The organism is Tardiphaga sp. OK246 (assembly GCF_900188215.1).
In the GTDB taxonomy this organism is placed as follows: domain Bacteria; phylum Pseudomonadota; class Alphaproteobacteria; order Rhizobiales; family Xanthobacteraceae; genus Tardiphaga; species Tardiphaga robiniae.
The window spans coordinates 226,243-283,913 of sequence record NZ_FZOX01000006.1 but is presented as its reverse complement, the minus strand read 5'-3'; the positions used below and the strand labels follow the sequence as shown (position 1 = coordinate 283,913).

Below are 57,671 nucleotides of genomic sequence, written 5' to 3'. Positions count from 1 at the left end.
CAAGGTCGGCTGGACCGCCTCCGGCGGCCAATATCTGAGCTGCAGGGACACCGGCTCGGGCATCGCCGAAGACGAGATCCCGATCGTGCTGGCCTCCTTCGGCCAGGGATCGAACTCGATCAAATCGGCCGAACAGGGTGCCGGTCTCGGTCTGCCGATCGCCAAGAGCTTGATCGACATGCATGGCGGCACCTTCACGCTGAAATCGAAGCTGCGGGTCGGCACCGAGGTGATCATCACTTTCCCGCCGGAGCGTGTGATGTCCGCGCTTGCTCCGATGGCGCCCGATGGGCCACCGCTGCAACCCGATTACGAGATGAACGTCGCCGACGAAAAGCGTCGGGCCCGCAACAAACCCATCATGAATGCAGGAACCGGGCTGTGATTTCGACGCTTGCGCAAGCGAGCCGATCCGCTTCAATATTACTGGATGAGCAAAGAAACGCCGTGCATCGCAGTCTGCTTCATCGACCCCAAGACCAAGCTCTGCCTCGGCTGCGGACGCACGCTGCCGGAGATCGCGCGCTGGGGAAAAATGGACAGTGCGGAGCGTCTGGATACGATGGCACTGCTACCGGCCCGCATGGCCGAGGCGGGGCTGGAGCCTTCGTCAACATACGCAGCGAAGAGGACATCCGCGGCCACCTGAGAGGCTCGCCATGAGCCGGGTTTTTCTTCTCGTCGTCGTCATCGTCGCGACTGCGGGCGCCGCCCTCGCCTATGGCGATCCCAAACAAATTTCCAAGGCCGGCAATCTCGTCACAGAAATCTTGCGCAAGCAAAGCCCACCGCCACTGCGGCTGGTCGACGTCCCGCGCGGCAACACTGGCGAATTCGGACTTCAGGCGAAGATCAACGGCGTCAAGACAGCCATGGTGATCGATACTGGCGCAACGTCGGTGGTGCTGACTTATGAAACCGCCAAGGCCGCGGGTCTGCCGCTCGAATTGCTCGACTACAATGTCGATGTGGAAACTGCGGGTGGTCGCACCAAGGCGGCACGATTGACGCTGGATCGCCTCGCCGTCGGCAAGCTGGTCGAGCGATCCGTCCCGGCACTGGTGGTGCCGCGCGGCCAGATGAAGACCAACCTGCTCGGCATGAGCTTTCTCGACCGCCTGGAAAGCTGGGAAGTCCGCGCCGACAGACTGATGCTGCGCGGCTATCCGTAACTAGGCCGCGACCGACTCCGCAGGCTCATCCTCGACCAACGTAATTGCCTCGCGCAGGACATTGATGCTCGCACCATGCTTGACGCCATTCTCCGCCAGATAACGCCGGAATGCGCGTGCGCCGCGCACGCCGTGGAACGCGCCGACAAAATGCCGGGTGATCGAATGCAGCCGCGTGCCCTGCGCGAGTTGATCCTCGATATAGGGCATCATCGCCGCGAAGGCGTCTTTCATCGTCGCATGCGGCGCGGGCTCGCCGAACAATTCGGGATCCACCGACAGCAGCCGCCACGGCTCCTGATAGGCCGCGCGGCCGAGCATCGCGCCATCCACATGCGCCAGATGTTCGGCGGCTTCAGTGATGCCGATGATGCCGCCATTGATGACGATCGGCACGTCGGGCATTGCCGCCTTGAGCCGATAGACGCGGTCGTAGTTCAGCGGCGGAATGTTGCGGTTCTCTTTCGGCGACAGGCCATTGAGCCACGCCTTGCGCGCATGGACGATCAGACCATCGGCGCCGGCGGCGACCACCGCGCGCGCCAGCGTGTCGAGGGCCACTTCGGGATCCTGATCGTCGATGCCGATGCGGCACTTCACGGTGACCGGCACGTCCACCGCCTGCTTCATCGCGGCCACACCGCGCGCTACCAGATCCGGCTCGGCCATCAGGCAAGCACCGAAGCGGCCGTCCTTCACCCGATCCGAGGGGCAGCCGACATTGATGTTGATTTCGTCATAGCCGAAATCCGCGCCGATCTTCGCAGCCTCTGCGAGGTGCGCCGGCTCCGAACCACCAAGCTGCAGCGCCACCGGATGTTCGCTGACGTCAAAGCCAAGCAACCGCGCGCGGTCGCCATGGATCACGGCGCCCGTCGTCAGCATCTCCGTATAGAGCCGCGCCCGTCGCGACAGCAGACGATGGAAGACGCGGCAATGCCGGTCGGTCCAGTCCATCATCGGGGCAATGGAGAAACGGATGTCCTCGTGCTTCAAGCGTCTATTCCATGTCGTTCGTTGAGCAGAACCAGGGCTCAGTCTTTGTATTCATACAACAAGCGGGCGCGGATCGTACCTTCCAGCGCCCGAATATCTGCCAGCACCCGCTCGCTATCCGCCGCCGATGCGTCGGCATCGAGGACGACATAGCCGATGTCGTTGTTGGTCTCGTAATATTGCGCGGCAATGTTGACCGCATGGCGCGCCAGCACCTCGTTCAGCCGTCCCAGCATGCCCGGAACGTTGCGCTGGACCTGGATGAACCGGGTACCTGACGGGCGTGCCGGCAGTTGTACCTGCGGGAAGTTCACCGTGCCCATAGTCGACCCGCTGTCGCTGTAGTCGATCAGTTTGCGTGCGACTTCCGCACCGATGCGCTCCTGAGCTTCTTCGGTGGAGCCGCCGACATGCGGCGTCAAGATGACGTTCTCCAGACCCTGCAGCGGGGTAACGAAGCGCTCCTGATTGGAGCTGGGCTCGACCGGGAATACGTCGACGGCCGCACCGCGCAATTTGCCCTGGCGCAGTGCATCGGCCAACGCATCGAGATCGACCACGGTGCCGCGGCTGTTGTTGATGAAATAGGCGCCGTCCTTCATGGCGGCGAATTCGTCGCGACCGATCATCCCCTGCGTGGCCGGTGTCTCCGGCACATGCATGCTGACCACATCGCTCTGCGCCAGCAGTTCCTGCAGGCTTCCGACAGGTTCGGTGTTGCCGTGACGCAATCGATCGGTGTGATCGTAGAAGATTACGCGCATGCCCAGCGCTTCCGCCAGGTTCGAGAGCTGCGAGCCGATGCTGCCGTAGCCAACGATGCCGAGCGTCTTACCGCGCACTTCATAGCTGTTATTGGCCGATTTCTCCCAACCGCCTTCATGCGCCAGATTGGAGCGCGAGATGATCCGGCGGAACAGCATGACGATCTCGCCGATCACCAGTTCGGCAACCGAGCGCGTATTCGAGAACGGCGCATTGAACACCGGAATGCCACTACGGCGCGCCGCGTCGATATCCACCTGATTGGTGCCGACGCTGAAGCAACCGATCGCGATCAGCCGGTCCGCGGCATCGAGCACGTCCTGGGTGATCTGCGTGCGCGACCGGATACCGAGAATGTGTACGCCCTTGAGTGCTTCCTTCAGCTCATTGCCACCGAGCGCCTTGGAGAGCCGCGTCACGCTCGAATAGCCCGCTGCCTCGATCAGCTCGACCGCGCTGTCGTTCACGCCTTCGAGCAGAAGGATTTTGATCTTGTCTTTCGGGAGGGAAAGCTGCGGCAAAGGCAGGCTGTTCATGGTCACGGTCGCGGCGTCCTTTGAGCAATGAATGAGATAGAAACCACGCTGGAGCGGTAAAGCCCCGGTTGGTCCGGCTCACATCGTCTGGTTTGGTTTGGCGCCTGTTTAACGTCACCGCGGCGATCTTGCTACGGGTATCTAACCCGTTGAAATCACTTATCTCTAATCCAAGATGATGAGGGACCGGCGCGCGACCCTACCTGAGACCGCGAGAATCTGGAGCAGCCTGCGCGCCCGCGCGCTCCCCCAGGGAACGGAACAGGACCCGGGAAATTGTCACGTGACTTCAGTACGAGGCGCGGACAGCGCCTTCCTTCCCCAGCCTCATGGTGCCCCATTTCCGATCTCAATCCCGATACCACCGAGCACGCTGATTTGCGCGGCGGACATTCGCCGTGGTTTGCCGGCCTGCAGCATGCCCCCCGTCGGCCCCTTACCGAAGACATCACATGCGATGCCCTGATCGTCGGCGGCGGCATCACCGGCGCCCTGATGGCCGAGCAACTGACGCGGCAGGGACTGGATGTGGTGATCGTCGATCGCGAATTGCCTGGGCGCGGCAGTACAGTAGCGAGCACGTCGATGCTGCTGTGGGAGATCGATCGTTCGCTGCAGGAGCTGACACATCTCTATGGCTATGAGCGCGCCGCGCGTGCCTATCGCGCCAGCTATGACGCCGTCCATGGATTGAAGGCGCTGGTCCGGACGCTCAACCTGCGATGTGACATGCGCCCGAAGGACTCGCTCTATCTTGCCGCAGGCGAAAGTGCCAAAGGGCTGATCGAGGAACACGCGCTTCGCGCGCGCGCCGGCCTGCCCGGCACACTCCTCGATCACAAGACCCTCCTGTCCGAATACGACATTGCCCGGGCGGGTGCCATCATCTCGCCGGACTCGGCAGATTCCGATCCGTTGCAACTGGCACTGGGGCTGCTGAATGTCGCGACGGCGCGCGGCGCGCGATTATTCGAGGCGGAGACGGCCGCGTTCGACTCCGCAGGCCACGCCGTCGGCGTTCAATTGACGGACGGCCGTATCGTCGAGGCGCGCCATGTCGTGCTGGCGACGGGCTATGTGATGCCCGACATCGTGCACACAACGGTACAGAAACCCTCTTCGAGCTGGGCGATCGCGACGAAGCCGCAGCCGGACAGACTCTGGCGCGACGGCGTGCTGATCTGGGAAGACAGCAAGGATTATCTCTACGCCCGAACCACCGCATCCGGCCGCATCATCATCGGCGGCGAAGACAGCGACGAGATCATCGATCCCGATGCACGCGATGCCCTGATACCTGCCAAGGCACGTGCGCTGAAGGAGAAGCTCGCATCACTCTGGCCACGCGCCGAACTTGCCATCGACTATCGCTGGGCCGGCACTTTCGACACCACGCGCGATGGCCTGCCCCTGATCGGCCCTGTCCCCGGCCATCCGCATCTCTATGCCGCCTATGGTTATGGCGGGAACGGCATCACCTTCAGTTATCTTGCAGCGCAACTGATCGGCGGGATGATCGCGGGCAAACGCTCGCCATTGCTGGATGACTTCGCGCTGCAGCGCGATATCGCCTGAAACTTAGCGCGCTCGACTCGGCGAATTCAGCTATCCCCATGTGATCAAAACGCAGGCGGCGAACGCCCCGTTTTGCGTCAGCGACACTGATTGACTTCCAAAAGACGATTGTTAGCATACAAGTGAATTTTGGCCCTCCTGCCCGGGGTTTTTCCATATGAAGCCGGCGCCGTTCACGCGACACGTCCCACGCACCGTGGATGAAGTTGTGAGTGCATTGGCCGAGTTTGCGCCGCTCGATGGCCGCATTCTGGCGGGCGGCCAGAGCCTGGTGCCGATCATGGCGTTCCGCATGGCGCGGCCAGCACACTTGATCGATATCAATGAGGTCGAAGGGCTCGACCGCCTCGCTGTCGACGGCGACTATCTCTCGATTGGCGCGCGGGTGCGCCACGGCGCATTCCACAAGCCTGTCATCGACGGTCCGCTCGGTAAGCTCCTCGCTTTCGTCGTCAGCCACATCGCGCATTATCCGATCCGGATGCGCGGCACGTTTTGCGGCAGCCTCGCCCATGCCGATCCTGCATCGGAGTGGTGCCTCGTCGCGGCAACACTGGACGCCCAACTGGTCGTGAAGAGTGTGCGCGGCGAACGCATCGTGCCTGTCACCGATTTCCTCGAAGGCATCATGTCGACATCGCTGGCCGAGGACGAATTTCTCGCCGAAGCACGGTTGCCGCTGCTACCCGACGATACCAAATTCGGCTTCTACGAGTTCAGCCGCCGTGCCGGCGATTTTGCGATGTCTGCCGCGCTCGTTACCTATCGTCTCGTCGATGGCGTGATCGCCGATGCGCATGTCGGCATCGGCGGTGCCGAGGATCGCGCGCGGCGCATTATCGAGGCCGAAGACGTCTTGAACGGTAACGCGCCCTCGCCGGACCTGTTCGTCGCCGCCGGTGAAGCCGCAGCGAATGCAATCGAACCCCTGGAGGATATTCAGACCACGGCCGAATATCGCTGCGATCTGGTCCGCGCCGTGACGCGCCGCGCGCTGGAGCGGTCGACGCAATGACGATCCACACCAAGGGCACCGGCACGACCTGGGTCGGGCGCTCGATCCGCCGGCTCGAAGATCCCGCCCTCGTCACCGGCCGCGGCCGCTTCACGGCGGATATGCCAGCCACACACTGGGTGCGCTTCGTCCGCAGCAGCGTGGCTGCCGGAACGATCGAGAATATTGCGGCACCAGAGGGCACAGGCATCGTCACGGCCAAGGACCTCGCAAAGCTGAAGCCGATCCGGCCGATGCTGAGCAAGTTCAATTATGTCGCGGTCGGTCAGCCGATCCTTGCCGATGGAGTCGTGCGGTTCACAGGTGAGTCCATCGCGGCCGTCTACGCGTCGAGCAAGGATCAGGCGGAGGACATCGCCGATCAGGTCGAGGTCGAGATATCCCAAGGCGCACCGCTGATCGACGCGATGGATGCGCTCGCCGAGGACGCTCCGCTGGTTCACGCCGACACCAAGCACAACGTGATCGTCGAGGGTCGCATCGCGACACCCGGCTTCGAGGATGTTTGGAAGACCGCACACAAGGTGCTGCATGTTGAAGCGCGCTCGCACCGTCAGAATGCGACGCCGATGGAGGCCCGCGCAGGTCATGCCTCCTATGACGCATCGACCGGTCGCGTGACACTGACCTGCACCACACAGATGCCGCATCTGACGCGCACGGCGGTGTGCGACATCCTCGGCATTCCGGAATCGGATCTGCGTGTCATCGCGCCTGACGTCGGCGGCGGCTTCGGCCAAAAGATGTCGCTGGCGCCGGAATATGTGCTGCTGGTCTGGCTGGCGCGCAAATTGCGCAGCTCCGTGGCCTGGACCGAGGATCGCCGCGAAAACCTGATTGCGAGCTTTCACAGCCGCGATCAACACGTCCAGCTCGAAGGCGCATTCGACAAGAGCGGAAAGCTGCTCGCTTTGCGCGGCGACATTGTCGCGAATATCGGCGCCTATTCCTGTTTCCCGACGACCTGCGGCGTCGAGCCCTTGATGGCACTGGCCGAGCTCCCCGGCCCCTATGACGTCCGCGCCTATGACTGTCGCTCGCGCGGCGTGATGACCAATACCTGTCCGATGGCGCCCTATCGCGGCGTCTCGCGGCCGGTCATCACCTTCGTGCTCGAACGCTTGATGGACAAGGCTGCCGCAGCCTTCGGCATAGAGCCGACCGAACTACGCCGCCGCAATCTGATCGACAAGTTCCCCTACACGTCGGCGACCGGGCTCGTCTTCGATGACGGTAGCTACAAGGAAACCATGGAGATGGCCATCAAGGCCATCGACCTCGACGCATTCCGCAAGCGCCAGAAGCTCGCGCGCGATGCCGGCCGCTATCTCGGTATCGGCTTTGCCACCTTCTCCGAGCGTACTGGCTATGGCAGCCCGGCTTTCGCGGCACGCGGGATGGAGATCACTCCTGGCTTCGAGACCGTGTATCTGACCATCGATCCCTCGGGCTTCGTCGAAGCGCGGATCGGCTCGTCGCCGCATGGCCAGGGACTGCGCACATCACTGGCGCAGATCATCGCCGACGAGATCGGCATCGATCCGGAATTCATCAAGGTCGTTCACGGCGACACAGACCGCTCGCCCTATGGCTGGGGCACATTCGCCAGCCGCTCTCTGGTGCTGTCGGGCGGCGCCAGCCTGCTCGCCGCGCAAAAGATCCGCGCCAAACTGCTGAAGATGGCGAGCCATCTGCTGGAAGCCGCGCCCGAGGACATCACGCTGCAATCCGGATCGGCGCATGTCATCGGCACCGATCGCTCCGTCACCATCGCGTCGATGGCGCGTGCGGCCTATCACCAGACCCACATCTTCAAGGGCGAGATCGAACCGGGCCTCACCGAGACCGGCACCTACGATCCGTCGGGCACCTTCTCCAACGCCTGCCATGTCGCGATTGTCGAGGTCGATATCGAGACCGGCCGCGTCGAGATGGAGAAATTTCTGGTCGCGGAGGATGCCGGGCTGATCATCAATCCGATGATCGCCGATGGTCAGGTCCATGGCGGGGTCGCTCAGGGCATCGGCAACGCGCTGCTGGAAGAGATCATCTATGACGAGACCGGCAACATCCTGACCAGCACGCTGGCGGATTTCCTGCCGCCGACGACGCACGAAATTCCCGAGATCGAGTTGCATCACATCGAGACCCTGACCGGTAACTCCATCACCAAGGCCAAGGGCCTCGGCGAAGGCGGCGCCATCGGCGCGCCGGCAGCGGTGATCTCCGCAATCAACGACGCGTTGTCCTGCTTCGGAATCTCCATCGACGAAATGCCGGCAACGCCGCAGCGCATTCGTGCGGCGCTGCGCGCAAGCGGAAAATTGCCAAGCAACGGAAAACTTGCATGAGCGACAAGACCGACATCACCCTCATCATCAACGGCCAGTCCCACGCCATCTGCGTCGAGTCGCGCCGGACCCTCGCCGACGCGATCCGCGAGGATTGCGGTCAAACGGGTACGCATATCGGCTGTGAGCACGGCGTGTGCGGCGCCTGCACGGTGCTGGTGAATGGCGAACCGGTGCGCTCCTGCCTGATGTTCGCGCAGCAGGCGGACGGCAAGCAGATCCGCACCGTCGAAGGCCTCGCCGATGGCGACGAGATGCATCCGATGCAGCGCGCCTTCATGGAGAACCACGGCCTGCAATGCGGCTTCTGCACACCCGGCTTCCTGATGCTTGCCGTCGGCGTGCTGGAGCGCGAACCGGATATTTCCGACCATGATCTGGTCGACGTGCTGTCGTCGAATCTGTGCCGCTGTACCGGCTACCAGAACATCATCAAGGCGGTCCGCGCCGCCGCGGTGGAGATGCGCCAGTCGTGACTGCTGCCGCCAAACCGGGACTGGTTGGCCAATCCGTCACTCGCAAGGAAGACGGCCCGCTGCTGCGCGGCCAGGGCAAGTTTGCCGCCGATATCAATTTCCCGAACCAACTCCATATGCGTGTGGTGCGCTCGACCTACGCCCACGGCAATATCGTCTCGGTCGATCTCGCGCCGGCTCTGGCGATTCCGGGCGTGGTCGCCGCCTGGAGCTTTGCCGATGTCTCCGAGATTCCGCCGATTGATTTCCGTCTGACGCGGCTGGAGCAACTCGCCGCCTATCGCCAGACCATTCTGGCCAAGGACAAGGTGCGCTATGTCGGCGATCCCGTCGCCGTCGTGTTCGCCGAAGACCCCTATCTTGCCGAAGATGCCGCCGAGCATGTCGAGGTCGAGATAGAAGAACTGCCGGTGATCCTGCAGGCCGATGGCGAGGTCGGCGAGTTCCGCGACGGACTACCGACCGAGACCGCACTGATCGAGAAAGGTTATGGCGACGTCGATGGAGCGTTCGCCAAAGCGCATGCCGTAGTCAGCCTTTCGCTCTCCATCGGCCGTCATTCCGGCGTTCCCCTGGAGACGCGCGGGGCCATTGGCCGTTACATCGCCGAGACAGACATGCTGGAAATGTACGGCGCTGCGAAAGTGCCGCACTGGAATCGCGACCAGCTTGCGAAAATGTTTGGCCGCACCGCTGCCAACACCAATCTGTTCGAAGGCCATGTCGGCGGCGGCTTCGGCATTCGCGGCGAGATGTATCCCGAAGACGTACTGGTGTGTCTGGCCGCGCTGCGCCTCGGCCGCCCCGTGAAATGGATCGAGGATCGCCGCGAGCATCTGATCGCGGCCAATCACTCGCGGCAGCAGACCCATCACATCCGCGCGGCGATCGATCGTGACGGCAATATTCTGGCCATCGACAACGAGTTCTTCCACGATCAGGGCGGCTATATGCGCACGCATGCCGCCACCGTGCCCGACCTCGCCGCTGCGATGCTGCCCGGCCCCTATCGCATTCCTGCCTATCGCGTGCTCGGCCATATCCGCCTGACCAACAAGACGCCTGGCGGCACCTATCGCGCGCCCGGCCGCTATGAGAGCACTTTCGTGCGCGAACGCTTGCTGGATGCGGTCGCGGCCAGAGTGGGGATCAGCGGCGTCGAGGTCCGTCGCCGCAACCTCATCGCGACCGGCGAGATGCCGGTCACGCGTGCATTGGAAACGCTCGGCACCGACATCGTGCTGGATTCAGGCGACTACCCGAAGCTGCTGGACAAGGCGCTGAATGGCATCGGCTGGGACGACCTGCAGACGCAGATTACGTCGCGTCGCAAGGCGGGCGAACTGGTCGGCTCCGGTGTCGCCATGTTCGTCGAGAAAAGCGGTCTTGGCCCGTTCGACGATGTGCGGATCAATGTCGGGACCGACGGGCTCGTGGAAGTCGTCACCGGCGCCGCTTCGGTCGGCCAGGGCGTCGAAACTGTCATCGCTCAGATTTGCGCAGAGAAACTCGGCGCCAGCTATGACAATGTCAGCGTGATCCACGGCCAGACCAACCGTATCGCCAGAGGCCTCGGCGCGTTTGCCTCGCGCGTTTCCGTGATGACCGGCGAAGCGACGCGGCAAGCCGCGCTGAAGCTGCGCGACAAGGCTCTCGCGGCCGCAGCTGAATTGATGCAGTTGACGGCCGATCAACTCGATATCGTCGATGGCGAGATTGTCCGCCTCGATGGCGGCACTGGCCCATCAATGACGCTCGCCGAGATCGCAAAGGCGCTGGAACCGGGAGGCAATCTGGTTGGTGATAGCGAACCTGGCCTGTTCGCCGAAGCATCGTTCGAATCCAAGCATATGACCTACCCATACGGCGTCCATGTCGCCGTCGTCTCGTTGGCGCGCGATACAGGCGGCATCAGCGTCGAGCGGTATCTTGTCGCCTATGACATCGGCAAAGCGATCAACCCGATGCTGGTCGATGGCCAAATCGTTGGCGGCGTGGCCCAAGGCATCGGTGGTGCGCTTTATGAAGAGTTCACCTACGACGACCGCGGCGAACCGCTGGCGGTAACCTTCGCCGACTATTTGATGCCGACGGCCCGCGAAGTACCTGATGTCGAAGTGATCATTTCCGAGGATGCGCCGAGCCCGCTCAACCCAATGGGGCTCAAGGGCGCCGGCGAAGGCGGCACCAATGCCGTCGGCGCGGCGATTGCAGCGGCGATCGACGACGCGCTCGGCCAGCCCGGCGCCATCACGCAGCTGCCGGTCTCGCCGCAGAGGATCAAGGCGCTGCTCAATAGCAAAATGTGATCAGGTAATCTTCTTCAGCAATCGCGTCAGTGTGCGTTGCTCTTCGGCGGTCAAGGGGCGCAGCGTCTTGGCGCTGACCTCCGCCGCGACGCGGATTGCGGCCTCGACCACACGGGCGCCCTTCTCGGTCAGCGACACTGCACGGCGACGGCGATCCGTGGGGTCGCTACCAGTGGTGATGAAGCCGCGCAGACCCAGTCGGTCCACCACGCCCTTGATGGTCGCGGCATCGAGATAGACCAGCCGCCCGAGATGGTTCTGTGAACTCGGGCCGACCTCATGCAGCTTCGCCAGCACGGCGAATTGCGTCTGGGTCAGATCCTCGATCATGTTGGACATGAAGATGGAGGTGTGGCGCTGCATCGCCACGCGCATCAGGAAGCCGACTTGGGAGTCGAGGACATAGTCCGGCGATGGCTCCGCGGTCGGAAGGGCCTTCAGCTTGGTCGGTTTCTGCGCCATGTCGTCCCCGATGATCTCTTGCTAGTTATGAACGATCTTCGGTTGCCGCGACAGTTGAAGTTTTGGTCGTTACACCGTCAAATAAGCGCGTTGAATGTCAATATTCTCCGCAAGCTCGGCCATCGTGCCATTCCATTGGATCTGGCCCTTTTCGAGGACATAGGCCCTGTCCGAGACCAGTTCGGCGAAATGCACGTTCTGCTCCGACAGCAGGATCGACACCCCGGCCTTCTTGAGCTCGAGAATGGTATTGGCCATCAACTCGACGATCAGGGGGGCAACGCCCTCGGAGGGCTCGTCCAGCAGGATCAGCAGCGGATTGCCCATCAGCGTCCGTGCCACGGTGAGCATCTGCTGTTCGCCACCGCTCATCCGCCCTCCCGGACGGTTCGGCATTTCGCCCAAGTTCGGGAACAGCGCCAGCAGCTTCTCTTCGGTCCAGACCGGCGCCGGAACGCCGTCGCTGAACTTGCGTGGCTGCTGGCGGCCGATATCGAGATTTTCCAGCACCGTCAGATCGGAGAAAATACGACGGTCTTCCGGCGTGAAGCCGAGGCCGAGCCGCGCTATCTCGTAAGGCTGCCGGCCGGAGATATCGTGGCCATCGAACCGGATCTTGCCGGTAGACTGCGCCATCAGGCCCATGATGGCTTTCATGGTCGTGGTCTTACCGGCACCGTTGCGGCCCATCAGTGCGACGACTTCGCCGCGCCCGACATTCAAGCTGAGGTCATAGAGGATCTGCGCGGCTCCGTAAGACGCACCGAGATTTTCGACCGAGAGCATCGGGGCGCTCATCTATGTGCCTCCGATTTCTGGAATGTCTTGCCGGTGCCGAAATACACTTCCCTCACCTGCGGATTGTCGCGGATCGACTTCGCATCGCCGTCGGCGATCAGCCGGCCCCGCGCCAACACGATGATGCGATCAGCGAAGGCGAACACGACATCCATCGAATGTTCGGTGAACAGCACGGAGATGCCCTTCTCGATCACCAGACGTTTCACCAGCGCGATCAGATCGTTGCGCTCCTTGGGCGCCATGCCGGCGGTCGGCTCGTCCATCAGCAGCAGCCGTGGATCGTTGGCGAGCGCAATCGCAAGCTCGACACGCTTGACGTCGCCATAAGCCAGTTCACGGCTCGGCCGATCAGCGGCGTCCTGCATGCCGACCTGGGCCAGCAACTCCAGCGCGCGCTCGCGATGCAGCGAGGATGCCGGCTTCCACAGCCGGTAGACCTGATTGGCGTGGGAGATCAGCGCCATCTGCACATTCTCGACGACCGTCATCGAGTTGAAGGTGGCGGCGACCTGAAAGGTACGACCAATACCAAGGCGCCAGATATCGCGCGGTTTCCTGCCATTGAGCTTGGCGCCCTCGAACCAGATCTCGCCGGAATCCAGCGGCAACTGGCCGTTGATCATGTTGAAACAGGTCGACTTGCCGGCGCCATTGGGGCCGATCAGCGCAAGGAATTCACCACGCTTGATGTCGAACGACACTTCGTTGACGGCACGCACGCCGCCGAAGGATTTCGAGAGCGAACGAATGGCGAGGTCGCTCATGATGCGGCCTTCGATGTTGTCTTTCGTCGCGAGATCAGCTTGACGAAGCCGCCGACGATGCCACTCGGGAACGCAAGCACCAGCAGCAGAATGATGCCGCCGAGCAAGGCCCGCCAGTATTCTGTGGAACGCATCATGAAATCCTGCAGCACCGCATAGACCGACGCACCGACGATTGGGCCGGTCAGCGTCTGGATGCCACCGAGCAGCACCATGACGAGACCATCAATGGAGCGGCTGACGCCGATGGTCTCCGGCGAGATCGAGCCCTTGGCGAAGGCGAACAATCCACCGGCGATGCCGCAGATGCCGCCAGCAATGGCGAAGGCCAGCCAGTGCACACGCTTGACATCAAGACCGATCGCTTCGGCGCGCAAGGGAGAGTCACGCCCTGCCCGCATCGCGTAACCGAATGGCGCGAACAGGAATTTGCGGAGTAGCAACACCCCGAGCGCAGCGAGTGCGAGTGTCAGGAAATAGAATGCTCCACGGCTGTCGAATGGCACCGACGGCCACACCCCGAGCACGCCGTTGGAGCCACCTGTGAGTGTTTCCCATTGGAACACGGCCGCCCATACGATCTGGGCGAAAGCCAGCGTGAGCATCGCCAGATAGACACCAGACAGACGCACGGCGAACCAGCCGAACAGCAGCGCGCCGACCAGCGCCAGCACTGGCGCGGCTGCCAGTGCGAGTCCCATCGGCGCCGCAAACCATTTCACCAGCAGCGCTGCGCCGTAAGCACCCAAGCCAAAATAGGCCGCGTGGCCGAACGAATGCATGCCACCCGGCCCCATGATGAAATGCAGGCTCGTTGCAAACAGCACGGCAATCAACACGTCGATGCCGAGCACGAGCGTATAGGGCGAGTTCTTGGCGATCAGCGGCAGGCACACGAGGACGACCAGAAGAATGAGGCCGGCAATCTTCGTGGCCGTTGTCGCCGGACGTAGCGGCTCTTCGGGCTCCGCGACACTGCGCACAGCCACCTGCTCCCGACCGAGCAAGCCGTAGGGCCGTGCGATCAGCACCGCGGCCATCACGAGAAATTCGGCAACCAGCGTCATCTTGGAGAAATTGACGGTGAAGCCGCCAAAATTCACGACGCCAAGGCCGATGCACAACGCCTTCACCTCGGCGATGATGACCGCCGCAAGATAGGCGCCGGAGATCGAGCCCATGCCGCCGACCACAACGACGACGAAGGCGTCGCCGATCACGATCAAGTCGGTCGCCAGAGTCGCAGGCTCACGCGCGATCTGCAGCGCACCGCCAAGACCTGCGAGCAAAGCGCCCAGCGCGAACACGCCCGTGAACAGCATGGCCTGGTTGACGCCGAGCGCGCCCACCATCTCACGGTCCTGCGTGGCTGCGCGCATCAAACGACCGAAGCGGGTCTTGGCCAGCGCCAGATGCAACATCCACAGCACGAACGGGCCAACGAAAATCAGGAAGATATCGTAAGTGGGCAGCCGGCGGCCGAGCACCTCGATGGAGCCGGTCAGGCCTGGCGCGCGCGGGCCAAGCAAATCCTCAGGGCCCCAGATCCACAGCGTCGCGTCGTTGATAACGAGCACCAGCGCGAAAGTGGCGAGCAATTGAAACAACTCAGGCGCGCGATAGATCCGCCGCAGCAGAAGGATCTCGATCGCAGCGCCGATCAGGGCCACCAGCAATGCGGTCAGAACAATGCCGCCCCAGAAGCCGACGGCACCGCCGACCTTGGTGGCGATGCTGTAGGCGATATAGGTCCCGATCATATAGAGCGACCCGTGAGCGATATTGACGATCCGGGTGACGCCGAAAATCAGCGACAACCCGGCCGCCACGAAGAACAGGCCGGAGGCGGCCGACAGGCCGTTTAGTGCCTGAAACAGAAACGCGTTGAAACTCATCGGAGGAATCCCCCTCCCCGCGTTGAACGTGCGAGGAGAGTATCAACGGCGATCATCGTCGTGCTTCCTGTTACTCGGTCGCGGGACGGAGCTTCTTCACTTCTGCGTCGCTGGGCAGCACAGATGCACCATCGACATATTTGAAGTCGCTCATGGTGCCTTTGCCGCCTTCGAGCGCGATCTTGCCCACGTAAGCGCCCATCGTCGCCTGATGATCGCTGGCGCGATACATGAACGGACCGAACGGGCTGTCGAGTTTCAGACCTTCAAAGGCCGTAATCAGCTTGTCGGTGTCCGTCGAACCTGCCTTGGCGATACCGGCAGCCAGAGAAGTCATCGTGACATAGCCGACGATCGACCCGAGACGCGGATAGTCGTTGTACTTCTTCTGATAGGCCGTCAGGAACGCCAGGTATTCCGGGGTCTTAATCTTGTCCCAGGGATAGCCGGTGACGATCCAGCCAACGGGCGCTTCCTCCTTCACCGGATCGAGATATTCCGGCTCACCCGACAGCAGGCTCACGACGGTGCGATCCTTGAACACGCCACGTGTGGTGCCTTCACGGACCAGCTTGGAGAAGTCCGCGCCGAACAGCACATTGAAGATCGCGTCCGGCTTGGCATCGTCAATGGCCTGCACCACGGCGCCGGCATCGACCTTGCCGAGCGGCGGTGCCTGCTCGGTGACGAATTCGATGTCAGGCTGCTTGGCCTTCATCATTTCCTTGAAGGTCGCGACCGCCGCCTGGCCATATTCGAAGTTCGGATAGACCAGTGCCCAACGCTTCTTCTTGGCAGCAAGCGCATCCGGCAGCAGCATCGCGACCTGCATATAGGTCGTGGCGCGCAGGCGGAACGTATACTTGTTGCCGTTCTGCCAGGTGATCTTGTCGGTCAGCGGTTCTGCAGCGAGGAAGAACACTTTCTTCTTGCCGGCGAATTCGGTCACCGCGAGACCGATATGCGAGAGGAACGTGCCGGCGATAATGTTGACGCCTTCGCGCGTCACCAGCTCATCAGCCACGCGTACTGCATCGCCCGGCGTCGAGCCATCATCGCGCGAGATCACTTCAAGCTTCTTGCCAAGCACGCCGCCCTTGGCATTGATCTGCTCGATCGCCAGCTCCCAGCCCTTCTTGTAGGGATCGAGGAACGCGGTCTGTGTCTTGTAGCTGTTGAGCTCACCGATCTTGATCGTGTCCTGCGCGAGAACCGCGTGGCCGAACGACAATGTCAGTGCGCCGGCCATTGTGCCGGCAATCGCGAGTGAGTGAAGGGAACGAGCCGTCATCATGATCGAACTCCGTTGTGATCGACGTTTGCGATAGAAGTGATTCTCGCCGAAGCCTTCGCAAGAAACGGATCAACCGTTCGCCCTTGCGTCGCTTGCAGCCCATGTTTGCAACGCGAATTAGTTTGTACGCAAATAGTCCGGCGCACCCTCTTCGTTGTCAAGACTGGTCTTGGTGCAACATGCCTAGCACACCGCTGAAGTTTTGATCATCCGATGTCAGCAGATTGCGTGCGCAACTGCGGCGTAATTTCGCAGAGCCGCGCAGCGGGTATTCCGCCGCCGCGCGTCCTGTTTTGACGACTACCGATCGCGGAAACGGTCCATCAGCGCCTTGTCCTGACCGCCATCGATTTCGATCATCGTGCCGTTGGCCATCTGCACCAGAGGCGACGCGAGCATGACCACGAGGTTTGCAACTTCCTCGACTTCGGCGATGCGGCCGAGCGGGATCGAGGCCGGCGCCAGCTTGTCGGCTTCCTCGTAGGAGATCTTCATGTCGCGCGACATGGCGTTGACGAGGCCAGCCCAGCGCTCGGTGCGAACCGGGCCCGGATTGACGGCGCAGAACGAGATGTTGTGACGGCCGTACTGACCGGCGAGCGACAGGGTCATGTTCTGACCAGCAGCGTTCGCAGCACCCGGTGCGATTTCCCAATACGATGGCTTGACGCCGTCATTGCCGATCAGATTGACCACGCGGCCACCACCCTGCTTGACCATGATCGGCAGAGCGTAGCGCAGGCAGCGCACATAGCCCATGAATTTGAGCTGCAGCGCCTGCTCCCAGTCGGCTTCGGTGAGCGTCTCGATGACGCCGCCCGGTGCCGAACCGGCATTGTTGATCATCAGATCGATGCTGCCGAGTTCCTTGGCGGCCTTCTCGACGAACGCCTTAGCGTCGGCGTCCTTGGTGAGGTCGGCGGTGATTGCGACAACCGTCACGCCGTAAGCGTTCCTGATCTCTTCGGCAGTTTTCTCGAGCGGCTCCATACGGCGGGCGCAGATGGCAACATTGACGCCCTCCTTTGCCAGCGTCATGGCAATCGCCTTGCCTATACCTTCGCTGCCGCCGGTGACGAGAGCGCATTTGCCTTTGAGTTGGAGATCCATGTGCGTGTCCTTCTGAGGTTGGCGGAAGTGAAAACGAAAATTCTTAGGTCAATCAGCTTCCCCTAAGGCGCGGGGGTCGTTTCTCGGCAAAGGCCTTGCGGCCTTCGGCGTAGTCGGCGCTGGCGTCCGCCGCGGCATAGAACTGCTCGGCTTCAGCCAGGAGTTCGGCGTTGTTGGTGCTCAGCGCACGGATCGCAGCCTTGGCCGCCTTGATCGTCAGCGGCGCATTGCCCGCGATCTTCCTTGCAAGCTCACCGGCCAGCGATTCAATGTCAGCCTTCGGTGCGATGACATGCACCGCGCCCAGCGCGTGAGCGCGCATGGCAGGCAGACGATCGGCCGTAAACAGGACTTGCCGCGTCGCACCGGCGCCGAACACGCGAATGAAACGCGCGATGCCGCGCGGATCGTAGCCCAGACCGAGCTTGGCGGCGGGTACTGCGAAGAAGGCATCATCCGCAGCAACGCGCATGTCGCAACTCGCAGCAACGGATGACCCGGCACCCATGCAGCCGCCATAGATCAGGCCGATGGTCGGCTGCGGGATCGCCTCGATCGCCAGACAGGTATTCTCGACCAGATCGTCATAGGCCCGGGCATTGCCCTCGCCTGATCGAGCCGTGGCAAAGTCGGAAATGTCTGCGCCCGCGGAAAACATCAGGTCGCCCTCGCCGCGGATGACCACGACACGGATATCCTTGCGGGTGGCGACGTCGCCGGCAAAGGCGGCGATCTTGTTCCACATCGCCGTGGAGATCGCGTTACGTCGTGCCGGATTGGCCAGACGCAGCGTTGCGATGCCGTCCGCAATATCAATGACGATATCGCCGGGCGTGCTCATCGCTCAGGCCGCCGGCTTGTGCGACATCCAGCGACCGGACTCGGCCGCCGGGAAAAGCTCAGCCAGCGCTGCATTGAATGCCGCCGGCTCTTCGCTGGTGATGGTATGGCCGGCACGCGGCAATACCAGAAGACCTGCTGTCGGCACCGTACGCTTGAGAAAGATGCTGGGATCGAGGCACCAATCGTCCTCGTCGCCGACGATGATCAGCAGTGGCGGCGTGAATGTCTCGAGTTGCGGCTTCATCTCCCACAGCATCGGCCGCTTGGCCTGCAGCTCGCGCATGGTCAGCGCGTGCCCGACCGGAGAATGATCCGCCAGCATGCGCGCAAACTCGGCGAAACCACGCGGGTCCTTGTTCTTGTGCGTCTGACGCGTTGCACCATCGGCATAGCGCGCTGCAGCGGTCGGAAAATCGACTGTCTCGAACATTTTTGCGGTTTCGCGCGAGGCTGCACGGCCCTGCTCCACAAAGGCAGGATCGGGACTGGAGCCATAGCCGCAGCTTGCAGCGGTTACCGACAAACAGCGATCCGGATAGTGAATGCCGACATGCAGCGCCGTCGATGCGCCCATGGAATGACCGACGATATGCGCCTTGTCGATCTTCAGTGCATCCATCAGTGCGATGACGTCATCGCGTGCAATATCCTGGCCGTAACGCGCTGGATCGGTCGGTACATCCGATGGCGGATAACCGCGCTGGCTGTAGGTGACGCAACGATAAGAGCGCGAGAAGTAACGAAGCTGCGGCTCCCAGGTGCGGTAATCTCCCGCATACTCATGAACGAAAACCACAGGACTCCCGGTGCCGACTTCCTCATAATAGAGTTGCGTCCCGTCGGGCGTCGTCACGTGCGGCATCATCGCCTCCTGCAGCCAGAGCAGATTTCATTTGTACACAAACGAAATGCTAGTAGCGTTATTTCACGACTGCAAGAGGATTTAGTGGATTCAATTTTGGCATATCATTTGCTTACAAACAAATATCGCAACGCCGCATAAACCGATCGAAAAGCCACGCGCCACAACGTTTCTTGAGGAGATGTCATGACCGGTCTTTCGCGACGCGCCTTCACAATGGGCACGGCTGCTACGCTGATGAGCAGCGCGCTCGCAACAAATTCGCAGGCGCAGGTGCCGACAAAAATCCGCGTGGGTAGCCTGACACTTCCCGTCTTCGCGCCGATCATCATCAACATCATGAAGGCGCAGAAGTTCGATACCAAGAACGGTTTCGAGGCCGAAGTTCAGGTCTACCCTTCTTTCTCCTCTTATTATGCGGGCCTCGCCACCGGCGAAATCGACACGCTGATCGGCGGGCCCACCTACTTCCAGAAGCTGCGCCTCGAAGGCGTGCCGCTGCAAATCGTCGCAACAGGTGCCACGCTCGCCGATCTCGTCATCATCACCAAGGACCCGGCCATCAAGTCGCTGGCCGACCTGAAAGGCAAGCAACTCGCCGCCGATATGGGCAGCGGGCAATTCCAGATCCTGTCGATCTACGCGAAATCCAAAAAGATGGACCTCGCCAAGGACATGACATTGGTCAACGCGAACTTTGCTGTAGCGCGTGCGCAGCTTGCCGCCGGCCGCGTCGATGCCGCGATGATCATCGAGCCGATCGCCACCATGATGATGAAGGACGATCCGTCGCTGAAGATCATCTTCAACGCCAATGACGGATGGAAAGAGATTGCGGGCACCACCGGCTGGGAGCTGGTCTATGCCATGCGCGAGGATACCATCAAGAAAGCCCCGGATGCGCCGAAGAAGTTCGTCGCGGCGCTTGCGGACGTCACCAAATATCTGCGCAGCGATCTGGATGGTGCCGACAAGATCGCAGTCGAGACCGTGAAGCTGCCGCCCGGCATCTTGAAGGAAGCCGTGCTCGCCAAGCGCTGGGACTTCGACGCCAAGCCAGCCTGGGACGCAACCGAACGCAAGAGCATCTGGGATACGTTCGAGCGCGCCGTCGCCGCCGGCTTCCATCCAAAGCTGCCTGACGAAGCGATCATCTATGCCCCCTGACGAGCCGAGACCTGCCACGCCATTCGAGGAACCGATCTTCGAAAGGTCACCGCGAAGCCTGATGATCTCCAGCCTGCCGCGCGAGACGATCATATCGATCGTGCTCTTCGCAGCGGTCTGGCAGGTCATGTCCTATCTGGCACCGTCGCTGGGCATCCCCGCTTTCGCGATCCCGGGCCTCGGGCGTATTGCCGAAAGCCTGACCAAGATCACCCCGCTCGACGTCGCAGTGACGCTCGGCCGCGTACTGCTGTCGCTGGTCGTCTCCTTCGTCATCGGACTATTGGTGGCAGTGCTGATGTATCTGTCTGACAGCGTCGAGAAATATCTGCGCCCGATGGTCCGTATCCTGATGGCCGTACCAGTCGTCTCCTGGATCCTGTTCGCGGTATTGTGGTTCAAGGGCGTCGAATTCCGCATCGTCTTCGTGCTGGTCGTGGTCTGCGCCCCGGTCTTCACCGTCGATGCCCTCGACAACATGCGCGAGGTGTCGCGCGATCTGAAGCAGATGATCCGCTCCTTCCGGCCGACGCCATTGCAGTTCTTTCACAAGCTGATGCTGCCTGCGATCACGCCGGGGATCATCACGAGCTGGAAGATCACACTCAGCCTGGCCATCCGCGTCGTGACCATCGCCGAGCTGGTCGGCGCAGTGACCGGCATCGGGCATCAGCTCTCGGTGGCCCAGGAGTTGTTCTCCGTGGCCGACGTGTTTGCCTGGACGCTGGTGCTGGTCGTGCTGCTGTTCTTCCTCGAAGCATTGCTCGTCAGGCTTGAAACGCACGTATTGCGGTGGCGGGCATGACGGCAGCTTCAGCACCCATCGAGATCGCGCAGTTGCGCAAGATATTTCGCCAGACCACCTCCGGCCAGTCGATCACGGCCATCGATCAGTTGTCGCTGCGGATCGATCCCGGCGAACTCATCGCCATAGTCGGCAAGACCGGCTGCGGAAAGTCGACGCTGTTCGATCTGTTGATCGGGCTCGAACATCCCACCGCCGGCAGTATCACCATCGGCGGAAAAACACCCTATGACGACTTCAATGCCTTTCGCGGCAAGATAGCGACGATCTTCCAGCAGGATCGGCTGTTTCCGTGGCGCTCCGCGCTCGACAACGTCAAGCTCCCGCTCGAACTGATCGGCATCGCTGAAGACGTTCAGCAGGAGCGCGCGATGACCTGGCTGAAACGGCTGGGATTGGAAAAATTCGCTAACGCCTATCCGCGCGAACTTTCCGGCGGCATGCGCCAGCGTGTGGCGATTGCGCGCGCCTTTGCCGTACAGCCGGAGATCCTGTTGGCGGATGAATCTTTCAGCGCGTTAGATGAAGTCACCGCCAACGAGCTGCGCAAGACCTTCGTCGATCTGGCACGGGAGTTCAAATCGACCGCGATCCTGATTACGCATCAGCTCGAAGAGGCCATGGCGGTGGGCGACCGCATCGTCGTGTTCGGCAAGTCAGCGGCGCTTTTGGCGGACGTGCGAATGTCGGACTGGGATCGTGCGGACTATCCCCTGCTCCGCGAGGCGATCCAGAATACGCTGCAGGCAAACGTGCCAGATGCGAGACTGAGGCGCTAGACAACGATCCACCGACCTCTCCACGTCGTGCCCGGGCTTGTCCCGGGCATCCACGACTTGGCCGCTAGTCCAGACGGACGTGGGTGGCCGGGACAAGCCCGGCCATGACGGTGTGGACCTAAACTACATCACCCCATGATCGCCTTTGCGGCATTGCCCATGGCTTCCACCGAGGCATCGCCCGTATCTGTGAAGCACAGGATACGACACGGGCATGACTCAAGCCCATCATAGCGCCACGGGAATGCACCGATCAGGCAGCGCTGGTTCAGCATCAGTTCGATGTCGCCGCCGATATTCTCGGCATGCAACAAGCCTTCCTGGAACGCGTAATTGTGGAACGGAAACATGTCGGCAGTCACGTGGCGGCCCGAGAGCTTGTGATTATACTCAAACGTGCCGAAGAATTCCGCCGGCGTCTTGCCGTGCTTCTTGGTGAACTGCGCAGCGATGTCCGGTCGCATGTTGCGGATCGAGGTGTTCATCGAGTGATCGCAGGAGCCCGTGTCCATGCCGAACCACTTGATCTTCTTCTCCAGCATCCAGTGCAGCGTGTCGAGATTCGGACCGGGGTGATAGCAGAAGTACTTCACCAGATCCTGCTGCGCCTGACCTTCGTAATATTTGTGCCAGCCGGTGTGCAGGATCAGAATGTCACCTTCGCGAATATCCGCGCCGGACTTCTCAAGCATCTCCGGCGTGATGACCGCCCAGTCATGCATCTGGCTTGAGATGTCGACCACCACGCCGCGATTGAACAGGTAGTCCAGCGGCAGCGAGGCCATGTCGCCCTTGCGCCCGTCGGTGGCGTGCATCGCGCCGTCGAAATGGGTGCCGGCATGCAGCGCCGTCTCGATCCGCTGCGCCACGATCATCTGCGTCTGCAGGTTCTGCGCATAATACATCTTGTTGCCGGCATAGCCGACCCAGCCGGGCGTGTGGATGTTCATGACGTGGGAGAGATCGACGACTTTCATGGTGCTGTCCTTCATCGTTTCGGGGCGCCCACCGGCAGGTGGAAATCGTAAGCATGCAAACAATTCTGCGCAATGCCCCCAGATGCAGGATCAGGGCCAAAAACAGACGGACAAACGCTGGGCTGCCACGACAATCCTCGATTGTGAAAGCGCCGTTCAGCGCTTGCGTTGACATCGATAAACCCGGCGGATACGCCAATTTAATGAACTGCTGCAAAGACAGCGTCAGCGATGCGGCCACTGCCGTTTCGGTGCAGGTGCCACGATCAGGCACGTTACCAGGAGTGGCGTTGCCATGATGGATTTCGCCACCCGGGTCCACAACCACAACTACCGGCTTGATCCGATCATCCGGTCGCTGCTGGACACCGACTTCTACAAATTCCTGATGCATCAGTTCATCTGGATGCTTTATCCGAAGGTGCCCGTGACCTTCGGCCTGATCAACCGCACCAAGACCGTCCGCCTTGCCGAGATCATTCCGGAAGCGGTGCTGCGCGCGCAGCTCGATCATGCCCGCACGCTTTCATTCCGCGAGAACGAACTGATCTGGCTGGCCGGCAACCGCTTCTATGGCCGCCGCGACATTTTCCGTCCTGAATATATCGAATATCTGCGCAGCTTCAGGTTGCCTGACTACAAGCTTGAGACCATCGATGGTCAATATGTCCTCACCTTCGAAGGTGACTGGGCCGAAGTCACGATGTGGGAGATCTACGCCCTCGCCATCGTCAGCGAATTGCGATCGCGGATCGCCATGGCCACGCTGGACAAGTTCGAGCTGGATATTCTCTACGCCCAGACCAAGACCAAGATCTGGAACAAGATCAAGAAGCTGAAATCCTATCCGGACATGCGGCTCGCGGAATTCGGCACCCGTCGCCGCCACGGCTTCCTGTGGCAAGAATGGGTGACGGACGCGATGGCCAACGAGCTTGGCCGCAGCTTCGTCGGAACGTCGAACGCCCTGCTCGCCTTCAAGCATTCATTCGAAGCCATCGGCACCAATTCGCACGAACTGCCGATGGTGTTCGCCTGCCTCGCCGAAAACGACGACCAGCTGAAGACCGCGCAATATGACGTGCTGGCGAAATGGCAGGAGGTCTATGACGGCGAATTGCTGATCATTCTGCCCGATACGTTCGGCATGACGCAGTTCCTGCGCGACGCACCGCCCTGGGCCTCACAATGGACCGGCATGCGCATGGACAGCAAGGAGCCGGTTGCGGCGGGCGAAGAGATGATCGCCTGGTACGCTATGCGTGGCGAGGATCCGCGCAAGAAGCGCGCGATGTTCAGCGACGGCCTTGAGGTCGACCTGATGATCGATCTGCATCAGCGTTTCCGTGGGCGCATCCGCGAGAGCTTCGGCTGGGGCACCATGGCCACCAACGACTTCCGCGGCGCGCATCCGCGCGGGCTCGATTCACTCGACCCGATCAGCCTGGTCTGCAAGGTCACCTATGCCAACGGCCGCTCGGCGGTGAAGCTCTCGGACAATCCGGCCAAGACCACCGGCAGCAGCCCTGCAGAGATCGAACGCTATCTGCGCATCTTCGGCCGCGAGGGCGTCGCCGAACAGCCGGTGATCGTCTAGCCAGAACCGCAAACGCAAAAAAGCGCCGCCCGGTTTCCCGGACGGCGCTTTGTTTTTGTGTATAGATCGAAGCTGCTTACAGCAGGCCCGCTCCGCGTGCCCACTTGTACTTGGCACCAAGCACCTCGACCGGGAGTTCGGTCGAATAAGCGTAAGCCGGAATGCCGTTCTGGTAGAGATATTCGGCGGCTTCCTCGACTTCCACGTCGCCCGCGAGCGAAGCCACCATCGGCTTCTCGATGCCCTTGGCCTTCATCTCGTTCTTGATCTCGACCATGTTCTTCGCGAACACCATCGGCGGCGTCACGATCGTGTGCCAGTAGCCGAGGATCAGCGAGTGGATGCGATCATCGGTGAGGCCCAGCTTCACGGTGTTGACGTAGGTGATCGGCGGTTCGCCACCGGTGATGTCGACCGGGTTGCCGGCGGCGCCGAACGGCGGGATGAACTTGCGGAACGCCGCATCCAGATCCGGCGGCATCGCCATCAGCGACATGCCGTTATCGACCACCGCATCCGACAGCAGCACGCCCGACCCACCGGCACCGGTGATAATCAGCACGTTCTCGCCCTTCGGCGTCGGTAGCACGGGAATGCCACGCGCGAATTCGAGCAGCTGGCGCAGCGAGCGAGCGCGAATGACGCCCGACTGCTTCAGCACGTCCTCATAGATCTTGTCGTTGCCGGCAAGTGCGCCGGTATGCGACGAGGCGGCCTTGGCGCCCGCCGAGGTGCGGCCAGCCTTGAGAACGACGACCGGCTTGATCTTGGAGACGCGCTTGGCGGCTTCGGCGAAGGCGCGGCCATCCTTCAGATCTTCGCAGTGCTGCGCGATGATCGTGGTGTTCGGATCCTGCTCGAAAAAAGCGAGCAGATCGTCCTCGTCGATATCCGACTTGTTGCCGAGACCGACGATTGCCGACACGCCCATCTTGGCGGAGCGCGAGAAGCCGATGATCGCCATGCCGATGCCGCCGGACTGCGACGACAATGCCGCCGAACCCTTCACGTCATAGGCTGTACAGAAAGTCGCGCAGAGATTGGCCGGCGTATAATAGAAGCCATAGATATTCGGCCCCATCAGACGGACGTCATATTTCTTGCCGATTTCGACAATCTCTTCCTGCAGCGCAGGCTCGTTGGCTTCGGCAAAGCCCGACGGAATCAGCACCGCGCCCGGAATTTTCTTCTCGCCGCACTCGATCAGCGCGCCGGCCACAAACTTGGCGGGAATCGCGAATACCGCCGTGTCGATCACGCCCGGAACATCCTTGACGCTCTTATAGGCCTTGCGGCCCATGATCTCTTCGGCCTTCGGATGGATCGGGTAGATGTCGCCCTTGTAGCCACCGTTGATGAGGTTCTTCATCACCGAATTGCCGATCTTGCCGTCTTCGGCGGAGGCGCCGATCACGGCGACGGCCTTCGGCATCATGATGCGATTCATTGCCGTGACGATTTCGGCATTGGAGCGCGGCGCGGGGCGCGGTTTGTAGTCGAAATCGACGACGATGCGCACGTCGGCGGCAATCGCGTCTTTCTTGGTGGCGAAGACCGGGTTGAGATCGAGTTCGACCATTTCCGGGAAATCGCTGACGAGCTGCGATACCTTGACGATGATGTCAGCCAGCGCCTCGCGGTTGGCGGGATCGCCGCCGCGCACGCCGTGCAGCATCTCTGCGGCCTGAATGCCATCAAGCATCGACAGCGCGTCATCATTGGTTGCGGGCGCGAGACGGAAAGTGACGTCCTTCAGCACTTCGACGAGCACGCCGCCGAGGCCGAAGGCCACCAGCTTGCCGAACGAACCATCGGTGATCGAACCGATGATCACTTCGGTGCCGCCCATCAGCATCTGCTGAACCTGGATACCTTCTATCTTCGCATCGGCCTTGTACTTCTTGGCATTGGCCAGAATGGTGTCGTAAGCTTTCTGCGCGTCTTCGGCGGTCTTGACGCCGACAATGACACCGCCCGCTTCGGTCTTGTGGAGAATGTCCGGCGAGACGATCTTCATCACGACCGGGAAGCCCATGCCGCTTGCCATCTTGGCAGCGTCAGCGGCTGAGGTGGCCACGCCTTCTTTCGGCACGGGAATGCCGTATGCGTCACACACAAGCTTGCCCTCGGGGGCGGTCAGGCTGGTGCGCTTGTCGGCTTTGACCGCATCGAGAACTTTGCGGACGGCCTGTTTAGCCGATGGTGTTGCTTCTTTGACGGCAAGATTCGATTGGGACATGGCTTCCTCCTTCACGTCTTTTCCAATAGACGGATTGATGGCATTTGGTATGCCAGAAACTTGATTGTCAAGGCGCGTTGCAGCGCAAAATTGCTGAAATAGCTGTCATCTTGACATGCTGGCATCTGGTATGCCAAAAATTCTTGACGTTATTTCTGTGGTAGGACATCTCGACTGGAGATGATTCATGCCCACGCGAAAACAAACCAAGGCGCCGTCCGTCATGTCTGAAGCCGATATCGCGATCGTTCGGATTGCACCGGAGACCAGCTTCAAGACCAAGGCCTATGAAGCCTTGAAAGAAGCCATTCTTAAGATGGACATCTACACCTCGCCCGATCCGGTGATGCTTGACGAGCGTGCATTGTCGGAACGACTCGGTGTCAGCCGCACGCCTATCCGCGAAGCCATTGCGATGCTGGAACAGGATGGCTTCGTAAAGACTGTGCCACGCCGCGGCATCGTCGTTGTCAGAAAGACCAAGGTCGAGATCGTCGACATGATCCGCGCCTGGGCGGCGCTGGAAAGCATGGCTGCGCGTCTGATCACGACTACCGCACGCAAAAAAGATATCTCGGCGCTGCGCGACTTTTTCAAGGACTTCAACAAGGACCGTCTGCCACAGGACCACGTTGAGGAATATTCGAAAGCGAATATCGCTTTCCACCAGGCACTGATCTCGCTCAGCGAGTCGCCGGTGCTGGTCGATATGACCAACGATATTCTGCTGCATGTGCGTGGCTATCGTCAGCTGACGATCGGACGCACGGACCGTACCGCGACGTCCCTGCCCGAACATCTGGCCATCATTGAAGCGCTTGAGGAGCGCAACACCGAGCTCGCAGAAAAGCGCGCGCGCGATCACACGCTCGGTCTGGCTTCTTATGTCGAAGCCCACGGCCAGGAATTGTTTACGTAAGCGCCGTCTCGCGACGGTTCACCACTCCGCACCACGTCCAATTGAGCAACGACCAACAGTCACAAGAAAAGTCAGGGAGAGCGGGATGTCCGCAGTAGTCCAGAGCATCGATACCAACGCAGCCGCCGAGCAGGAATTGACCGATGGCTTCCATCTGATCATCGATGCACTCAAGCTCAATGGCCTCAACACGATCTATGGCGTGCCGGGCATTCCGATTACCGACTTCGGCCGCATGGCGCAGGCCGAGGGGATCCGGGTGCTGTCGTTCCGTCACGAACAGGCCGCCGGCTATGCCGCATCAATCGCGGGCTATCTCACCAAGAAGCCTGGCGTCTGCCTGACCGTGTCGGCCCCCGGCTTCCTCAACGGCCTTACGGCGCTGGCCCATGCCACCACCAACTGCTTCCCGATGATCCTGATCTCCGGCTCGTCCGAGCGTGAGATCGTCGATCTGCAGCAGGGCGACTACGAGGAAATGGATCAGCTCGCGATCGCCAAGCCGCTGTGTAAGGCCGCGTTCCGCGTGCTGCATGCGGCCGATATCGGTATCGGCCTCGCGCGCGCGATCCGCGCTGCGGTGTCCGGCCGTCCCGGCGGCGTCTATCTCGATCTGCCTGCCAAGCTGTTCGGTCAGGTGATGAATGCCGATGCAGGCAAGAAGTCGCTCGTGAAGGTGATCGACGCCGCGCCGGCGCAGATCCCTGCCCCGGATTCGATCAAGCGCGCACTCGAGGTGCTGAAATCGGCGAAGAAGCCGCTGATCATTCTCGGCAAAGGCGCCGCTTATGCGCAGGCCGACGATGCCGTGAAGGCGCTGGTCGAAACCTCAGGCATTCCGTTCCTGCCCATGAGCATGGCCAAGGGCCTTCTGCCTGACACCCATCCGCAGTGTGCGGGTGCTGCACGTTCGACGGTCCTGAAAGACAGCGACGTCGTCATGCTGATCGGCGCACGCCTCAACTGGCTGCTGTCGCACGGCAAGGGCAAGGCCTGGGGCAGCGCGCCCAAGAAGTTCATCCAGATCGACATCGAGCCGAAGGAAATGGATTCCAACGTCGAGATCGTCGCGCCCGTCGTTGGCGATATCGGCTCCTGCGTCACTGCTTTGCTCGATGGCATGGGCAAGAGCTGGCAGAAGGCATCGTCCGACTGGACATCAGCAGTCACCACGAAGCGCGACGAGAACGTCGCGAAGATGGCACCGAAGCTGATGAACAACAATTCGCCGATGGATTACCACGGCGCGCTTGGTGTTCTGCGCACCATCATCGCCGAGCGTCCGGATGCGATGCTCGTCAACGAAGGTGCCAACACGCTCGACCTCGCCCGCGGCATCGTCGACATGTATCAGCCGCGCAAGCGCATCGATGTCGGCACCTGGGGCATCATGGGCATCGGCATGGGTTATTGCATCGCTGCGGCCGTCGAGACCGGCAAGCCGGTCCTCGCGATCGAAGGCGACAGCGCCTTCGGTTTCTCCGGCATGGAGGTGGAGACGATCTGCCGCTACAATCTGCCGGTCTGCATCGTTGTCTTCAACAATGACGGCATCTATCGCGGCACCGACGTGAATCCGACCGGCGGTTCCGACGTGGCACCGACGGTGTTCGTCAAGGGCTCGCGCTACGACAAGATGATGGAAGCCTTCGGCGGCATCGGCGTGAACGCAACCTCGCCCGACGAACTCAAGCGCGCCGTCAATGCGGCGATGGATTCCGGCAAGCCGACGCTCATCAATGCGGTGATCGATCCGGCGGCCGGCAGCGAGAGCGGCCGTATCGGCAACCTCAATCCGCAGAGCGTGCTCAGCAAGAAGAAATAACACCGCATCCGGCGGGGTCGCGAGACCCCGCCTCCTTTTCTCATATGCCGAGGCGGCAAAACTAGTTTACGGGAGCAAAACAATGACACAGGCGCTCAAAGGCGTTCGCATTCTGGACTTCACCCACGTTCAATCTGGCCCGACCTGCACGCAGTTGCTGGCATGGTTCGGCGCCGATGTGATCAAGGTCGAACGCCCCGGCGTTGGCGACATCACCCGCGGCCAATTGCAGGACGTGCCGAATGTGGACAGCCTGTATTTCACCATGCTGAACCACAACAAGCGTTCGATCACCCTCGACACCAAGAACCCGAAGGGTAAGGAAGTCCTCACCGCGCTGATGAAAGAGTGCGATGTTCTCGTCGAGAACTTCGGACCCGGCGTGCTCGACCGCATGGGCTTCCCGTTCGAAAAGATTCAGCAGATCAACCCGAAGATGATCGTCGCCTCGATCAAGGGGTTTGGTCCTGGTCCCTATGAGGACTGCAAGGTCTATGAGAACGTCGCGCAGTGCACCGGCGGCGCAGCTTCCACCACCGGCTTCCGCGACGGCCTGCCGCTCGTCACCGGCGCACAGATCGGCGATAGCGGCACTGGCCTGCATCTCGCACTCGGCATCGTCACCGCGCTCTATCAGCGCACGCAAACCGGCAAGGGCCAGAAGGTCACCGCCGCGATGCAGGACGGCGTGCTCAACCTGTCGCGCGTCAAGCTGCGCGACCAGCAGCGCCTCGCTCACGGTCCACTCAAGGAATACAGCCAGTTCGGCGAAGGCATTCCGTTCGGCGATGCCGTGCCCCGCGCCGGCAACGACTCCGGCGGTGGTCAGCCCGGCCGCATCCTGAAGTGCAAGGGCTGGGAAACCGACCCGAACGCCTACATCTACTTCATCACTCAGGCGCCGGTGTGGGAGAAGATCTGCGACGTGATCGGCGAACCGACCTGGAAGACCGACCCGGCCTATGCCAAGCCGGCGGTGCGCCTGCCCAAGCTCAACGCGATCTTCGCGCGCATCGAACAGTGGACGATGACCAAGACCAAGTTCGAGGCGATGGAAATCCTCAACCAGGACGACATCCCGTGCGGCCCGATCCTGTCCATGAAGGAACTGGCCGAAGACCAGTCATTGCGTGCGACCGGCACCGTGGTCGAGGTCGATCACCCCGAGCGCGGCAAGTATCTGTCAGTTGGTAATCCGATTAAGCTATCGGAAAGCCCCACCGAAGTGACCCGCTCGCCCCTGCTCGGCGAACATACCGACGAAATCCTCAAGCAGGTGCTGGGCTTCAGCGATCATCAAGTGGCCGAAATCCACGATTCAGGCGCGCTCGACCCGCCGCGCAAGGTTGCCGCTGAGTAATTTCGCCAGTTATTTCAAATAATTACATGCGAAAGGCCGCCGATTGGCGGCCTTTTTCATTTACGGTGATCCAAGCGGAACTTTAATAAGAAAATCAAATCGATCTATATCGCACTGCAAAATCCTCATGCTGCTATGCAAACAAGACAATTGTCCTTGGCATCTGGTATACGTAAATTGATCCCAGATGATGAGGCGCCAAGACGCGGCGGCCTCCAGCAAAGGATCAGATCAATGTCGAAGACTGCTTCTCTCGACCTCACCACATCCACCAGCTTCTTCGCTCGTTTCATGGCCTCGCTCGATCGCGCGCTGATGGCCAGCGCACGCATCTCGGCCCGCAACGGCGACCTGCCCCGCTTCGGCCTGTAAGGCTGCGACGTCACTACTTTTGCGCGGCCAGCCCGCGCAAAATTCTCTGCGTTCCTCCCGACGATGGCCCCGGATTTCCGGGGCCATTTTTTTGTTTGTGTAGTTGCATCGCAGCGACGTCTCGCGTTCCCTGCGACATTTCAGCCTCCCCGGCTTTTAACGGCTCTAATCGCTTGCCGCTTGGCATATCGCATACCAAAATGCGCGAACGGTAATGCTTCACGTCTGAATAGAAAGCATACCTGGGGAGGACAAAGGCTGCGCTGCCTTCGCGGGCACGCGATGCCGTATGCGCAATGACAGAGCGATCCAGACCCACTCATCCTTTTTGCGGGCGAGCCGCTTCGATGCTCGACAGTCTGACGTGCGCATATGGCGCATGCAAGGGCGCGTTTGAACACCTGCAGTCAGGACATTCGAAGGAAGACCCGACCACGCACTGACGATTTCAAAGTCGACGAACGATCGACGCTATCAAAACGAATGGGAGAGAAACAATGAAACGCCTAGGTTCATGTCTCACGCTGGCCGCCGCTGCATCAATTCTCTGCCTGGGAGCGTCTCTCCCGGCATCTGCTGCATGGGAGCCGACGCGCCCCGTCGAATTGATCGTTCCCGCGGGCACCGGCGGCGGCGCCGATCAGATGGCGCGCACCATTCAGGGCATCATCACCAAGCACAGTCTGATGAAACAGCCGCTTGTCGTCATCAACAAGTCGGGAGGCGCGGGCGGCGAAGGTTTCCTCGACGTGAAGTCGGCGAACAACAATCCGCACAAGATCATCATCACGTTGTCGAACCTGTTCACGACACCGCTCGCCACCGGCATTCCCTTCAACTGGAAGGATCTCACCCCGGTCGCGATGCTGGCGCTCGACGAGTTCGTGCTGTGGGTGAATGCCGACAAACCGTACAAGACGGTGAAGGACTATATCGATGCTGTGAAGGCCGCACCGGCCGGCACGATCAAGATGGGCGGCACCGGCTCGAAACAGGAAGACCAGATCATCACGGTCGCGGTCGAGAAAGCGATCGGCAGCAAGTTCACTTACATCCCTTACAAGGGCGGCGGTGAAGTCGCAGTGCAGCTCGTTGGCCAGCATGTCGATTCAACCGTGAACAATCCGATCGAGGCAGTCGCGCAATGGCGCGGCGGCAAGGTGCGTCCGCTCTGCGTCTTCGACAGCAAGCCGATGGCCTATGACGAACAGGTTGCCGACGGCAAGGGCTGGAAGGACATTCCGACCTGCAAGTCGCAGGGGCTCGACATCGAATATGTGATGCTGCGCGGCATCTTCATGGGGCCGAAAGCAACCAAGGATCAGATCGACTATTATGTCGAACTGTTCAAGAAGGTCCGCGCGACGCCCGAGTGGCAGGACCTGATGAAGAGCGGCGCCTTCAACACGACCTTCATGACCGGCGGTGAATATGCCAGCTGGGTTGGCACCGAAGAGAAGCGCCACGAGACGCTGATGAAGGAAGCCGGCTTCCTCGCGCAAGGCAACTGACGCAGGCGCCATGACGCCGGACCTGATCGCACATCAGGTCCGGCACATGCAACACGCTGATCGACGCTGATCTCTCACACAGAGTTTTCCATGACCACGCAGCAATCTCACAACGCAGGCCCATCTCACAAATCGGTCGAAGCCGGCGTCACCACAGTCATCGGCCTGTTCGGCGCCATCGTCGTCTATGGCAGCGTCAAGGCCGGCATCAACTGGGGCGCAGAGGGACCGAAAGCCGGATTCTTCCCGTTCTATATCGGGCTGTTCATTATCATCTCCAGCCTTGTCAATATTTGGAACACGCTGCGCGAGGACGACGGCAGCCTTTTCGCCGAATGGGGCCAGTTGCGCCAGGTTTTCAGCGTCGTCATTCCCACCGGCATCTATGTCGGCGTCCTGCCGTTCATCGGACTCTACGTGTCGTCGATGATCTTCATCGCATGGTTCATGCGCTGGCTCGGCAAATATGAGTGGCCGATCATCGCCGCTATCTCTCTTGGCATGCCTGTCGTTACCTACCTGATCTTCGAACGCTGGTTTCTCGTGCCGCTCCCCAAAGGACCGCTTGAGGATCTGCTCGGTCTCTGATTTCCGCGATCTTTAATTCCGTTGCGTCTGCCGGTCTCTTTCTGAGGACTACTCGAAATGGAAGAAATTGCTAATCTGTTCCAGGGCTTTGCGGTCGCGCTGCAGCCATTCAACATCGCGGTGATGGTGCTCGGCATCGTGCTTGGCGTCATCATCGGCGTGCTGCCCGGCCTTGGCGGCGCCAATGGCGTTGCGATCCTGCTGCCCCTCACCTTCAGCATGCCGCCGACATCGGCCATCATCATGCTGTCCTGCATCTATTGGGGCGCATTGTTCGGAGGTGCGATCACCTCGATCCTGTTCAACATCCCCGGAGAGCCATGGTCGGTCGCCACGACATTCGACGGCTATCCGATGGCCCAGCAGGGCAAGGCTGCCGAAGCACTGACCGCCGCCTTCACGTCCTCTTTCGTTGGTGCGCTGTTCGCCGTCGTCATGATCACCCTGGTCGCGCCGCTGGTCGCAGGCTTCGCCTTACGATTCGGACCCGCGGAAAAATTCGCGGTCTATTTCCTGGCGTTCTGCAGTTTCGTCGGGCTGAGTAAGGAGCCCCCTTTCAAGACCATTGCGGCGATGATGATCGGTTTTGCCCTCGCCGCGGTCGGCCTCGATTCCATTACCGGACAACTGCGACTCACGTTTGGCTCGACCGAACTTCTCAATGGCTTCGACTTCCTGATCGCAGTCATCGGCCTGTTCGGCCTCGGCGAAATCTTCCTCACCATGGAGGAAGGACTGCGCTTCCAGGGCGGCAAGGCGAAGATCGATCTTCGCGTCGTGCTCCGTACCTGGATGAGCTTGCCGCAATACTGGATGACCTCGCTGCGCTCCTGCGTCATCGGCTGCTGGATGGGTGTTACGCCCGCAGGCGCTACACCCGCGTCGTTCATGAGTTACGGGATCGCCAAGCGCGTCTCCAAGAACGGCAACAATTTCGGCAAAGGCGAGATCGAAGGCGTCATCGCTCCGGAAACGGCCGCGCATGCCGCCGGTACCGCAGCCCTGCTTCCGATGCTGTCACTCGGCGTCCCCGGTTCGCCAACTGCCGCTGTGCTTCTTGGTGGTCTGCTGATCTGGGGCCTGCAGCCTGGTCCGATGCTATTCGTCGAGCAGAAGGAGTTCGTCTGGGGCCTGATCGCCTCGATGTATCTCGGCAACCTCGTCGGCCTGATCATCGTGCTGACCTGCGTACCGATCTTCGCAGCAATCCTGCGGGTTCCATTCAGCATCATCGCACCTCTTATCCTGGTGCTCTGTGCGATCGGAGCTTACTCCGTCCACAACTCGACCTTCGACGTGGTGATGATGCTGGTATTCGGAATCATCGGTTACGCACTGAAGAAGTGTAACTATCCCCTCGCCCCGCTGGTGCTGGCCATTGTGCTTGGCGACAAGGCCGAGGAAGCCTTCCGTCAGTCGCTGCTGGGGTCGCAGGGATCGCTCGGGATCTTCTTCTCGAACACACTGGTCAGCAGCATCATGATCCTCGGCCTGATCGCGCTGTTCTGGTCGGTGATCCAGAACGGCTTCACCCGGCTGCGTACTCGCACTGCAGCAGCGTAAGTAACGATACAAATAACTGTTCAAACCCAAAAGCCGGCGGTCTGGACCGCCGGCTTTGTGCTGTCTTGTAGTATCGCAGTACAGCATTCAGTCATGCGAAACTTGCAGCGGCAAATTGGCAAGATTTCGCTTGTTAGTTGGCATATCATATACCAAACTATCCTTCGCAGCTGTCGAGCTCTCAATAGAACAGCGCTTTAGGAGGAACTATGACTGATGCAGTTCACGGGGTGGCGCCAGCTGCCGCACGTGTCAGCGATGCCTACCGCTGGACACAACTCGCCATCGGCGTTGGCGCGATGGTGATGATCGCCAACTATCAATACGGCTGGACCTTCTTCGTCCCCGACATCCAGAAGAAGTTCGGCTGGGATCGTGCGTCGATCCAGTGGGCCTTCACCCTCTTCGTTCTGTTCGAGACCTGGCTGGTGCCGGTCGAAGGATGGTTCGTCGATAAATACGGCCCGAAGCTCGTCGTCCTTATCGGCGGCATCCTCTGCGGCATCGGCTGGGCGATCAATGCACAGGCGGAAACGCTCAACGGCTTCTATCTCGGCATGATCGTTGCGGGCATCGGCGCTGGCGGCGTCTACGGCACCTGCGTCGGCAATGCCCTGAAGTGGTTTCCTGACAAGCGCGGCCTCGCGGCTGGCATCACCGCCGCAGGCTTTGGTGCCGGCTCCGCCCTCACGGTCGCGCCGATCCAGGCCATGATCCAGGATTCCGGCTTCCAGACCGCATTTCTGTATTTCGGTCTCGGGCAAGGCATCATCATCGTGATCCTCTCCTTCTTCCTGTTCGCGCCAAAGGCTGGACAGGTACCGGCGGTCACGCAGAACGCCAACGTGATCCAGACCCGCCGTAACTACGCGCCGACAGAAGTCATCCGTCATCCGATCTTCTGGCTGATGTACTTCATGTTCGTGATCGTCGGTGCCGGCGGCCTGATGGTGACGGCCAACCTGAAGCCCATTGCGGCCGACTGGAAGATCGACAACGTACCCGTCACGCTCATGGCCATGACGATGACGGCGGTCACCTTCGCAGCCACCATCGACCGCGTACTCAACGGCCTGACACGTCCGTTCTTCGGCTGGATCTCCGACATGATCGGCCGCGAGAACACGATGTTCATCGCCTTCGGCATGGAAGGCGTCGGCATCTGGGCGCTGTATATGTGGGGTCACGATCCGCTGTGGTTCGTGTTGTTGTCGGGCTTTGTATTCTTCGCCTGGGGTGAGATCTATTCGCTCTTCCCATCGACCTGCACCGACACCTTCGGCTCCAAGTTCGCAACGACCAATGCCGGCCTGCTCTATACGGCAAAGGGGACGGCAGCACTTCTGGTGCCGGTCGCGAACTATATGCAGCAGTCGTCGGGCACGTGGGACAGCGTGTTCCTGATCGCCGCCGGTGCCAATATCCTGGCATCACTCCTCGCGATCGCGGTGCTGAAGCCTTGGCGTAAGGTCGTCGTCAGCAAGGCGCTGGCGACCTAAAAACGCAAAAAGCCTCAAGAAAACAACGCGCTCAGCCCCGGCTGGGCGCGTTTTGCGTGGGCGATGCGCCGCTCGCCAAGGCGTGATCACCTTCACGCAACAATCGGCCAAGACCACCTTGCATCGTGGAATATAATATACCAGTCTCCGACCAAGCGACGCCTGCGGCAATACGCCACAACCTTAGCGACACCACGCCGCAAGGGAAAAAGCGCGCATCGGAGGAAACACGATGGCTCAACCAGACTTCACCACCGCGTCCAACCCACGCGGCAGCTTCCGCTGGATTCAACTCGTGATGGGCATCGTCTGCATGGCGATGATCGCCAATCTGCAATACGGATGGACGCTGTTCGTCGATCCCATCGACGCCAAATATCACTGGGGTCGCGCCGCGATCCAGCTTGCCTTCACCCTGTTCGTCGTCGTCGAAACCTGGCTGGTGCCGGTCGAAGCGTGGTTCGTCGACAAATACGGTCCCCGCGTCGTCATCATGTTCGGCGGAGCCATGATCAGCCTCGCCTGGGTGCTGAACTCCTATGCGGACTCACTGGTGATGCTTTACGCCGGCGCCGTCGTCGGCGGCATCGGCGCCGGTTCGGTCTACGGCACCTGCGTCGGCAATGCTCTGAAGTGGTTTCCCGATCGCCGCGGCCTCGCTGCGGGCGCCACGGCGGCAGGCTTCGGCGCTGGCGCTGCGATCACCGTCGTGCCGATCGCGCATATGATAGCCGAGAGCGGCTATCAACATGCGTTCTTCACCTTCGGCATTGGCCAGGGCGTGATCGTGTTCATGCTCGCCTTCTTCATGCGTCCGCCTGGGCAGGCCGTGCCGGTAACGAGGAAACAACTCAATCTGCCGCAGACAAAGACGGATTTCACGCCGCCGCAAGTCCTGCGCAGCCCGATCTTCTGGGTCATGTATCTGGTCTTCGTGATGGTCGCCGCCGGTGGCTTGATGACCGCAGCGCAGATCGCGCCCATCGCGCATGACTACAATATTGCGAATTCTCCGGTGACATTGGCCGGCTTCCAGATGGCAGCACTGACCTTCGCCATCTCGCTCGATCGCATCTTTGACGGGTTCGGCCGCCCGCTCTTCGGTTGGTTGTCGGATCAGATCGGTCGTGAACACACCATGTTCATCGCCTTCGGCACCGCCGCGCTGATGCTGCTGACGCTGTCGGCCTATGGCCACAACCCACTCGTCTTCGTACTGGCGACTGCGGTCTATTTCGGCGTGTTCGGTGAGATCTACAGTTTGTTCCCGGCAACATCAGGCGATACGTTCGGTGCCAAATATGCCGCGACGAATAACGGCATGCTCTACACCGCAAAGGGCACGGCGGCATTGTTGGTACCGCTCGCGAGCCTGATTGCAGCGAGCTATGGATGGCAGGCCGTGTTTGTGATCGCCGTTGCACTCAATGCCACGGCTGCGTTGCTCGCTTTGTTCGTTATCAAGCCGATGCGGCGTGCATTCATTCTGGGAAGCGAGCCTGCCGTAACGGAAGCCGCGGCGCACAGCGCCAAGACCGCCTGATCAATGGAAGCTCGTTCAAGATTTCAGGGGCGCACGCGAGTGCGCCCCTTTTTTCATGCCCAACTGGCATACCAGAGTTCCGACTGGATTCGCTGGTGCGATAGAAGCACGGCGAAAAACACGCGCCACGCAGCAATAAACGTCAGAAACACTGACTCTCTTTCTTGACCACCGGGCTTCGATATCCTCGTTTCCGCGTTGACAACTGGCATACCGTATACCAATCTTGCGCCTACAAGATCGATCCTCAGCCGATCAGCCAAGGGAGGTTATTGCCATGCAAGTCGGAGATATCCTGCGTAGGAAGAGCACCCGTATCGCCACTGTCCGCATGAACGAGACCGTCGCCATCGCGGCGCAATTGCTCCGGACGGGCAATATCAGCGCACTGGTCGTGAAGGACGTGTGCCGCACCGAGGGCAACACCGCGGTCGGCATGTTCTCGGAACGCGACGTGGTGCGCGCGATCGCCGAACACGGCGCCGCCGGCGTCAATCGCAAGGTCTCGGATATGATCTCGGTCCAGGAATTGATTTCCTGCCACTCGACCGACACGCTCGAACATGTGCGACACCTGATGAACAAGCATCACATTCGGCACGTCCCGGTCATCGACGATCACACGCTGATCGGCGTGATCAGCATCCGCGACATCAGCAGGGCGCTCGATCATGAGGATGCACCGCAAGCGCATGCAGCGGTCGCCTGAGGCCTAGCCTCAAGCTCACTTCGCGTTTCCATACCGGTATCGACACGGACCGCCAGCGGTCCGTGATGCCAGTTCTTTTGCCTTGTCCGCGCTGCACGCGATCGAGATCCTTCAATCGCCGAACAGCTTGTCCGGCGTCAGCGGCAGATCGCGGACGCGTTTTCCGGTCGCGTTGAACACCGCATTGGCGATGGCGGCGGCAACACCGGCGATGCCGATCTCGCCGATCCCGCGCGCGCCCATCGGCGTGCGAGGGTCCGGAATGTCGGTCCACAACACGTCGATCTCCGGCACGTCGAGATGCACGGGCACGTGATAGTCCGTCATCGACGCACTCATGATCCGCCCGTTACGTTTGTCGAGTAGCGTCTCTTCGGTGAGCGCCATACCAAGCCCCATGATCATGCCGCCGCGAAACTGGCTGGTCGCCGTCTTGGGATTGAGGATGCGGCCGCAATCGAACGCTCCAACAAGACGGGTGACCCGGACCTCGCCGGTCACCTCGCTAACGCGGAGTTCACAAAAGATGGCCGATCGGCTGTGCATGGAGAATTTCAGGATTTCGAGCGGTGCCCCGCTCTCTCCCATCGCGCTGATCTCGCTGCGCGACGCGCGCTCGAGGATCGACGCGAAGCTCTCGTAGCGCGATGGCTCGCCGACCTTGCGCAGGCCGTGATTGGCGAATTCGATCTCGTTCGCCCGCAATCCCGCCAGCGGCGTGTCGTTACCAGCCAGCCGCAGCAGATCTCCGGCCAGTTTCACGCTGGCCGCGTTGATCGCAGCGCCGAGCGAAGCTGTCTGCGATGAGCCGCCCGCAAAGCTGCCGAAAGGCAGATCGGTGTCGCCAATCCGCACGGTGACGTGATCGAGCGGCAAACCGAGACGATCCGCAGCATGCTGTCGCTGCACCGTCGCAGTGCCCATGCCCATCTCATGCGCGGCACTCGACACCGTGGCGTGGCCATTGCTGTCGATCGTGATCCGCGCCGACATGCCGGGCATGCGCACATAGGGGAAAGAGCCGGTGGCACAGCCCATGCCGATCAGCCATTCGCCGTCCTGACGCGACTTTGGTGTCGCCGCGCGGCGATCCCAACCGAACTTTTTCGCGCCGAGCTCATAGGCCAGCGTCAGGTCACTTTGGGAATGCGGCGCACCGCTGACCGGATCGGTATCGCCGATATTGCGCAGCCTCAATGCGATCGGATCGATGCCGAGATCATGCGCGAGCTCGTCCATCGCGCTCTCGATGGCAAAGGTGCCGACCGCCTCGCCGGGCGCGCGCATGAATGTGTTGGCCAGCAGATCGAGATCGAGCGTGTGCTGCACGATATCGTAGCTCTCCGATTCATAAAGCGAGCGGCCTGACAGGGTGAAGGCCTCGTCGCAGACGCTATGCGGGGGTTTGACGGAGAAACCTTGATGCAACAGTGCCTTCAGCTTTCCGGTCGCATCGGCGGCCAGCGCCACGCGCTGCTCGGTCTGGCTCCGGCCGCCGATCAATCGATGCATGCTGGCACGCGACAATGCGATCCGCACCGGCCGGCCCGCGAGTTTCGATGCTGCAGCGCCCAGGATCTGGTGATCCCACAGCGCCTTGCCACCGAAAGCGCCGCCGACGAAGGGGGAGCTGACAAAGACCTGCGTATCCTTGATGCCGAACACTTTGGCGAGCGAACCCGCGGTGCCATTGAGCATCTGCGTCGCGTCATGCACGATCAGGCGGTCGCCTTGCCAGGTAATCGTCGCGGCATTGGGCTCGATCGGATTGTGATTATGCCAGGGCGTCCGATAGACCGCATCGACACTGCCCGCAGCGTTTCGAAATGCCGCGTCCGTATCGCCGCGCTTCAGCCGGTTGCGTTCGATCATCAGCGAGTCCGGCGTCGTCGCGTCAGCCTTGGCATCCTCGAACCGGGTGCGTGCGGCAGCTTGCTCGTAACGAACCACAATAAGCGACGCTGCATGATCCGCCTGCTCCTGGGTCTCGGCCAGCACCAGCGCTACCGTCTGCCCATTCCAGCGGATGTCTGCATCCTGCATGATCGGGAGAATGTTGTTTCCTGCGGCCTTGAGGTTGGTCATGCCGATCGGCGGCGGCAACGCCAGTTTCGGCGCATTGCGATGGGTCATCACCAACACCACGCCCGGTGCGGCTTCCGCGGCAGCAAGATCGAGTTCGGTGATCTTGCCGCGCGCGATGGTCGAATGCACGCAGGCTGCATAGACCAGCCCGTCCATTCGCACTTCCGCAGCAAAGCGTGCAACGCCCTGCACTTTGTCGGGACCATCGACCCGCGACTGCTGCGTGCCGAGGGTGACGCGCTTATCGATCAGCGGATCGCGCGTGCCGCCCGGCAGCCAGCTCGATGGCACATACCCCATCGCCGTGCGAACACCACCGACGATCGCATTTTGCAGCTTGCTCATGCGCCTGCTCCTGTCAGATCGCCGAGAACAGCGGCCATGGTTCGCTTTGCGAGTTCGATCTTGAAGGCGTTGGCTTCAGTGGGTTTAGCCGCAGCGAGTTCGACATCGGCGGCCCGCAGGAAGTTCTCCCGGGTCGGCGCCTCGCCGCGCAGGACGTCTTCGGCCTGCACAGCGCGCCATGGCTTTGCGGCGACACCGCCCAGAGCAATCCGTACGTCCCTGATCCGGCCGTCGGCGACATCCAGCCCGGCTGCGACGGACACCAGCGCGAAAGCGTAGCTCGAGCGATCGCGGACCTTGCGATAGCGAGAATTGGCTGCGGCAGCGCTGGGGGATATCGCGATTGCGGTGATGAGCTCGCTTGGCCGCAAAACGGTCTCGATGTGCGGCGTCGTCCCCGGCAGTTGATGGAAATCCAGCAGCGGCACGCTGCGTGGGCCCATTGGGCCATCAAGATGCACGATTGCATCCAGCGCCGCGAGCGCCACGCACATGTCCGACGGAAGCGTCGCGATACAATGCTCGGAAGTGCCGAGGATCGCATGATTGCGGCTGAGGCCGTCGATGGCATCGCAGCCGGCTCCGGGCTCACGTTTATTGCATCGTGATCCCGCAGCATCGTAAAAATACGAGCAGCGCGTTCGTTGCATCAGGTTGCCGCCGACGGTGGCCATGTTGCGGATCTGCGCCGACGCACCGGCCAGCAGTGCGCGGGACAGCATCGGATACTGCGCGCGCACGACCGGATGCGCGGCCACCGCGCTGTTGCGAGCGGTGGCGCCGATGATCAGGCCGCCTTCGGAGGTCACATCGATAGTAGCAGGCAGTCGGCTGACATCGACCAGCGCCGCGGGCGCTTCGATATTCTGCCGCATCAGATCGACGAGATTGGTGCCACCGCCGAGAAAGCGGCAGTGCCCGGCGGCGGCGAGCGACAGGGCTTCAGTCTGGTCGGCGGCGCGCCTATAATCGAACGGCGTCATGCGGCGTCTCCAACCAGCTGTTCTTCGATCGCTTCGACAATGCCGTGATGGGCACCACAGCGGCACAGATTGCCGCTCATGCGCTCGCGGATTTCCTCGCGGGTGGTGCTGCCCTGCCCCGCAACGAGATCGGCGGTGACATAACTGGGATCGCCGCGGCGCATCTCGCCGAGCATCGCGACCGCCGAGCAGATCTGCCCGGGCGTACAATAGCCGCACTGCAAGCCATCGTGCTCGATGAATGCGCGCTGCAGGGGATGCATGTCACCCTGCTTGCTCAGGCCTTCGATGGTGGTCACTACGCGCCCGTCCGCCTGCACGGCAAGTGTCAGACAGGACAGCACTCGCTCGCCATCGAGAATGACGGTGCAGGCGCCGCAGGCGCCCTGATTGCAGCCCAGCTTGGTGCCGGTCAGGCCGATCCGTTCACGCAGAAGGTCGAGCAGCGAAACCCGGGGATCGGCGGGCAACGAGTAGTCCGTACCATTGATGGCGATGGCCATGAGCGCCTCCGTGAGGAACCGGCTTACGGCCGGCGGCACGCTCAAGATAGTACGAACTTCGTAATGTTCAAGTTTCGTTGTCGGCGATTTTTTCCGTCAACCGGATCAATTCGTTACGCTCGATCGGGTCGAGTGACCGCAGCATCATCTGACAGGCCGCGCGATAGCCGGCGACCTGTTCTTCCACCACCTGCTTGCCCTTCTCGGTCGCGGTCAACGCCACGGACCGGCGATTGTCTTCGGGCCGGCGACGCTCGACCAGGGCCTTTTTGACGAGCCGGTCGATGGCAGAGGACATGGTGGTCATAGCGACATTGAGATAGCGGGCGACGTCGCCTATCAGGCAGCCGGGATTGTCACCGACAAACACCAGCGTCTGCGCGTCGAGCGCATTGAGCGCGTTGTCGGCGGCAGCGGCTGCCTCCGCGACTTTGAATTTGCGCGTGAAACGTTCAAAAGCGCGCGTGAGTTGTTCGATCTGTTGCGGGGTCGGCTCGGTCATGCGCGGGAGAAAAGCATGTTCGCGCCGCGAGTTCCAGCGATCACGACGGCACGCCCCACGCATCAGACCTGCATCGGCGGCGCATGGGGCCGTATCCCGTGGCGGTAGACATTGCTGCGCCCCACCGGCATCCTTCGCCCCGAACAAGCAAGAACCATTCGGCGCCAAGCGCGTCTCCGGGGAAACAAGAGGACCAATCATGATCAAGACGCGCTTCACCGAGCTCGTGGGTGTCGAACACCCGATCGTCCAGGGCGGCATGCAGTGGGTCGGCCGCGCCGAGCTCGTCGCCGCAGTGGCCAATGCCGGCGCGCTCGGCCTGATCACCGCACTGACCCAGCCGACGCCGGAAGACCTCACCAAGGAAATCGCGCGCTGCCGCGACATGACCGACAAGCCGTTCGGCGTGAACCTGACCATTCTGCCAACCATCAAGCCGCCACCCTATGCGGAATATCGCCAGGCCATCATCGAGGCCGGCATCAAGGTGGTCGAGACTGCCGGCAACAAGCCGCAGGAACACGTCACCGAATTCAAGAAGCACGGCATCAAGGTCATCCATAAATGCACCAGCGTGCGCCACGGCCTCTCCGCCGAGCGGATGGGCGTCGATGCGATCTCCATCGACGGCTTCGAATGCGCCGGCCATCCCGGTGAGGACGACACCCCCGGCCTGATCCTGATTCCGGCCGCGGCCGACAAGATCAAGATCCCGATGATCGCCTCGGGCGGCTTCGGCGACGGCCGCGGCCTTGTCGCCGCGCTGGCGCTTGGTGCCGAGGGCATCAACATGGGCACCCGCTTCATGTGCACCAAGGAAAGCCCGATCCATCAGCTGGTGAAGGAACGCATCGTTGCCAATGACGAACGCGAGACCGACCTGATCTTCCGCACCATGCGCAACACCTCGCGCGTCGCCAGGAACGCGGTGAGCAAACAGGTCGTCGCCATGGAGAAGGAAGGCGCCACTTTCGAACAGATCAAGGAACTCGTCGCCGGTGCCCGCGGCAAGCTGGTCTATTCGCACGGCGACGCCGAAGATGGCATCTGGTCGGCCGGCCAGGTCCAGGGCCTGATCCACGACATCCCGAGCTGCCAGGAACTCGTGTCGCGCATCATGCATGATGCCGAGACGATTATCCGCGCACGCTTCGAAGCCATGCTTGATGGCAGCCAGCGCCAGGCCGCTGAATAGACGGAACGGAAAGCAGAGCCATGAAAGCTTATGTCTACGGCGCCAACGGCGCTGCGATCGGTGATGCCCCGAAACCCTCACCCACGGGCACGCAGGTGCTGGTCAAGGTGAAGGCCTGCGGCCTCAACCGCGCCGACCTCGGCATGACCAAAGGCCATGTCCACGGTGCTGCCGGCGGCGTCGGCACGGTGCTGGGAATGGAATGGGCGGGCGAGATCGCCGAACTCGGCCCGGAGGCCAAGGGCGTCAAGGTCGGGGATCGCGTGATGGGTTCCGGCGGTGCGGCCTTTGCCGAATTCGCCGTCACCGATCACGGCCGGCTGTTCCACATGCCAGCCAGCATGAGCTTCGAGGATGCCTGCACCCTGCCCGTCGCCATCACCACGATGCACAATGCGCTGGTGACCAATGGTGGGCTGCAGCCCGGCCAATCGGTCCTGATCCAGGGCGCCAGTTCCGGCGTCGGCCTGATGGCGCTGCAGATCGCCAGGCTCAAGGGCGCAAAGACGGTGATCGGTTCATCCACCGACGCCGCACGTCGCGCCCGGCTGAAGGACTTCGGCGCCGACCTCGCCATCGATTCGAAAGATGCCGGCTGGGTCGATCAGGTGCTCAAGGCCACGGGTGGCGATGGCGTCGATCTGATCGTCGACCAGATCTCAGGGCCCGTCGCCAACCAGAACCTGAAAGCCACGAAGGTGATGGGACGCATCGTCAATGTCGGCCGCCTCGGCGGCACGCATGGCGATTTCAATTTCGATCTCCATGCCGCCCGCCGCATCACCTATATCGGCGTGACCTTCCGCACGAGGTCACTGCAGGAGATTCGTGACATCTTCAGTGCGGTGCGTGCGGACATCTGGCCCGCCGTCGAAGCCGGCCAACTAAAACTGCCGATCGACAAGATCTACGCATTCGACGACATCGGAACGGCGTTCGACCGCATGGAAGCAAACAAGCATCTCGGCAAGATCGTGGTCACGTTGTAACGCGCGTTCTGCGAGTCATTGATTTCAACGCCGCGCGTGATTCTCATGCGCGGCGTTCCTGTTTCGGACTCATGCAAGTACCGAACAGTGATGAAATTCTCCGGTGGATACGATTTATTTCACGTTAACGTTTCGTTGACTCTCGACAGCCCTGACAAAGTGGATTCTTATTGGTCTTGCGATTCGAAGTGGCGGGGCAGTTGTTTCGAGCGACGCGGGCGAGATTCTTCGAGGGGGCTTAGGTATGGCGCGTGCGCATGCGGACAACGCATGCGTCCAATCCGATTCGATCAAAGGATTGGCGCAGTCTATCGCGAAACCGGCCTATCACAGGCTGCTGATCGCAGAGCCGGCACTTCGCCGGGCCGTCCCTACACTCATCATCGCTTTTCTCATCACGATCTTCTTCGGCGCCTTCGTGCAGGTGGTCGATCAGAGCCGGCAGAAGCAGGCATCGATGAAGCGCGATCTCGCAGCGCTTGCCGATCTGCTCGCCGAGCGTCTCGAACGCAACGGCACCATCCGTCAGGATCGTTCTGCTGCCGTCGAGCGCCTGCAGAGCCTTCTGCCCAGTCTGATTCCATCCTGGGGGATCGCCGGGGGACGCCACGTCATCGTGCTGGGCGCCGATCAGAGCATTCTCGCGCGCGTGCCGATCGACCTGCCACCGGGCGACGCCAATCGCATCCTCGACGTCCTCAGTGCGACACAGGCCATGGCTGCGCAGGGTCAACGCACCGACGTTGTCGATGTGAAGTTGCCCGACAACAGCCATGCATTGGCCACCCGCCGCATCGTCAAGGCGCTGCCGGGTCAGGTGGTCGTCATTCAGGAGAACAACGAGCCGATCTGGCGCTCGGACTCCGCGCTGTCGATCACGCTCTCGGCCACCACCGGCTTCGTGGTGCTGATCCTCGGCTTCGCCTTCCACTGGCAATCGACCCGTGCCCGCGAAGGCGACGCGATCAACGACGCCGTGCGTGGCCGCATCGACACCGCCCTCAACCGCGGCCGCTGCGGATTGTGGGACTGGGATCTGTCGCGCGGCCGCATCTTCTGGTCGCAGTCGATGTTCACCATGCTGGGCCTCGACAGCCGCAGCGACCTGCTGACCTTCGGCGAAGTCAACGCGCTGGTACAATCCGACGACATCAACCTGTTCGAGATCGCCGATCAGCTGATTTCGTTCAAGATCGATCACATCGACCAGACCTTCCGCATGCAGCACAGCAACGGCCACTGGATCTGGCTGCAATTGCGCTGCGAACTCGCGCAGGGCCAGAACGATGGCAGCCAGCACCTGATCGGCATCGCCATCGACGTCACCGAACAGAAGAGCCTCGCCGAGAAGACCGTCGAGGCCGACGTCCGGCTGCGCGACGCCATCGAGACCATTCCCGAAGCCTTCGTGCTGTGGGACGCGGAGGATCGCCTGGTCCTCTGCAACTCGCATTTCCAGCGCCTGCACAAGCTGCCGGACTCGGCGGTGTCGCCGGGGACGTCCTACGAGACCGTGCTCGAAGTCGGCAGCATGCCCGAGGTCCGCTCGCGTCTCGCGGAATCCGGCGCTGCGGCGCCTGGCGCGCGTACCTTCGAAGCGCAGATCGAGGACGGCAGCTGGCTGCATATCAGCGAACGCCGCACCAAGGACGGCGGCTATGTCTCCGTCGGCACCGACATCACCCGCATCAAGGAGCACGAGCACAAGCTCGTCGACAACGACCTGCGCCTTCGCGCCAGCGTCATCGATCTCAAGCACTCCCAGGCCGCGCTGGAGAAACAGGCGCTCGAACTCGCCGACCTCGCCCAGAAATATTCCGACGAGAAGAACCGCGCCGAAGAAGCCAACCAGACCAAGTCGAAATTCCTGGCCAATATGAGCCACGAACTGCGCACGCCGCTGAACGCCATTATCGGCTTTTCGGAAATCATGGGCAGCGGCATGTTCGGCAATCTCGGCTCCGACAAATATGCCGAATACTGCCACGACATTCTCACCAGCGGTCACTATCTGCTCGAAGTCATCAATGACATTCTCGATATGTCGAAGATTGAGGCGGGTCGTATGCAGCTGGACCTCGAGCCGCTCGATCTTGGACAGACGCTGTCCGAAGCGCTGCGTGTCGTCTCCGGCCGCGCCGACGACAAGAATCTGACACTCAGTGCCGATATCGCGGCCGATGCACCGGTGGTCGCCGACCGCCGCGCCATCAAGCAGATCCTGGTCAATCTGCTTTCGAATGCCGTGAAGTTCACACCCGATGGCGGCCGTGTCACCGTGCGCAGCCGCGTGCTGCGCGACTCCGTCGCTCTGATGATCGCCGATAGTGGCATCGGCATCGCCCCGCAGTCGCTGAAGCGTCTGGGACGCCCGTTCGAACAGGTCGAGAGCCAGCTCGCCAAGACCTATCACGGCTCGGGCCTCGGCCTCGCTATCGCCAAATCGCTCACCAACCTGCATGGCGGATCGATGAAGCTGCGCTCCAAGCTTGGCACCGGCACCGTGGTCTGCGTCACCATCCCGCTCCGCGGCAGACACAGGCCAGCGGAAATCTCCGAGGCCGCCTAGGCGTCGATTGCTTACCGCTGACCCGGCCGAGCCAACTCCCATCGCATGACACTCAAGCGTCAAATGGCCGCTTGGGAGGCCCCCGCCCGCACCTATACTAAAGGTTGTAGGTCGCTATATTGGCGCGTCGATACGGGCGGTCTGGACTGGGACCGCGATTCTTTCTCGTGTGACCTATCAATTTTCAAAGCCACCATCTGCGAAGTATTTGCCAACAAGACTGCAGCGGTTGCTGATTGAAGGGAATTCCTGAACTCACGAACCACACTGCTCTTCAGCGCATGGAGGAGCCGTCCAGACAAGAGCGACACGGAGATTGTCGCCTGTTCAATAAACAAAAGCATTCCAGTGGAGGAAACGACGATGAAACTGAGCCATCTCGCCGCGGCGGCATTCTGTCTGACAATGCCGGGCATGGCAGTCGCGCAAGACTATCCATCGAAATCCGTCACGGTGATCGTGCCTTTCACCGCCGGCGGAGCAAGCGATACGACAGCGCGCATGACCACGCAGAAGATGCAGGAAAGCTTCGGGCAGTCCTTCATCATCGAGAACAAACCCGGCGCCAACGGCTCCATCGGCGCAACGCAACTCGCGCGCTCAAAGCCGGATGGCTACACACTGATGGTGGGCTCGATCGGGGTCATCGCGATCAATCCGGTGCTTTACAAGGACCCGGGCTATCACCCGCTCCAGAATTTCGATCTGCTCAGTGTCGCTGTGCGCAATCCCAACGTGCTGATCACGCGCCCCGATTTCCCGGCCAATACCGTCCAGGAACTCATCGACTATCTCAAGAAGAATCCCGACAAGGTCACCTTCGCCTCATCGGGCGTGGGCTCGTCCGACCATCTGACGGCCGTGTTGTTCTGGCAGAAGACGGGGACCACCGGTATCCATACGCCCTACAAGGGCGGCTCGCAGGCTCATACGGACCTGATGGGCGGACATGTCGACGTCTCCTTCCAGAATCTCGGCGCAGTCGCCAACTACATCCGAGGCGGCAGGATGAAAATTCTGGCCGTTACCAGTGACACGCGCTCCGATTCATTCCCGCAGACCCCAACGATGAAGGAAGTCGGCGTCGACGATCTCAATATCTATTCGTGGCAGGCCTTCGTCGCGCCCAAGGGCCTGCCGGCCGATGTGAAGACCAAGCTCGAGACATCGATCACCACCGCCCTCACCTCGCCCGATCTCAGGAAGCGGCTGACCGATAGCGGCTTCGAGGTGGTCGCCAATACGAGCGCGGAATTTCAGAGCTTCCTGGAAAAAGAACTCGCCCGCTGGAAGACGGTTGTCGAGATCGGCAAGGTCAAGCCGGAACAGCAATAACCGCGTCGCGAAACGCCACCCACACCTGATCGGGTGAATGCGCGCGTTCAAAAAACACTGCGGCCGCCGTGATGACATCACGGCGGCCGCTCATCAGACCGATCTGACGGGCAAATGATCGGCGATATCAGAAGTTGAACGTCGTCGAGACCATGTAGGTTCGCGGCGCGGCAAGGATGATGTAGCCGTCGTTGGTCGAGGCCTGCCAATAGTTGGTATCGAGCAGATTTTCGACCGAGAAGCGCACGACGATCGGCTTGGCATTCCACGGCGATGCGAACGTGTAGCGCGCTCCGGCATCGTAGCGGGTCCAGCTCGGGCCGTAGACCGTGTTGGCCTGGTCCGACCAGTATGAGCCCGTATAGAGCGCACGGCCCGTCAGGGTTAGCCCCGAAACGAACGGCACGTCCCATTCGCCGCCTAGAGTGAACTGTGTGTCAGGAACGTTGAAGGTATGCTTTCCATCATAAGTAGCGTTCTCGGTGTTCTGCTGGCGCGCATCGATGAACATGACGCCGCCGAGCAGCCGGACACCATCCGTGACCTCGCCGAATGTATTGATCTCGACGCCGCGATTGCGTGACTCGCCGGACTGCGTGAGCACAGGGAGCGTACCCGAGCGCTCGACGCGCTGTATCGGCTTCATAATGTCGAAGGCACTGGCCGTGGTCGTGATCCGTCCCCAATCGACCTTCACGCCCATTTCGTGCTGCGTAGTGCGATAGGGTGGAAGAACCGCGCCAGTATTTGCATATCCCGCACCCACGACGGTCCCAGCTTCCAGCGCCTCGATATAATTGGCGTAGACCGAGACATTCTCCAGCGGCTTGATCACCAGTGCATAGGCGGGCGTCGTCGCCGACGACTCGTAGCCGCCCGACCTCACGCCAGTGCCCATGGCGAAGGACTCAGATTCCACATATTGATGCCGGACGCCGGCGGTCAATTGAATGCGGCCATTCCAGACCGACATCGTATCAGCGATGCCGACGCTCGTCAGATCGAACAGACTGGTTGTCCGCGGAGCGCCCACATCGCGAATTGAAACAGGGCCCGAGCGCGGATTGTACAAGTTCGAAAAGAAGTTCGTGGCTCCGGAGACATTGATGAGCGCGACATCGGCCTCTGATGCACCTGCGTTGACATTGATGGCATGGTTGATCGGCCCGGTATCAACATTGGCCCGCAATCCGACCTGCGCCGCGGTTCTCTCATGCCTCTGGTTGTTTCGACGCGACAGTCCGTTGAACTCTCCGTCGAGGCTAGTCACGCGGATGTCGGAATAGAGATAGCGCGTGTTGCTGGTGCCGATACCTGCCTGCGCATAGGCCGTGAGATTATCGGTGATATCCACCTCGCCCTGCACGATCGCATAGCGCGACTCCGAGTCCCAGAAGCCCCAGCTCGGCATGTAGTTCGCGCGCGCATCAGGTGCCGCCGGAACGGACGGCAGGCCCGCAATATCGACGAAACGCGTCATCGCCGTGACCCGGTTGTGCTCGTAACCAATATCGGCTGACAGTCGCACGTTCTCGCCGCGATAGTCCAAGCCAAGAAAGGCGCTTCCAACTTCCTGACTCTGATAGGCGAGTTCGGTGCTGCCGCCTTTGTAGGTGCCGTTGAAGCGAACGCCGAACTCCTTGAATTCACCGAACCGCTGGCCGACATCCAGATGCGTGCCGAAATTCGAAATCGACGAATAGGTGTTGGTGAGCTGCGCGAACGGCACCTCGCCTGCACGCTTGGTTACGAGATTCACGCTGCCGCCGACACCACCGCCGCTCGGCGGCATGCCGTTGAGCAGTGCCGCTGGCCCTTTCAGCACTTCGACCCGCTCGAACGCACCGAGCGACGCCAGCGAGAACGATGACGCGATGCCGTACAGGCCGTTGATCCCGTATCCCTCACTGCCAACGCTAAAGCCACGGATATTGACCCGATCGAAGCCGCTGAGACGCGGCACGGTGACAGTCACCGACGGATCGTTGGCGAATACGTCGTCGAGCTTGCGTGCCTGCTGATCCTGTATTGTCTTCGCGGTGTAGCTTGTCTGATTGAATGGCGTATCCATCACGCCGCGATTGCCGAGCAGACCGACCTGCGCGCCCGATGCCACCTGACCGCCCGCATAGGCCGGCGGGAGGGAACCGATCATTCCGGTCGCCGGCGTCGCGGGTGTGCGGCGCTCCACCGGCCGCGGCGTCGCCCGCGGCGTGACTGCGGCATTTCGGCGCGGCGCGACACGACGGACCGCACGCGGCGTTGGCGCATGTACTTCAACGGCGGGCAGCGCTTGCGAGGTCTGCGCAACAACGGTTGCGTCGGCATCAAGCAATAACGCAAATGCGCTCGCAGCAGCCAAAATGGTTTTCTTGTGAAGTGTAGTTCTGCGCATCATTGAATCAGTCGCCCCAAAAAACTTCGTCGACTTCTGTCGACTAACTCAATGGGGCCTACAGGATGACATGGTGCGGTCACAATGCGGCGCGTCTAGATTCTATCTAATGCTTCACGCTGCTTCATACGCAGAACGCCGCATGCAACTCGCTACCGTGCGCATGCAATTTGACACAGACGATGAATTCTGCAGGACTTTATTTTACTCTGGAACCCTGCAGATTATCAGATTGGATAGCAACGCGCTCGCACGCCCTCGCGGCGCGCAATCACGATCATCACTGGCGCTTAGCCGTGATGTGAACGTGTCCGACCTGATTGGCCTGAGACGTGAACCAGACCACGCCGTTCGGCCCTTTCGTCATGCCGAAGGGCTGTGCGTTCTCCGTCTTAAGATCGAAGAACGAAACTTCACCTGTCGGCGTGATGCGGCCGATCTTGTGAGATTTGAAAGCGGTGAACCAGACATTGCCATCGGCTCCCGCGGCTATACCAATGGGGCGCGTCTCTGCCGGCAATGGAAATTCCTTGATCTCCCCAGCCATAGAAATTCTGCCGATGTGATCGGAGCCATTCATCGAAAACCAGAGATGACCATCCGGCCCGACCGTAATGTCGCGCGGGCGCGACTTCGGATTACCGAGCGGAAATTCCGTGATCTTTCCTGTCTTGACGTCGAGTCGTCCGATCTTTCCGGCACCGCTTTCCGTGAACCACAAATTCTGATCGGGGCCTGTCACCACACCATAGGCTTCGGCATTTTCCGTCGGGATTGCGAACTCCGAAAACTCACCGGTCAGCGTCACGCGGCCGATTTTGTTCGCCGCCATTTCCGCAAACCAGATCTGGCCATCGGGGCCGACCGTAATGCCGCGCGGCCATGACCCCGTATTGAATTTGGTGGGCGTCGTCGCCTGTGAGGGGATCGCAAATGTCCCGTTGAATTCCCCTTTGGTTGAAATCCGGCGAATGGCGTTCTCTTCGCGTGACGTGAACCAGAGATTGCCGTCAGGGCCAGACGTGATCCCCTGAATAACTCCGACCTGATCGCCCGGAACGCGAAAGGAACTCATCTCACCGTTTGGCGTGACCCGAAAAATCTGGTGCTTGATGACTTCCGTCACCCACAGATTTCCATCCGGGCCGACGACGATCGCCTGCGGGCGCTGCCCCTCTCCGGGAAGTGACTTCTCAATCAGGGAGATTTCATCCGCCCTGGTCCCGTTCGGAGCAAATGCAGCGATCAAGGCAAGAGCAACGGTAGCGGCGCGGAAGCCTAGAACCTGCATGTCGACTCCATATCGGCGGTTTCATTTCAGTGCTGATGCATGACGACATCTCCGATGCTGCGACATTCGGGCGCAGGCAGCAGCAACATCTCAAGCCGCATGTCATCGGCAAACGAGATGCGGACCTACAGGACGTCAGGGTGCGGTCACAATGCGGCGCGTTTAGAATCTATCCAGCCGTTCACGCGAGATCATGCGCAGCCGGTCACACACAACTCGCATGCCCGCCACACGGCGCGGCAGATACGTCTATGTCCGACCTTCGACAACAGCGCGGAACACCTGCCGCACGTCGGCCTGCATATCGCGCACCCGCGCTTGCAGCGAGGAGAAGTCGGGCTCGTTGCTCACGCGTGCGAGTATGCGCAACAAATCCGTGCCTGCGGTTTCCGGCTTGAACTTGTCGCTCACGCATAGCCGCAGCACCTGCGTGAGGTCGTGATAGAGACGCACCGCCGGTCGCAGCACATCGGCGGCGGCTGGCGGCAGAATGCCCAGCCGCGCCGCGTTCTCCAGCACCTGTTGCGTGCTGATGCTGAGGATCTCGGGCTTCTCTGCGGCATGTACCAGCTGCAGATACTGCGCGATGAATTCGATATCGACCATGCCACCCGCTGCATGTTTCAGGTCCCAGATATCGTCTTCGCCCTTCTCCTCGGCAATGGCCTGACGCATCTCGGCAACATCGTTGGCGATGATCGTGGTTTCACGCGGACGCGTCAGCACCTCGCGGATGACCCGTTCGATTTTCTCGCGGAACGCAGGCCTCGCCGAAATCACCCGCGCGCGCGTCAGCGCCATGTGCTCCCAGGTCCAGGCCTCGGTCTCCTGATATTCAGCGAAGGAATCGATGCGCGACGCCAGCGGTCCTGCCCGGCCCGACGGGCGAAGCCGCATATCGACCTCGTAGAGCACGCCATAATTGGTGCGCGTGGTGAAGGCGCTGATCAGGCGCTGCGTCAGCCGGGCGAAATATTGCGCGCCATGCAGCGGGCGTGGTCCATCGGAATCCGGCGCGTCATGATCGAAGTCGTAAATCAAAATCAGATCGAGATCCGACGCCGCCGTCATCTCGCGGCTGCCGAGCTTCCCCATCGCGACGATTGCGGTCTGCTGATCCTTGATGCGGCCGTGCTGGGCGACGAACTGATCGAGCACCAGCCCGTGCAGCGTATGCGCGATACCTTCGGCGACGTCGGCGAAAGCGATGCCCGCCTGCTGCGCCGACACCGTGCCCGACAGGATACGCGTGCCGATCAGGAACAGGCTTTCCTGGCCGAACAGCCTGAGACGATCGAGAAACTCTTCATAGGAATTGGCGTCTTCGAGGGTCGCCGCCAGCCGCGTCGACAGCTCACGCTGATCCGGCATGGCGCCGAAGAAGCGCGGATCGATGAGCCCGTCCATGATCTGCGGCTGCCGCGCCAGCATGTCACCCAGCCGCGGCGCCGCGCCAAGTACAAGCGCCACCAGCGCGACGAGATCGCGGTTCTGGCTGAGCAGCGAGATCAGCCTGCCGCCGCGCTGTAACGCCTGCAGAAAGCGGTCGAACGCAACGACCGCAAGGTCGGGCTCTTCGGCATCGGCCAGCCCGACGATCAGCGAAGGCACGAATTCCATGAATGCCTGCCGCGTGCCCTCATATTTGAGCGCGCGATAGTCATCTGTCATCCAGTGCTGCACCGTCTCCGCCACCATGGCCGGCTTGCGGAAACCGAGCTTGGTGAAATGTTCGAGCAGCCGCTGGTCCGTCGCGCCCGCTTTATAGTCGACAGCCGGAAGATGGACGTTATCGGTGGGGTCGCCTTCGAACAGGCGGCCATAATGCCCCTGCACGCAATTGAGATGCCCGAGCAAATCACTGGCAAAGGCTTCACGACTGTCATAGCCGAAGAAGCGCGCAAAGCGTTCCATGGCGCCGACGTCATCGGGCAGCGAGTGAGTCTGTTCGTCGGCCACCATCTGCAGCCGATGCTCGACACGGCGCAGGAATTCATAGGCGAGCGTCAGTTCATCGCGCGCCTCAAAGGTGATCCAGTTGCTGGCAGCGAGAATATTCAGCGCCTCCAGCGTCGGCCGCACGCGTAATTCGGGATGACGCCCGCCGGCAATCAACTGCTGGGTCTGCGCGAAGAACTCGATCTCACGAATGCCGCCGCGCCCGACCTTGACGTTATGGCCCTCGACGGAGATTTCATTCTGCCCGCGAAACGTCTGCATTTGCCGTTTCATGTCGTGGACATCGGCCAGCGCGGCGAAATCCAGATGCTTGCGCCAGACGAACGGCGCGATCTCGGCCAGCAGGGCCTCACCGGCCTTGAAATCGCCGGCACAAGGAAACGCCTTGATCATTGCCGCGCGTTCCCATGTGCGCCCCTCGCGCTCATAATAATGCAGTGCCGATGCCGTCGAGACGGCTACTGGCGTCGAGGCCGGATCGGGTCGCAGCCGCAGATCGACGCGGAACACATAGCCGTCGCCGGTGCGCTGCTGCAGCAGCCGCGACACGCCCTGCGCGATGCGCACGAAGAATGAATTCGGCTCGATATCCTCGGCCAGCGTATGCGCTTCGAGATCGAAGAACACGATCAGATCGATGTCGCTGGAATAGTTCAGCTCGCCCGCGCCCATCTTGCCCATCGCCAGCACGATCAGGCCGCTGCCCTGCTCCGGATTCTCGGGATCCGGCGGCAGGATACGCTTGCGTGCCATGTCCTGGCGCAGGAGATAGCGCACCGTCGTCTGGACGGAGGATACAGCGAGATCGGTCAGCGCCCGCGTGACGCGCATCACCGGCCAGACGCCGCCGATGTCGCACAGCGCAATCAACAAGGCCGCTTCGGATTTCATGCGTCGCAGCAGATGCATGACATCGGGATCGCCGCCAGCGGCAGCGACATTCGCGGAGGTCTCGGCGATCAGAGTGGTGAGCAGGCGCTCGGGATCGCAATGCAGCAGCCGCAATGCACGTGCGGCATCGGCACGGATCAGATCGAACAGATAGGGCGACGCCTCGGCAATGCCGAGCAGGATCACCCTGGCATGCGGAAATTGGTCGGTGATCGCGCGAAATGCGGCCGCATCGTCCGGCGCGATATCGGCGAGCCATTCGCCGAAGCGCTGCTCGGCATCGGCGGGGGCGAACAGCTGCGGTCCGCTGACGAATTGCGCGGCCAGCGGAAGCTGGCCCTCGCCTGTTGCGGCTGAGGTCATGCCGACTTCTGTGGCACATTCCCCGTTTGACCCGCAAGGCCTTCGGCTGCCACTGCCGGCAGCGCCAACGTGACCCGCAACCCTGGATGATTGTCGCCCAGCTGCAATTCACCGCCGTGTAGCGTGGCCACCGCAGATGCAAGACTGAGACCGAGGCCGGAACCGGGCAATGTGCGGCTCGCTTCCAGCCGCACGAAGCGCTCCACCGCATGTTTCCGATCGGCTTCGGGAATGCCTGGACCATGATCGGACACGCTAAGCAGCACTTGATCGCCCTCGCGCCGCGCCTCGATCACGATGTCCTTGGCAGCCGCAGCGCCTGCGCTATCGGCACTCTCGTCCGTGATCGCAGGTTTGCCATATTTGATGGCGTTTTCGACGAGATTGGCGAGCGCCTGGCTGATCAGTTCGCGATTGCCACGCAGCGGCGCTGCCGCGGTCTTGACGGTCAGCGTGAGGTCGCTGTCTTCAGCAAGCGGTTCATAGAGCTCGTGGATGCCCTCGGCCACTTCAGCAGCGTCGAAATTGTCCATATTGCCGCGCGCCTGCCCTGATTCCGCACGTGCGATCATCAGCAGCGCATTGAAGGTCCGGATCAGGCCATCGGATTCCTCGATGGTGCGTTCCAGCGCCGCACGATATTCGGCCTCGTTGCTGGATCGCGCCAGCGCCTCCTCCGCCCGATTGCGCAGCCGCGTGAGCGGCGTCTTGAGGTCATGGGCGATATTGTCCGAGACTTCCTTCAGTCCTGTCATCAGCGCTTCGATGCGCTCCAGCATGGCATTGAGATTTTCCGCGAGACGGTCGAGTTCGTCGCCACTGCGTCCGACCGGCAGACGACCGGAGAGATCGCCCGCCATGATGCGCTGGGTGGTGCCGGTCATGGCGTCGATCCGCCGCAGCACGCGGCTGGCGACGAAGATGCCGCCGCCGAGTCCAAGGACAACGACGATCAACACCGACCACTTCGCGGCATCGCCGACGATGTCGAACAGGCGCCGACGTTCCTCGAGATCATGGCCGATGAGCAGCCGGAAGCCGCTGCTCAATTGCGTTACCTTCACCAGTGCGCGATGGTTGGACGAGTCGGGATCATCGAGCCGGCGATAGGCGGTCTCGGACCAGCCCGTGGTCGCCATCACGCCGGGCGCCAGTGAGGACACATTGCCGGCGATGGATTGGCCCGCCGGTGTCGTGATCAGATAGAGGTTGGCGCCAGGACGCAGCGCCCGGTTCTCGATGGCGCCCACGATTCCCCGCAAGCCGCGCCGCCCGAACAGATCGCTCAGCTCGGTCATTTCGTCATCGACCGTGGTCGTGATCTGATCGTTGATCAGCCGGTGTGTATTCCAGGCGAAATAGCCGAGCAGCGATGCTGCAAACAGCGCGAACAGCAGCAGATAGGCCAACGTCAACCGGAAGGCCGTCGTGCGAAACAGTTTACCGATAGCCGTCACGGGTCACGCTCGGGACGTGCGGAAATGGAAGGTTCTGGAAGTCATCCCCTGTTCTAGCAGGCGCAAGCTGCAACAAACAGGGCGTGAATATGAGATGTTGGTAATGTCGCCCGACTGCAGGAATTTTATC

Annotated in this window: 46 protein-coding genes (1 of these 46 running past the window's edge); 26 read left to right on the top strand and 20 right to left on the bottom strand. The window is 61.3% G+C overall.

Annotated features, from left to right (window positions below):
• The 3 genes in view from CHC01_RS25385 to CHC01_RS25375 are tightly spaced (at most 45 nt apart) and all read left to right on the top strand, a layout consistent with a single transcriptional unit that may run on beyond the window.
• Nucleotides 1–385 carry the 3' portion of a sensor histidine kinase gene (locus tag CHC01_RS25385; RefSeq protein WP_089267135.1) on the top strand. Its footprint begins 1,217 nt before the window's first position, so 385 of the gene's 1,602 nt are visible here — the last part of the coding sequence; the start codon falls outside the window, past its left edge; the stop codon is at nt 383–385.
• A 45-nt stretch (nt 386–430) separates the two neighbouring features.
• Nucleotides 431–649, top strand: a complete 219-nt coding sequence (locus tag CHC01_RS25380; RefSeq protein WP_068730727.1) for a DUF1289 domain-containing protein — start codon at nt 431–433, stop codon at nt 647–649.
• Nucleotides 650–659: 10 nt separating this feature from the next.
• On the top strand, nt 660–1,172 hold the full coding sequence (locus tag CHC01_RS25375) for a TIGR02281 family clan AA aspartic protease (protein ID WP_089267134.1): 513 nt from the start codon (nt 660–662) through the stop codon (nt 1,170–1,172).
• Here CHC01_RS25375 and dusA read toward each other — a convergent pair whose 3' ends face one another.
• Both dusA and serA read right to left on the bottom strand, forming a co-directional pair.
• A complete protein-coding gene (dusA, locus tag CHC01_RS25370; RefSeq protein WP_089267133.1) occupies nt 1,173–2,168 on the bottom strand; it encodes a tRNA dihydrouridine(20/20a) synthase DusA in 996 nt (331 codons plus the stop codon).
• 38 nt (nt 2,169–2,206) lie between these two features.
• A complete protein-coding gene (gene serA / locus CHC01_RS25365) occupies nt 2,207–3,469 on the bottom strand; it encodes a phosphoglycerate dehydrogenase (RefSeq protein WP_089267132.1) in 1,263 nt (420 codons plus the stop codon).
• A gap of 378 nt (nt 3,470–3,847) precedes the next feature.
• Between serA and CHC01_RS25360 the strand changes: the two genes are divergently transcribed.
• From CHC01_RS25360 to CHC01_RS25340, 5 genes are all read left to right on the top strand, one after another.
• Nucleotides 3,848–5,044, top strand: coding sequence for an NAD(P)/FAD-dependent oxidoreductase (locus CHC01_RS25360; protein ID WP_244558519.1), 1,197 nt, complete (start codon nt 3,848–3,850; stop codon nt 5,042–5,044).
• Nucleotides 5,045–5,201: 157 nt separating this feature from the next.
• Nucleotides 5,202–6,059 carry an FAD binding domain-containing protein gene (locus CHC01_RS25355; protein WP_089267131.1) on the top strand — a complete coding sequence of 286 codons (858 nt, stop codon included), beginning with the start codon at nt 5,202–5,204 and terminating at the stop codon, nt 6,057–6,059.
• A complete protein-coding gene (locus CHC01_RS25350) occupies nt 6,056–8,410 on the top strand; it encodes a xanthine dehydrogenase family protein molybdopterin-binding subunit (protein ID WP_089267130.1) in 2,355 nt (784 codons plus the stop codon). Before CHC01_RS25355 ends, CHC01_RS25350 begins: the two co-directional genes overlap by 4 nt.
• Entirely contained in the window at nt 8,407–8,886 is a 480-nt protein-coding gene (locus CHC01_RS25345; RefSeq protein WP_089267129.1) for a (2Fe-2S)-binding protein, read from the top strand. Before CHC01_RS25350 ends, CHC01_RS25345 begins: the two co-directional genes overlap by 4 nt.
• Nucleotides 8,883–11,195, top strand: a complete 2,313-nt coding sequence (locus tag CHC01_RS25340; protein WP_089267128.1) for a xanthine dehydrogenase family protein molybdopterin-binding subunit — start codon at nt 8,883–8,885, stop codon at nt 11,193–11,195. The genes CHC01_RS25345 and CHC01_RS25340 overlap by 4 nt, the downstream gene beginning before the upstream one ends.
• Here the strand turns inward: CHC01_RS25340 and CHC01_RS25335 are convergent, their stop codons facing one another.
• The 8 genes from CHC01_RS25335 to CHC01_RS25300 all read right to left on the bottom strand — a co-directional run bounded on the left by CHC01_RS25335 (nt 11,196) and on the right by CHC01_RS25300 (nt 19,226).
• A complete protein-coding gene (locus CHC01_RS25335) occupies nt 11,196–11,657 on the bottom strand; it encodes a MarR family winged helix-turn-helix transcriptional regulator (protein ID WP_089267127.1) in 462 nt (153 codons plus the stop codon).
• A 69-nt stretch (nt 11,658–11,726) separates the two neighbouring features.
• Nucleotides 11,727–12,455: an ABC transporter ATP-binding protein gene (locus CHC01_RS25330; RefSeq protein ID WP_089267126.1), complete on the bottom strand. Its 729-nt coding sequence runs from the start codon at nt 12,453–12,455 to the stop codon at nt 11,727–11,729.
• Nucleotides 12,452–13,222 carry an ABC transporter ATP-binding protein gene (locus CHC01_RS25325; RefSeq protein ID WP_089267125.1) on the bottom strand — a complete coding sequence of 257 codons (771 nt, stop codon included), beginning with the start codon at nt 13,220–13,222 and terminating at the stop codon, nt 12,452–12,454. The genes CHC01_RS25330 and CHC01_RS25325 overlap by 4 nt, the downstream gene beginning before the upstream one ends.
• Nucleotides 13,219–15,117: an ABC transporter permease gene (locus CHC01_RS25320; RefSeq protein ID WP_089267124.1), complete on the bottom strand. Its 1,899-nt coding sequence runs from the start codon at nt 15,115–15,117 to the stop codon at nt 13,219–13,221. Before CHC01_RS25320 ends, CHC01_RS25325 begins: the two co-directional genes overlap by 4 nt.
• 70 nt (nt 15,118–15,187) lie before the next feature.
• On the bottom strand, nt 15,188–16,408 hold the full coding sequence (locus CHC01_RS25315) for an ABC transporter substrate-binding protein (protein ID WP_089267318.1): 1,221 nt from the start codon (nt 16,406–16,408) through the stop codon (nt 15,188–15,190).
• Between the two features lie 303 nt (nt 16,409–16,711).
• Nucleotides 16,712–17,521 carry an SDR family NAD(P)-dependent oxidoreductase gene (locus CHC01_RS25310; RefSeq protein WP_089267123.1) on the bottom strand — a complete coding sequence of 270 codons (810 nt, stop codon included), beginning with the start codon at nt 17,519–17,521 and terminating at the stop codon, nt 16,712–16,714.
• 52 nt (nt 17,522–17,573) lie between these two features.
• Complete coding sequence (locus CHC01_RS25305) at nt 17,574–18,362, bottom strand: enoyl-CoA hydratase-related protein (protein ID WP_089267122.1); 789 nt, start codon at nt 18,360–18,362, stop codon at nt 17,574–17,576.
• 3 nt (nt 18,363–18,365) lie between these two features.
• Nucleotides 18,366–19,226, bottom strand: coding sequence for an alpha/beta fold hydrolase (locus tag CHC01_RS25300; protein WP_089267317.1), 861 nt, complete (start codon nt 19,224–19,226; stop codon nt 18,366–18,368).
• A gap of 186 nt (nt 19,227–19,412) precedes the next feature.
• Here CHC01_RS25300 and CHC01_RS25295 point away from each other — a divergent pair, with 186 nt between their 5' ends.
• The 3 genes from CHC01_RS25295 to CHC01_RS25285 all read left to right on the top strand — a co-directional run bounded on the left by CHC01_RS25295 (nt 19,413) and on the right by CHC01_RS25285 (nt 21,977).
• Entirely contained in the window at nt 19,413–20,393 is a 981-nt protein-coding gene (locus CHC01_RS25295) for an ABC transporter substrate-binding protein (protein WP_089267121.1), read from the top strand.
• A 61-nt stretch (nt 20,394–20,454) separates the two neighbouring features.
• The gene (locus tag CHC01_RS25290; protein ID WP_176454707.1) at nt 20,455–21,198 is read left to right on the top strand and encodes an ABC transporter permease; all 744 of its coding nucleotides are present in this window, start codon (nt 20,455–20,457) and stop codon (nt 21,196–21,198) included.
• The gene (locus CHC01_RS25285; RefSeq protein ID WP_089267316.1) at nt 21,195–21,977 is read left to right on the top strand and encodes an ABC transporter ATP-binding protein; all 783 of its coding nucleotides are present in this window, start codon (nt 21,195–21,197) and stop codon (nt 21,975–21,977) included. Before CHC01_RS25290 ends, CHC01_RS25285 begins: the two co-directional genes overlap by 4 nt.
• Before the next feature lie 128 nt (nt 21,978–22,105).
• On the opposite strand, the gene CHC01_RS25280 is transcribed toward CHC01_RS25285, so the two are convergent.
• Nucleotides 22,106–22,954: a cyclase family protein gene (locus CHC01_RS25280; protein WP_170849696.1), complete on the bottom strand. Its 849-nt coding sequence runs from the start codon at nt 22,952–22,954 to the stop codon at nt 22,106–22,108.
• 295 nt (nt 22,955–23,249) lie between these two features.
• On the opposite strand from CHC01_RS25280, the gene pncB reads away from it, so the two are divergent.
• Nucleotides 23,250–24,551, top strand: a complete 1,302-nt coding sequence (gene pncB, locus CHC01_RS25275) for a nicotinate phosphoribosyltransferase (protein WP_089267118.1) — start codon at nt 23,250–23,252, stop codon at nt 24,549–24,551.
• 76 nt (nt 24,552–24,627) lie between these two features.
• Here the strand turns inward: pncB and CHC01_RS25270 are convergent, their stop codons facing one another.
• Nucleotides 24,628–26,790 (bottom strand): acetate--CoA ligase family protein, encoded by a 2,163-nt coding sequence (locus CHC01_RS25270; RefSeq protein ID WP_089267315.1) that lies wholly within the window; start codon nt 26,788–26,790, stop codon nt 24,628–24,630.
• 187 nt (nt 26,791–26,977) lie between these two features.
• On the opposite strand from CHC01_RS25270, the gene CHC01_RS25265 reads away from it, so the two are divergent.
• From CHC01_RS25265 to CHC01_RS25225, 10 genes are all read left to right on the top strand, one after another.
• Nucleotides 26,978–27,709 (top strand): GntR family transcriptional regulator, encoded by a 732-nt coding sequence (locus CHC01_RS25265; RefSeq protein WP_068730533.1) that lies wholly within the window; start codon nt 26,978–26,980, stop codon nt 27,707–27,709.
• 85 nt (nt 27,710–27,794) lie between these two features.
• The gene (oxc, locus tag CHC01_RS25260; RefSeq protein ID WP_089267117.1) at nt 27,795–29,534 is read left to right on the top strand and encodes an oxalyl-CoA decarboxylase; all 1,740 of its coding nucleotides are present in this window, start codon (nt 27,795–27,797) and stop codon (nt 29,532–29,534) included.
• A gap of 82 nt (nt 29,535–29,616) precedes the next feature.
• Nucleotides 29,617–30,894: a formyl-CoA transferase gene (frc, locus tag CHC01_RS25255; RefSeq protein WP_089267116.1), complete on the top strand. Its 1,278-nt coding sequence runs from the start codon at nt 29,617–29,619 to the stop codon at nt 30,892–30,894.
• 234 nt (nt 30,895–31,128) lie between these two features.
• Complete coding sequence (locus CHC01_RS32755) at nt 31,129–31,266, top strand: hypothetical protein (RefSeq protein ID WP_170849697.1); 138 nt, start codon at nt 31,129–31,131, stop codon at nt 31,264–31,266.
• A gap of 497 nt (nt 31,267–31,763) precedes the next feature.
• Complete coding sequence (locus CHC01_RS25250; RefSeq protein ID WP_089267115.1) at nt 31,764–32,777, top strand: Bug family tripartite tricarboxylate transporter substrate binding protein; 1,014 nt, start codon at nt 31,764–31,766, stop codon at nt 32,775–32,777.
• A 90-nt stretch (nt 32,778–32,867) separates the two neighbouring features.
• Nucleotides 32,868–33,365 carry a tripartite tricarboxylate transporter TctB family protein gene (locus tag CHC01_RS25245; RefSeq protein ID WP_089267114.1) on the top strand — a complete coding sequence of 166 codons (498 nt, stop codon included), beginning with the start codon at nt 32,868–32,870 and terminating at the stop codon, nt 33,363–33,365.
• Nucleotides 33,366–33,422: 57 nt separating this feature from the next.
• Nucleotides 33,423–34,928, top strand: a complete 1,506-nt coding sequence (locus tag CHC01_RS25240) for a tripartite tricarboxylate transporter permease (RefSeq protein ID WP_089267113.1) — start codon at nt 33,423–33,425, stop codon at nt 34,926–34,928.
• Between the two features lie 209 nt (nt 34,929–35,137).
• Nucleotides 35,138–36,427, top strand: a complete 1,290-nt coding sequence (gene oxlT / locus CHC01_RS25235) for an oxalate/formate MFS antiporter (protein ID WP_089267112.1) — start codon at nt 35,138–35,140, stop codon at nt 36,425–36,427.
• Nucleotides 36,428–36,659: 232 nt separating this feature from the next.
• Nucleotides 36,660–37,970 (top strand): oxalate/formate MFS antiporter, encoded by a 1,311-nt coding sequence (oxlT, locus tag CHC01_RS25230; RefSeq protein WP_089267111.1) that lies wholly within the window; start codon nt 36,660–36,662, stop codon nt 37,968–37,970.
• Nucleotides 37,971–38,247: 277 nt separating this feature from the next.
• Nucleotides 38,248–38,679: a CBS domain-containing protein gene (locus tag CHC01_RS25225; protein WP_089267110.1), complete on the top strand. Its 432-nt coding sequence runs from the start codon at nt 38,248–38,250 to the stop codon at nt 38,677–38,679.
• Nucleotides 38,680–38,790: 111 nt separating this feature from the next.
• On the opposite strand, the gene CHC01_RS25220 is transcribed toward CHC01_RS25225, so the two are convergent.
• The 4 genes from CHC01_RS25220 to CHC01_RS25205 all read right to left on the bottom strand — a co-directional run bounded on the left by CHC01_RS25220 (nt 38,791) and on the right by CHC01_RS25205 (nt 43,265).
• A complete protein-coding gene (locus tag CHC01_RS25220; protein WP_210421714.1) occupies nt 38,791–41,064 on the bottom strand; it encodes a xanthine dehydrogenase family protein molybdopterin-binding subunit in 2,274 nt (757 codons plus the stop codon).
• A 41-nt stretch (nt 41,065–41,105) separates the two neighbouring features.
• Entirely contained in the window at nt 41,106–42,092 is a 987-nt protein-coding gene (locus CHC01_RS25215; RefSeq protein ID WP_089267108.1) for an FAD binding domain-containing protein, read from the bottom strand.
• Nucleotides 42,089–42,595, bottom strand: coding sequence for a (2Fe-2S)-binding protein (locus CHC01_RS25210; protein ID WP_089267314.1), 507 nt, complete (start codon nt 42,593–42,595; stop codon nt 42,089–42,091). Before CHC01_RS25210 ends, CHC01_RS25215 begins: the two co-directional genes overlap by 4 nt.
• Nucleotides 42,596–42,662: 67 nt before the next feature.
• Nucleotides 42,663–43,265, bottom strand: coding sequence for a MarR family winged helix-turn-helix transcriptional regulator (locus CHC01_RS25205; protein ID WP_244558518.1), 603 nt, complete (start codon nt 43,263–43,265; stop codon nt 42,663–42,665).
• Nucleotides 43,266–43,296: 31 nt separating this feature from the next.
• On the opposite strand from CHC01_RS25205, the gene CHC01_RS25200 reads away from it, so the two are divergent.
• From CHC01_RS25200 to CHC01_RS25185, 4 genes are all read left to right on the top strand, one after another.
• A complete protein-coding gene (locus CHC01_RS25200; RefSeq protein WP_089267106.1) occupies nt 43,297–44,292 on the top strand; it encodes an NAD(P)H-dependent flavin oxidoreductase in 996 nt (331 codons plus the stop codon).
• Nucleotides 44,293–44,312: 20 nt separating this feature from the next.
• Nucleotides 44,313–45,281 (top strand): zinc-binding dehydrogenase, encoded by a 969-nt coding sequence (locus CHC01_RS25195; protein ID WP_089267105.1) that lies wholly within the window; start codon nt 44,313–44,315, stop codon nt 45,279–45,281.
• Between the two features lie 244 nt (nt 45,282–45,525).
• Nucleotides 45,526–47,850: a PAS domain-containing sensor histidine kinase gene (locus tag CHC01_RS25190; RefSeq protein ID WP_089267104.1), complete on the top strand. Its 2,325-nt coding sequence runs from the start codon at nt 45,526–45,528 to the stop codon at nt 47,848–47,850.
• 363 nt (nt 47,851–48,213) lie between these two features.
• Nucleotides 48,214–49,185: a Bug family tripartite tricarboxylate transporter substrate binding protein gene (locus CHC01_RS25185; protein WP_089267313.1), complete on the top strand. Its 972-nt coding sequence runs from the start codon at nt 48,214–48,216 to the stop codon at nt 49,183–49,185.
• 127 nt (nt 49,186–49,312) lie between these two features.
• On the opposite strand, the gene CHC01_RS25180 is transcribed toward CHC01_RS25185, so the two are convergent.
• From CHC01_RS25180 to CHC01_RS25165, 4 genes are all read right to left on the bottom strand, one after another.
• Entirely contained in the window at nt 49,313–51,547 is a 2,235-nt protein-coding gene (locus CHC01_RS25180; protein WP_244558517.1) for a TonB-dependent receptor, read from the bottom strand.
• Nucleotides 51,548–51,860: 313 nt separating this feature from the next.
• The gene (locus tag CHC01_RS25175; RefSeq protein WP_089267103.1) at nt 51,861–52,871 is read right to left on the bottom strand and encodes a Vgb family protein; all 1,011 of its coding nucleotides are present in this window, start codon (nt 52,869–52,871) and stop codon (nt 51,861–51,863) included.
• Nucleotides 52,872–53,120: 249 nt separating this feature from the next.
• On the bottom strand, nt 53,121–56,084 hold the full coding sequence (locus CHC01_RS25170) for a bifunctional [glutamine synthetase] adenylyltransferase/[glutamine synthetase]-adenylyl-L-tyrosine phosphorylase (RefSeq protein ID WP_089267102.1): 2,964 nt from the start codon (nt 56,082–56,084) through the stop codon (nt 53,121–53,123).
• Nucleotides 56,081–57,541, bottom strand: a complete 1,461-nt coding sequence (locus CHC01_RS25165) for a sensor histidine kinase (protein ID WP_089267101.1) — start codon at nt 57,539–57,541, stop codon at nt 56,081–56,083. The genes CHC01_RS25170 and CHC01_RS25165 overlap by 4 nt, the downstream gene beginning before the upstream one ends.
• Nucleotides 57,542–57,671: the final 130 nt, after the last annotated feature.

What these genes read in the sequence shown, in the direction of transcription:
- CHC01_RS25330 (WP_089267126.1), bottom strand. Translation starts at nt 12,455, where the DNA reads ATGAGCGCCCCGATGCTCTCGGTCGAAAATCTCGGTGCGTCTTACGGA.
- CHC01_RS25350 (WP_089267130.1), top strand. Translation starts at nt 6,056, where the DNA reads ATGACGATCCACACCAAGGGCACCGGCACGACCTGGGTCGGGCGCTCG.
- frc (WP_089267116.1), top strand. Translation starts at nt 29,617, where the DNA reads ATGACACAGGCGCTCAAAGGCGTTCGCATTCTGGACTTCACCCACGTT.
- CHC01_RS25190 (WP_089267104.1), top strand. Translation starts at nt 45,526, where the DNA reads ATGGCGCGTGCGCATGCGGACAACGCATGCGTCCAATCCGATTCGATC.
- CHC01_RS25345 (WP_089267129.1), top strand. Translation starts at nt 8,407, where the DNA reads ATGAGCGACAAGACCGACATCACCCTCATCATCAACGGCCAGTCCCAC.
- CHC01_RS25250 (WP_089267115.1), top strand. Translation starts at nt 31,764, where the DNA reads ATGAAACGCCTAGGTTCATGTCTCACGCTGGCCGCCGCTGCATCAATT.
- CHC01_RS25355 (WP_089267131.1), top strand. Translation starts at nt 5,202, where the DNA reads ATGAAGCCGGCGCCGTTCACGCGACACGTCCCACGCACCGTGGATGAA.
- CHC01_RS25245 (WP_089267114.1), top strand. Translation starts at nt 32,868, where the DNA reads ATGACCACGCAGCAATCTCACAACGCAGGCCCATCTCACAAATCGGTC.
- CHC01_RS25175 (WP_089267103.1), bottom strand. Translation starts at nt 52,871, where the DNA reads ATGCAGGTTCTAGGCTTCCGCGCCGCTACCGTTGCTCTTGCCTTGATC.
- CHC01_RS25240 (WP_089267113.1), top strand. Translation starts at nt 33,423, where the DNA reads ATGGAAGAAATTGCTAATCTGTTCCAGGGCTTTGCGGTCGCGCTGCAG.
- CHC01_RS25265 (WP_068730533.1), top strand. Translation starts at nt 26,978, where the DNA reads ATGCCCACGCGAAAACAAACCAAGGCGCCGTCCGTCATGTCTGAAGCC.
- CHC01_RS25375 (WP_089267134.1), top strand. Translation starts at nt 660, where the DNA reads ATGAGCCGGGTTTTTCTTCTCGTCGTCGTCATCGTCGCGACTGCGGGC.
- CHC01_RS25300 (WP_089267317.1), bottom strand. Translation starts at nt 19,226, where the DNA reads ATGCCGCACGTGACGACGCCCGACGGGACGCAACTCTATTATGAGGAA.
- CHC01_RS25280 (WP_170849696.1), bottom strand. Translation starts at nt 22,954, where the DNA reads ATGAAAGTCGTCGATCTCTCCCACGTCATGAACATCCACACGCCCGGC.
- CHC01_RS25220 (WP_210421714.1), bottom strand. Translation starts at nt 41,064, where the DNA reads ATGGGGTATGTGCCATCGAGCTGGCTGCCGGGCGGCACGCGCGATCCG.
- CHC01_RS25290 (WP_176454707.1), top strand. Translation starts at nt 20,455, where the DNA reads ATGATCTCCAGCCTGCCGCGCGAGACGATCATATCGATCGTGCTCTTC.
- oxlT (WP_089267112.1), top strand. Translation starts at nt 35,138, where the DNA reads ATGACTGATGCAGTTCACGGGGTGGCGCCAGCTGCCGCACGTGTCAGC.
- CHC01_RS25320 (WP_089267124.1), bottom strand. Translation starts at nt 15,117, where the DNA reads ATGAGTTTCAACGCGTTTCTGTTTCAGGCACTAAACGGCCTGTCGGCC.
- CHC01_RS25210 (WP_089267314.1), bottom strand. Translation starts at nt 42,595, where the DNA reads ATGGCCATCGCCATCAATGGTACGGACTACTCGTTGCCCGCCGATCCC.
- CHC01_RS25295 (WP_089267121.1), top strand. Translation starts at nt 19,413, where the DNA reads ATGACCGGTCTTTCGCGACGCGCCTTCACAATGGGCACGGCTGCTACG.
- CHC01_RS25195 (WP_089267105.1), top strand. Translation starts at nt 44,313, where the DNA reads ATGAAAGCTTATGTCTACGGCGCCAACGGCGCTGCGATCGGTGATGCC.
- oxc (WP_089267117.1), top strand. Translation starts at nt 27,795, where the DNA reads ATGTCCGCAGTAGTCCAGAGCATCGATACCAACGCAGCCGCCGAGCAG.
- CHC01_RS25225 (WP_089267110.1), top strand. Translation starts at nt 38,248, where the DNA reads ATGCAAGTCGGAGATATCCTGCGTAGGAAGAGCACCCGTATCGCCACT.
- serA (WP_089267132.1), bottom strand. Translation starts at nt 3,469, where the DNA reads ATGAACAGCCTGCCTTTGCCGCAGCTTTCCCTCCCGAAAGACAAGATC.
- CHC01_RS25315 (WP_089267318.1), bottom strand. Translation starts at nt 16,408, where the DNA reads ATGACGGCTCGTTCCCTTCACTCACTCGCGATTGCCGGCACAATGGCC.
- oxlT (WP_089267111.1), top strand. Translation starts at nt 36,660, where the DNA reads ATGGCTCAACCAGACTTCACCACCGCGTCCAACCCACGCGGCAGCTTC.
- CHC01_RS25215 (WP_089267108.1), bottom strand. Translation starts at nt 42,092, where the DNA reads ATGACGCCGTTCGATTATAGGCGCGCCGCCGACCAGACTGAAGCCCTG.
- CHC01_RS25310 (WP_089267123.1), bottom strand. Translation starts at nt 17,521, where the DNA reads ATGGATCTCCAACTCAAAGGCAAATGCGCTCTCGTCACCGGCGGCAGC.
- CHC01_RS25185 (WP_089267313.1), top strand. Translation starts at nt 48,214, where the DNA reads ATGAAACTGAGCCATCTCGCCGCGGCGGCATTCTGTCTGACAATGCCG.
- CHC01_RS25380 (WP_068730727.1), top strand. Translation starts at nt 431, where the DNA reads ATGAGCAAAGAAACGCCGTGCATCGCAGTCTGCTTCATCGACCCCAAG.
- pncB (WP_089267118.1), top strand. Translation starts at nt 23,250, where the DNA reads ATGATGGATTTCGCCACCCGGGTCCACAACCACAACTACCGGCTTGAT.
- CHC01_RS25325 (WP_089267125.1), bottom strand. Translation starts at nt 13,222, where the DNA reads ATGAGCGACCTCGCCATTCGTTCGCTCTCGAAATCCTTCGGCGGCGTG.
- CHC01_RS25200 (WP_089267106.1), top strand. Translation starts at nt 43,297, where the DNA reads ATGATCAAGACGCGCTTCACCGAGCTCGTGGGTGTCGAACACCCGATC.
- CHC01_RS25305 (WP_089267122.1), bottom strand. Translation starts at nt 18,362, where the DNA reads ATGAGCACGCCCGGCGATATCGTCATTGATATTGCGGACGGCATCGCA.
- CHC01_RS25170 (WP_089267102.1), bottom strand. Translation starts at nt 56,084, where the DNA reads ATGACCTCAGCCGCAACAGGCGAGGGCCAGCTTCCGCTGGCCGCGCAA.
- CHC01_RS25335 (WP_089267127.1), bottom strand. Translation starts at nt 11,657, where the DNA reads ATGGCGCAGAAACCGACCAAGCTGAAGGCCCTTCCGACCGCGGAGCCA.
- CHC01_RS25270 (WP_089267315.1), bottom strand. Translation starts at nt 26,790, where the DNA reads ATGTCCCAATCGAATCTTGCCGTCAAAGAAGCAACACCATCGGCTAAA.
- CHC01_RS25285 (WP_089267316.1), top strand. Translation starts at nt 21,195, where the DNA reads ATGACGGCAGCTTCAGCACCCATCGAGATCGCGCAGTTGCGCAAGATA.
- CHC01_RS32755 (WP_170849697.1), top strand. Translation starts at nt 31,129, where the DNA reads ATGTCGAAGACTGCTTCTCTCGACCTCACCACATCCACCAGCTTCTTC.